The sequence below is a fragment of the Stenotrophomonas sp. YJH_SMC_110 genome, from assembly GCF_059369255.1.
The window spans coordinates 115344-171547 of sequence record NZ_JCAFSM010000001.1; the positions used below are offsets into that span (position 1 = coordinate 115344).

At 67.0% G+C, this 56204-nt stretch carries 53 protein-coding genes and 1 tRNA gene (2 of these 54 cut by a window edge); 19 read left to right on the plus strand and 35 right to left on the minus strand.

Annotated features, from left to right (window positions below):
• The 3 genes in view from AC5P6H_RS00490 to coaE are tightly spaced (at most 11 nt apart) and all read left to right on the plus strand, a layout consistent with a single transcriptional unit that may run on beyond the window.
• On the plus strand, positions 1–478 hold the end of the coding sequence (locus tag AC5P6H_RS00490) for a type II secretion system F family protein (RefSeq protein WP_495202220.1). It extends 782 nt beyond the left edge of the window; 478 of the gene's 1260 nt are visible here — the last part of the coding sequence; its start codon lies beyond the left edge, outside the window; the stop codon is at positions 476–478.
• Positions 479–485: 7 nt separating this feature from the next.
• Entirely contained in the window at positions 486–1349 is an 864-nt protein-coding gene (locus tag AC5P6H_RS00495) for a prepilin peptidase (RefSeq protein ID WP_005418626.1), read from the plus strand.
• 11 nt (positions 1350–1360) lie between these two features.
• Complete coding sequence (gene coaE, locus AC5P6H_RS00500) at positions 1361–1972, plus strand: dephospho-CoA kinase (protein ID WP_075076076.1); 612 nt, start codon at positions 1361–1363, stop codon at positions 1970–1972.
• 173 nt (positions 1973–2145) lie between these two features.
• Here coaE and AC5P6H_RS00505 read toward each other — a convergent pair whose 3' ends face one another.
• The 5 genes from AC5P6H_RS00505 to AC5P6H_RS00525 form a co-directional block, all read right to left on the minus strand.
• Positions 2146–2532, minus strand: a complete 387-nt coding sequence (locus tag AC5P6H_RS00505) for a hypothetical protein (RefSeq protein WP_032957214.1) — start codon at positions 2530–2532, stop codon at positions 2146–2148.
• A 531-nt stretch (positions 2533–3063) separates the two neighbouring features.
• The gene (locus AC5P6H_RS00510) at positions 3064–4434 is read right to left on the minus strand and encodes a sensor histidine kinase (RefSeq protein WP_495202221.1); all 1371 of its coding nucleotides are present in this window, start codon (positions 4432–4434) and stop codon (positions 3064–3066) included.
• Positions 4397–5074 (minus strand): response regulator transcription factor, encoded by a 678-nt coding sequence (locus AC5P6H_RS00515; RefSeq protein WP_005410804.1) that lies wholly within the window; start codon positions 5072–5074, stop codon positions 4397–4399. The genes AC5P6H_RS00510 and AC5P6H_RS00515 overlap by 38 nt, the downstream gene beginning before the upstream one ends.
• 162 nt (positions 5075–5236) lie before the next feature.
• Positions 5237–5698: a hypothetical protein gene (locus AC5P6H_RS00520; protein ID WP_014648206.1), complete on the minus strand. Its 462-nt coding sequence runs from the start codon at positions 5696–5698 to the stop codon at positions 5237–5239.
• 115 nt (positions 5699–5813) lie between these two features.
• Entirely contained in the window at positions 5814–6284 is a 471-nt protein-coding gene (locus AC5P6H_RS00525; RefSeq protein WP_014648207.1) for a hypothetical protein, read from the minus strand.
• Here AC5P6H_RS00525 and AC5P6H_RS00530 point away from each other — a divergent pair.
• On the plus strand, positions 6274–6405 hold the full coding sequence (locus AC5P6H_RS00530) for a hypothetical protein (RefSeq protein ID WP_495202222.1): 132 nt from the start codon (positions 6274–6276) through the stop codon (positions 6403–6405). The genes AC5P6H_RS00525 and AC5P6H_RS00530 overlap by 11 nt on opposite strands.
• Here AC5P6H_RS00530 and AC5P6H_RS00535 read toward each other — a convergent pair.
• The 5 genes from AC5P6H_RS00535 to AC5P6H_RS00555 form a co-directional block, all read right to left on the minus strand.
• Entirely contained in the window at positions 6380–6859 is a 480-nt protein-coding gene (locus AC5P6H_RS00535; protein ID WP_032957208.1) for a hypothetical protein, read from the minus strand. The two genes, AC5P6H_RS00530 and AC5P6H_RS00535, sit on opposite strands and share 26 nt — an antisense overlap.
• Positions 6860–7117: 258 nt before the next feature.
• The gene (rimK, locus tag AC5P6H_RS00540) at positions 7118–7996 is read right to left on the minus strand and encodes a 30S ribosomal protein S6--L-glutamate ligase (protein WP_005418651.1); all 879 of its coding nucleotides are present in this window, start codon (positions 7994–7996) and stop codon (positions 7118–7120) included.
• 177 nt (positions 7997–8173) lie between these two features.
• The gene (locus AC5P6H_RS00545) at positions 8174–8392 is read right to left on the minus strand and encodes a hypothetical protein (protein ID WP_032957205.1); all 219 of its coding nucleotides are present in this window, start codon (positions 8390–8392) and stop codon (positions 8174–8176) included.
• A 123-nt stretch (positions 8393–8515) separates the two neighbouring features.
• Positions 8516–8589 (minus strand) — tRNA-Gly (locus AC5P6H_RS00550).
• A gap of 160 nt (positions 8590–8749) precedes the next feature.
• Positions 8750–10603, minus strand: a complete 1854-nt coding sequence (locus tag AC5P6H_RS00555) for an autotransporter domain-containing esterase (protein WP_069116424.1) — start codon at positions 10601–10603, stop codon at positions 8750–8752.
• Positions 10604–10810: 207 nt separating this feature from the next.
• Between AC5P6H_RS00555 and thiS the strand changes: the two genes are divergently transcribed.
• The 4 genes from thiS (at position 10811) to AC5P6H_RS00575 (ending at position 14533) form a co-directional block, all read left to right on the plus strand.
• A complete protein-coding gene (thiS, locus tag AC5P6H_RS00560) occupies positions 10811–11011 on the plus strand; it encodes a sulfur carrier protein ThiS (RefSeq protein WP_005418796.1) in 201 nt (66 codons plus the stop codon).
• Positions 11012–11129: 118 nt separating this feature from the next.
• Positions 11130–11924, plus strand: a complete 795-nt coding sequence (locus tag AC5P6H_RS00565; RefSeq protein WP_005418798.1) for a thiazole synthase — start codon at positions 11130–11132, stop codon at positions 11922–11924.
• Positions 11924–12658, plus strand: coding sequence for a tRNA (guanosine(46)-N7)-methyltransferase TrmB (trmB, locus tag AC5P6H_RS00570; RefSeq protein WP_014648215.1), 735 nt, complete (start codon positions 11924–11926; stop codon positions 12656–12658). The genes AC5P6H_RS00565 and trmB overlap by 1 nt, the downstream gene beginning before the upstream one ends.
• A 27-nt stretch (positions 12659–12685) precedes the next feature.
• Entirely contained in the window at positions 12686–14533 is a 1848-nt protein-coding gene (locus AC5P6H_RS00575) for an SLC13 family permease (protein ID WP_032957191.1), read from the plus strand.
• A gap of 303 nt (positions 14534–14836) precedes the next feature.
• Here the strand turns inward: AC5P6H_RS00575 and AC5P6H_RS00580 are convergent, their stop codons facing one another.
• Positions 14837–15172: a Rieske (2Fe-2S) protein gene (locus AC5P6H_RS00580; RefSeq protein WP_049440406.1), complete on the minus strand. Its 336-nt coding sequence runs from the start codon at positions 15170–15172 to the stop codon at positions 14837–14839.
• A gap of 178 nt (positions 15173–15350) precedes the next feature.
• Here AC5P6H_RS00580 and AC5P6H_RS00585 point away from each other — a divergent pair, with 178 nt between their 5' ends.
• The 4 genes from AC5P6H_RS00585 (at position 15351) to AC5P6H_RS00600 (ending at position 18550) form a co-directional block, all read left to right on the plus strand.
• Positions 15351–15632, plus strand: a complete 282-nt coding sequence (locus tag AC5P6H_RS00585) for a hypothetical protein (RefSeq protein WP_005410817.1) — start codon at positions 15351–15353, stop codon at positions 15630–15632.
• A 75-nt stretch (positions 15633–15707) separates the two neighbouring features.
• Positions 15708–16424: a fumarylacetoacetate hydrolase family protein gene (locus AC5P6H_RS00590; protein WP_019660190.1), complete on the plus strand. Its 717-nt coding sequence runs from the start codon at positions 15708–15710 to the stop codon at positions 16422–16424.
• Between the two features lie 54 nt (positions 16425–16478).
• Positions 16479–16883, plus strand: a complete 405-nt coding sequence (gene mscL, locus AC5P6H_RS00595; protein ID WP_005418809.1) for a large-conductance mechanosensitive channel protein MscL — start codon at positions 16479–16481, stop codon at positions 16881–16883.
• Positions 16884–17128: 245 nt separating this feature from the next.
• Positions 17129–18550 (plus strand): M28 family peptidase, encoded by a 1422-nt coding sequence (locus AC5P6H_RS00600; protein WP_111206608.1) that lies wholly within the window; start codon positions 17129–17131, stop codon positions 18548–18550.
• Positions 18551–18610: 60 nt separating this feature from the next.
• Here AC5P6H_RS00600 and AC5P6H_RS00605 read toward each other — a convergent pair whose 3' ends face one another.
• From AC5P6H_RS00605 to AC5P6H_RS00650, 10 genes are all read right to left on the minus strand, one after another.
• Positions 18611–20062: an alanine/glycine:cation symporter family protein gene (locus tag AC5P6H_RS00605; protein WP_069116431.1), complete on the minus strand. Its 1452-nt coding sequence runs from the start codon at positions 20060–20062 to the stop codon at positions 18611–18613.
• 10 nt (positions 20063–20072) lie between these two features.
• Positions 20073–21059 carry a hypothetical protein gene (locus AC5P6H_RS00610; protein ID WP_241887063.1) on the minus strand — a complete coding sequence of 329 codons (987 nt, stop codon included), beginning with the start codon at positions 21057–21059 and terminating at the stop codon, positions 20073–20075.
• Positions 21060–21225: 166 nt separating this feature from the next.
• Positions 21226–22059 carry a TrmH family RNA methyltransferase gene (locus tag AC5P6H_RS00615; RefSeq protein WP_046432259.1) on the minus strand — a complete coding sequence of 278 codons (834 nt, stop codon included), beginning with the start codon at positions 22057–22059 and terminating at the stop codon, positions 21226–21228.
• The gene (locus AC5P6H_RS00620; protein WP_014648223.1) at positions 22060–23568 is read right to left on the minus strand and encodes an alanine/glycine:cation symporter family protein; all 1509 of its coding nucleotides are present in this window, start codon (positions 23566–23568) and stop codon (positions 22060–22062) included. It lies immediately after the preceding gene.
• A gap of 176 nt (positions 23569–23744) precedes the next feature.
• Positions 23745–24347, minus strand: a complete 603-nt coding sequence (locus AC5P6H_RS00625; protein WP_049440418.1) for a GNAT family N-acetyltransferase — start codon at positions 24345–24347, stop codon at positions 23745–23747.
• Positions 24340–27465 carry an efflux RND transporter permease subunit gene (locus AC5P6H_RS00630; RefSeq protein WP_032957173.1) on the minus strand — a complete coding sequence of 1042 codons (3126 nt, stop codon included), beginning with the start codon at positions 27463–27465 and terminating at the stop codon, positions 24340–24342. Before AC5P6H_RS00630 ends, AC5P6H_RS00625 begins: the two co-directional genes overlap by 8 nt.
• A complete protein-coding gene (locus tag AC5P6H_RS00635; RefSeq protein WP_134809224.1) occupies positions 27462–28568 on the minus strand; it encodes an efflux RND transporter periplasmic adaptor subunit in 1107 nt (368 codons plus the stop codon). Before AC5P6H_RS00635 ends, AC5P6H_RS00630 begins: the two co-directional genes overlap by 4 nt.
• 273 nt (positions 28569–28841) lie before the next feature.
• Positions 28842–30905: a TonB-dependent copper receptor gene (locus AC5P6H_RS00640; protein ID WP_495202223.1), complete on the minus strand. Its 2064-nt coding sequence runs from the start codon at positions 30903–30905 to the stop codon at positions 28842–28844.
• A 72-nt stretch (positions 30906–30977) separates the two neighbouring features.
• A complete protein-coding gene (locus AC5P6H_RS00645; RefSeq protein WP_049404920.1) occupies positions 30978–31397 on the minus strand; it encodes a DUF2946 family protein in 420 nt (139 codons plus the stop codon).
• A gap of 605 nt (positions 31398–32002) precedes the next feature.
• Positions 32003–32986, minus strand: coding sequence for a LysR family transcriptional regulator (locus tag AC5P6H_RS00650; protein WP_495202224.1), 984 nt, complete (start codon positions 32984–32986; stop codon positions 32003–32005).
• A 208-nt stretch (positions 32987–33194) separates the two neighbouring features.
• On the opposite strand from AC5P6H_RS00650, the gene cysK reads away from it, so the two are divergent.
• Positions 33195–34154 (plus strand): cysteine synthase A, encoded by a 960-nt coding sequence (gene cysK, locus AC5P6H_RS00655; RefSeq protein WP_014648230.1) that lies wholly within the window; start codon positions 33195–33197, stop codon positions 34152–34154.
• 273 nt (positions 34155–34427) lie between these two features.
• On the plus strand, positions 34428–35027 hold the full coding sequence (locus AC5P6H_RS00660) for an O-acetyl-ADP-ribose deacetylase (RefSeq protein ID WP_014648231.1): 600 nt from the start codon (positions 34428–34430) through the stop codon (positions 35025–35027).
• Between the two features lie 92 nt (positions 35028–35119).
• Here AC5P6H_RS00660 and AC5P6H_RS00665 read toward each other — a convergent pair whose 3' ends face one another.
• From AC5P6H_RS00665 to gap, 8 genes are all read right to left on the minus strand, one after another.
• Positions 35120–36262 (minus strand): ABC transporter substrate-binding protein, encoded by a 1143-nt coding sequence (locus AC5P6H_RS00665; protein WP_075075806.1) that lies wholly within the window; start codon positions 36260–36262, stop codon positions 35120–35122.
• A gap of 129 nt (positions 36263–36391) precedes the next feature.
• Positions 36392–37396: a class I fructose-bisphosphate aldolase gene (locus tag AC5P6H_RS00670; protein ID WP_014648233.1), complete on the minus strand. Its 1005-nt coding sequence runs from the start codon at positions 37394–37396 to the stop codon at positions 36392–36394.
• Positions 37397–37619: 223 nt separating this feature from the next.
• Positions 37620–39086 carry a pyruvate kinase gene (pyk, locus tag AC5P6H_RS00675; protein ID WP_014648234.1) on the minus strand — a complete coding sequence of 489 codons (1467 nt, stop codon included), beginning with the start codon at positions 39084–39086 and terminating at the stop codon, positions 37620–37622.
• 210 nt (positions 39087–39296) lie between these two features.
• Positions 39297–39950, minus strand: a complete 654-nt coding sequence (locus AC5P6H_RS00680; RefSeq protein ID WP_241887066.1) for an HAD hydrolase-like protein — start codon at positions 39948–39950, stop codon at positions 39297–39299.
• Complete coding sequence (locus tag AC5P6H_RS00685) at positions 39947–41122, minus strand: phosphoglycerate kinase (protein ID WP_014648236.1); 1176 nt, start codon at positions 41120–41122, stop codon at positions 39947–39949. The genes AC5P6H_RS00680 and AC5P6H_RS00685 overlap by 4 nt, the downstream gene beginning before the upstream one ends.
• Before the next feature lie 615 nt (positions 41123–41737).
• Positions 41738–43114: a DUF3999 domain-containing protein gene (locus AC5P6H_RS00690; protein WP_032962132.1), complete on the minus strand. Its 1377-nt coding sequence runs from the start codon at positions 43112–43114 to the stop codon at positions 41738–41740.
• Complete coding sequence (locus AC5P6H_RS00695; protein ID WP_495202225.1) at positions 43111–45789, minus strand: DUF2339 domain-containing protein; 2679 nt, start codon at positions 45787–45789, stop codon at positions 43111–43113. Before AC5P6H_RS00695 ends, AC5P6H_RS00690 begins: the two co-directional genes overlap by 4 nt.
• Positions 45790–45914: 125 nt before the next feature.
• The gene (gap, locus tag AC5P6H_RS00700; RefSeq protein ID WP_005414333.1) at positions 45915–46919 is read right to left on the minus strand and encodes a type I glyceraldehyde-3-phosphate dehydrogenase; all 1005 of its coding nucleotides are present in this window, start codon (positions 46917–46919) and stop codon (positions 45915–45917) included.
• A gap of 192 nt (positions 46920–47111) precedes the next feature.
• On the opposite strand from gap, the gene AC5P6H_RS00705 reads away from it, so the two are divergent.
• The 3 genes from AC5P6H_RS00705 (at position 47112) to AC5P6H_RS00715 (ending at position 49931) form a co-directional block, all read left to right on the plus strand.
• Positions 47112–47741 (plus strand): OmpW/AlkL family protein, encoded by a 630-nt coding sequence (locus AC5P6H_RS00705; RefSeq protein ID WP_014648239.1) that lies wholly within the window; start codon positions 47112–47114, stop codon positions 47739–47741.
• A 559-nt stretch (positions 47742–48300) separates the two neighbouring features.
• Entirely contained in the window at positions 48301–49119 is an 819-nt protein-coding gene (locus AC5P6H_RS00710) for a S1/P1 nuclease (protein ID WP_049440438.1), read from the plus strand.
• A gap of 11 nt (positions 49120–49130) precedes the next feature.
• Complete coding sequence (locus tag AC5P6H_RS00715) at positions 49131–49931, plus strand: MBL fold metallo-hydrolase (RefSeq protein WP_014648241.1); 801 nt, start codon at positions 49131–49133, stop codon at positions 49929–49931.
• Between the two features lie 53 nt (positions 49932–49984).
• Here AC5P6H_RS00715 and AC5P6H_RS00720 read toward each other — a convergent pair whose 3' ends face one another.
• Genes AC5P6H_RS00720 through AC5P6H_RS00730 form a run of 3 tightly spaced genes read right to left on the minus strand, consistent with a single transcriptional unit; the run spans position 49985 to position 52144 of the window.
• On the minus strand, positions 49985–50548 hold the full coding sequence (locus AC5P6H_RS00720) for a hypothetical protein (protein WP_346601871.1): 564 nt from the start codon (positions 50546–50548) through the stop codon (positions 49985–49987).
• A complete protein-coding gene (locus tag AC5P6H_RS00725; protein WP_069118238.1) occupies positions 50545–51786 on the minus strand; it encodes a M56 family metallopeptidase in 1242 nt (413 codons plus the stop codon). The genes AC5P6H_RS00720 and AC5P6H_RS00725 overlap by 4 nt, the downstream gene beginning before the upstream one ends.
• Positions 51779–52144, minus strand: a complete 366-nt coding sequence (locus AC5P6H_RS00730) for a BlaI/MecI/CopY family transcriptional regulator (protein ID WP_495202226.1) — start codon at positions 52142–52144, stop codon at positions 51779–51781. The genes AC5P6H_RS00725 and AC5P6H_RS00730 overlap by 8 nt, the downstream gene beginning before the upstream one ends.
• A 118-nt stretch (positions 52145–52262) precedes the next feature.
• On the opposite strand from AC5P6H_RS00730, the gene AC5P6H_RS00735 reads away from it, so the two are divergent.
• Entirely contained in the window at positions 52263–52820 is a 558-nt protein-coding gene (locus AC5P6H_RS00735) for a flavin reductase family protein (RefSeq protein WP_014648245.1), read from the plus strand.
• Positions 52821–52853: 33 nt separating this feature from the next.
• Entirely contained in the window at positions 52854–54806 is a 1953-nt protein-coding gene (locus AC5P6H_RS00740; protein ID WP_495202227.1) for an acetyl-CoA hydrolase/transferase C-terminal domain-containing protein, read from the plus strand.
• An 87-nt stretch (positions 54807–54893) separates the two neighbouring features.
• Here the strand turns inward: AC5P6H_RS00740 and AC5P6H_RS00745 are convergent, their stop codons facing one another.
• The 3 genes from AC5P6H_RS00745 to tkt all read right to left on the minus strand — a co-directional run.
• Positions 54894–55199 carry a HigA family addiction module antitoxin gene (locus AC5P6H_RS00745; RefSeq protein ID WP_014648247.1) on the minus strand — a complete coding sequence of 102 codons (306 nt, stop codon included), beginning with the start codon at positions 55197–55199 and terminating at the stop codon, positions 54894–54896.
• Between the two features lie 11 nt (positions 55200–55210).
• A complete protein-coding gene (locus AC5P6H_RS00750; protein WP_032962148.1) occupies positions 55211–55489 on the minus strand; it encodes a type II toxin-antitoxin system RelE/ParE family toxin in 279 nt (92 codons plus the stop codon).
• A gap of 319 nt (positions 55490–55808) precedes the next feature.
• Positions 55809–56204: the end of a transketolase gene (tkt, locus tag AC5P6H_RS00755; protein WP_014648248.1), read on the minus strand. It continues 1602 nt past the right edge of the window; only the last 396 of its 1998 coding nucleotides appear in the window; its start codon lies off the right edge, out of view; the stop codon is at positions 55809–55811.

Consider the following 56204-nt stretch of genomic DNA (forward strand, 5'->3'; position numbering starts at 1 on the left):
AATGCAGCACACGCTTGATCGATTTGTGCTCAAGATCCCCATCATCGGCCAGATCATGAACAACAGTGCCGTTGCACGGTTCGCGAGAACAACTGCCGTAACGTTCAAGGCCGGTGTACCGCTCGTGGAAGCGCTTGGAATCGTCGCGGGCGCCACGGGCAACAAGGTCTACGAGGAGGCCGTCTTGCGCATGCGTGACGATGTCGCAGTAGGCTACCCCGTCAACATGGCTATGAAGCAGACCGCACTGTTCCCGCACATGGTGATCCAGATGACTGGCATCGGTGAGGAAGCCGGCGCACTGGATGCCATGCTGTTCAAAGTCGCCGAGTATTATGAACAGGAAGTCAACAATGCCGTGGATGCCCTGAGCAGCCTGCTCGAACCGATGATCATGGTCTTCATCGGCGTCGTCGTAGGCAGTATGGTCATCGGCATGTACCTTCCCATCTTCAAACTCGGCGCCGTCGTCGGATAATCACTACATGGCATTTCTCGACCAGCATCCCGGCCTCGGCTACCCCGCCGCGGCCGCCCTGGGACTGCTGCTGGGCAGTTTCCTCAACGTCGTCATCCTGCGCCTGCCCAAGCGGCTGGAGTGGCAGTGGAAGCGCGATGCGCGCGAGGTCCTGGAGGAACCGGACTTCTATGAACCCCCGCCACCGGGGATCGTGGTCGAGCCCTCGCACTGCCCGCACTGCAAGCACAAGCTAAGCTGGTACGAGAACATCCCGCTGTTCAGCTGGATCATCCAGGGCGGCAAGTGCCGCCACTGCAAGGCGCCGATCTCGCTGCAGTACCCGCTGGTCGAGGCCCTGACCTCGGTGCTGGTGCTGGCCTGCGTCTGGCAGTTCGGTTTCGGCTGGCAGGGCTTCGGCGCCATCGTGCTGACCTGCTTCCTGATCGCCTTGTCCGGCATCGACCTGCGCACCCAACTGCTACCGGACCAGTTGACCCTGCCCCTGATGTGGCTGGGCCTGATAGGCAACATCGACAACCTGTACATGCCGGCCAAGCCTGCATTGGTCGGCGCGGCGGTGGGCTATCTGTCGCTGTGGATGGTCTGGTGGCTGTTCAAGCAGCTGACCGGCAAGGAAGGCATGGGCCACGGCGATTTCAAGCTGCTGGCCGCCCTCGGCGCCTGGTGCGGGCTGAAGGGCATCCTGCCGATCATCCTGCTGTCGTCGGTGCTGGGCGCCATCATCGGCTCGATCTGGCTGTACACCCGGGGCCGTGACCGCGCCACGCCGATCCCGTTCGGCCCCTACCTGGCGATCGCGGGCTGGCTGTACTTCATGTGGGGCGCGCCCGTGGTGGAGCAGTACCTGGTGTTGAGCGGACTGCGCTGAGGGGAATCCCCATGAGCCGCTATGTGGTTGGCCTGACCGGCGGCATTGCCGCCGGCAAGAGCGAGGTGACCCGGCGCTTCGACGCGCTGGGCATCGTGGTGGCCGACGCCGATCTGGCCGCCCGCGCGGTGGTTGCCGCCGGCAGCCCGGCCCTGGACCGTATCGCCGAGCGCTTCGGCGCCGGCATGCTGCAGGCGGACGGTAGCCTGGACCGGGCACGCCTGCGGGCCCACGTGTTCGCCGACCCGGCCGAACGGGCGGCGCTGGAAGCGATCACCCACCCGGCCATCCGTCTGCTGATGCAACAGCAGTGCGAGCAGGCCGCCAGCCCCTATGCGATTGCCGCCATTCCGTTGCTGACCGAGGTCGGTGGGCGGCAGGCCTACCCGTGGTTGGACCGGGTATTGCTGGTGGATGCGCCCGAAGCCGTGCAGCACGCCCGGCTGATGCAGCGCGACGGCATCGACGCCGCGCTGGCCGACAAGATGATCGCCGCCCAGGCCAGCCGCACGCAGCGGTTGGCACTTGCCGATGATGTGGTGGTCAACGATGGTCACCCGGAAGAGCTGCAGGCGCAGGTGGAAGCGCTGCATGAGCGCTATCTGGGGTTGGCTGGGGGCTGATGCCTGGTTGCCGGCCAGCGGCCGGCACTACCGAAGCGAATCCATGCATGGCGGTGATCTACCCCGCGCCAGCGTGGAACTGCTGTAGAGCCGAGCCCGTGCTCGGCTGCGATCATCAAGCCGAGCGTTGGCTCGGCTCTACAAAGCGTTCTGCATCCACGCATGGCTTGGATCTACTCCAGCTGCAGGCGGGCATAACGGGCCAGTTCTCGTGCGCCGAGCAGCAGGCCGTCGACGACATCCGGGCTCAGCTGCTGGTGGGCACCGCCCTGTTCGCGGGCGGCTTCGGCGGCGTGCAGCACCTGCATGAGTGCATTCAAGCCGGCCAGGGTGCGGCTGAGACCGGCCATGGTGGCCGCCTGGGCAGGGCTGAGGCCCTGCGCTTCCAGTCGCCGGCCGTCGGCGGCATCGCGGCCGTCCATGCGGGCAAGCAACGCAGGCAGCAGATCTTTCGGATCATCGAGCAGGGTTTCGATGCGCGCGGCGACGTCGGCCGGCAGCAGGTCAGCGGCTTCGCCGATCAGGGCGTGCAGTTGAGGGAACACGGGGCGTGCGGACATGGTGAATCTCCTCGCAGACGACGAGCCACCTGCGGATGCGAGGTGGCGGACGGTGCGGGTTGGCGTACCGGAGATCCGACATTCAGCAAAAATACTCCAGCGGATTCTGATGAATCCCCACGCACCGCCCGCCGAAGCAAGGCACGCGGTGCATTTTCAACGACTGGCCGAGGGGCCGTCGAAGAGAGCTGAATGTTGGTTTTTTTCAGGACGCCAATCCCGGCCAGGGCACCTGCCCCGGCCGCCCCATCTGGCCATCACGCAGCGCTGTGATCTGTAAGGAAATTCTCAAGCCGCTGTTGGGTGTACGAATGCGTGCATGCGGACACGCGCGCTACGTGGCAACGGTCACGGTGATGTCGTGTTGGGCTTCTGGCCCATCCTTCCTGCGAGGGGAATTCGGTGGCACAAGCGACAGAGGGCGCGACACGAACCCGCTGTGGAGCCGAGCCTATGCTCGGCTTCGGGAAGCCACGGCAGCCGAGCGCAGGCTCGGCTCTACAAGTGGAGCACCCACCCAAGCAGGGGCCCTTACAACGGCTTCGGCGAGAACGTCAGCGTGGCGATCACGCCGCGCTCGCCACCGGGGCGCACGCTGACCTGCCAGCCGTACAGATCGCACAGGCGGCTGACGATCGACAGGCCGATGCCACCGCCCTGCGAATGGCCGGCATGGGTGCCGCGATAGCCGCGCTGGAACAGCTTGGCGGCGTCTTCTTCGCTCAGGCCCGGGCCGCTGTCAGTCACCGACACTGAATTGCTGCCGACAAAGACGCGCACTTCGCCATCCTGCGAGTACTTCACCGCGTTGCCGATCAGGTTGCCCAGCGCCACCGACAAGGCCGCCTCCGGCGCATCGATCACCAGGTTGCGCTCGCCTTCCAGCGCCAGCTCCAGCGGCTTGCCACCCAGCTGGGCGCGGTGGGCGTCCAGCAGCTGTTCGGCCACGCGCGCGACGTTGCTGGTGCCCTGCCCGCGCTCGTTGCGCGACAGCAGCAGCAGCGCGCCGATCAGGTCGCTGCACTGCTGTTCGGCGCGTTGGATGCGCTGTAGCCGCTGCAGCACCTTCTCATCCAGGCCGGGCCGGGTCAGCAGCAGTTCGGTGGCGCCACGGATCACCGCCAGCGGCGTGCGCAGTTCGTGGCTGACGTCGGCATTGAACTCGCGGTCGCGCTGCACCACTTCGGTCAGTCGCGACGAATAATCATCCAGCGCCTGCACCAGCTGCCCCACTTCGTCGTCGGGGAAACGCGGCGCCAGCGGCTCGGGATCACTGGTGCCGCCGCGATAGGCACGCAGCCGCGCGGCCAGGTCCGAAACCGGCTTCATCACCTTCGATGCCGACCACCAGCCCAGCACCAGCGACAACAGGCTGAACACCAGCACCGACAGCACCAGCGCGCGGTTGAGCTGCTGCCCACCGCGCACGCTGTCGGTCATGTCGTAGGCCAGGAACGCCCAGGCGTCGGGCGTCTTGCGCACGGCCAGCTTGTAGGAATAGCGCTGGCCGCGCTCGTCCACGCCGCCCATGTTGTACAGGCCATCCTTGAACTCATACCAGTCCGGCTCTTCCTCGCGCAGCGCGTCAAACTTGTCAGGCTTGATCAGGCGCGCACGCATCTGCTGCACGGGCAGGTCGGGGTTGCGATCCGGGCTCTCGTAGAACCGCCGCACGTACTCGTTGATGTTGCGGTTCATCACGTCTTCCACCAGCTGGTTTTCCACGCGCATGCGGGCCCAGTTGGTGGCAAACGCGAACAGTGTCGTCAGGCAGAAGCCCAACAACACGAACGAGACGATGATGCGGCTGCGCAGGCGCCGCCGATACGGCGAACGCCGGCGCTCCCCCTTGGTTGCCACGGAATCAGGCTTCCGGGGTGGCGATGCGGTATCCGATGCCATGGCGGGTCTGGATCAGCGGCACTTCAAACGGCTTGTCGACCACCGCACGCAGGCCGTGGATGTGGACACGCAGCGAATCCGAGTCGGGCAGCTCCTCGCCCCAGACGCGGGTTTCCAGCTCTTGGCGGGTGACCACGGCCGGCGCGGCCTCCATCAGGGCCTGCAGGATCTTCAGCGCGGTCGGGTTGAGTTGCAGCAGCTTGCCCTGGCGGCGCACTTCCAGCGTGTCCAGGTTGTATTCCAGGTCGCCGGTTTCCAGCACGCGGGTCTGCACGCCCTTGCCGCGGCGCGACAGCGCGTTCAAGCGCACTTCCACTTCCTGCAGCGCGAACGGCTTGATCAGGTAGTCATCGGCGCCGGAATCGAAACCAGCCAGCTTGTTGTCCAGCGAGTCGCGGGCGGTCAGCATCAGCACCGGGGTCTGCTTGCGCGCTTCGTTGCGCAGCTTGCGGCACACTTCGATGCCATCCATGCCCGGCAGGTTCAGGTCCAGAACGATGGCGTCGAACTCGTGGACCACGGCCAGGTGCAGGCCGGTCACGCCGTCGGCGGCGAAGTCCACGGTGTGGCCACGATCCTCAAGGTAGTCGCCAAGGTTGGCGGCGATGTCGCTGTTGTCTTCGATTACGAGAATGCGCACTGGGACCTCTGGTTCTTGAAGGGTCGTCGGGGGGCCAGGCCCACCCGCTCAGGATGCCCCTGCGTGGGTGGACGCGACGTCTACCTGCTGAACGATACAGGTTCCATTCTTAACATTTCGTACCGAAGGGCCGACACCGACAAAAGCCCCCTCGGCGAGCGGTCAGCGGCTGATGCGCTGCTGGTCGGTCAGCGCCCGGCGGCTGTCTTCCTGGGCCTTGCGACGCTGGGCCACGGTCAGGCAGACGCTGGTCGGCATGTTGCTGCCGGTAAGGCGCTCGCGGCGGCAGATCATGCGGCTGTCGGCCTGGGCGCGGGTCATGATGGTGTTGACGATCTCCTGCTCGTTGAACAGGTCGTTGCGCTCCTGCGGGGCCAGCTCATCCACCTTCTCCCGGCCATTCATCTTGATCCGGATCCGGTTCAGTGCCTGCTGCACGCGACTCTTGTCCTCCAGCCCGATCTCGCTGTAGTCCTCGCTGCCCATGGCCGTTTCAACGCGGCGGATCTGCTCGGACACCGGGGTGAAGGCATCCATCTGCACGGTGTCCTTCTGCGCCTTGGCCTGCACGGTGGCTACCAGGCCGAGCGACAGCATCAGGGCAAGTGTCGTGTTGCGGTACATGACGAGCTCCATGTTCGTCCATGAATAGGGTCTCGACTTTACGATTCCGCCGATGCGCCCACAAGGGACGCACGGCAGGGTGACCGATGGCGGCATGCGACCGGTCCGGCAGCGATCAGGGCTTGTAGTTGTTGAAGCGCTGGTTGTCGTTGAGCGCCTTGCGGCTGTCTTCCTGCGCCTTGCGGCGCTGGGCCACGGTCAGGCAGACGCTCTGCGGCATGTTGCTGCCGGTGGTGCGTTCACGACGGCAGACCATGCGGCTGTCGGCGTGGGCGCGGGTCATGATCGTGTTGATCACTTCCTGGTCGTTGAAGATCTCGGTGCGGTCCTGCGGACTGACCTGCTCCACGCGTTCGTGGTCGCCCATCTTGATCTTGATGCGGCCCAGCGCCTGCTGCACGCGGCTTTTGTCTTCCAGCCCGATCTCGCTGTAGTCCTCGCTGTTGATCGCCGTCTCAACGTTGCGGATCTGTTCGGCCACCGGTGCGTTGGCGTCGAACTTCACCTGCCCTTTCTCGGGCTTGGCGTGGGCGGTGGTGGCCAGGGCTAGGCCCAGCATCAGGGCGAAGGGGGTCATGCGCTGCATCGTTACCTCCAGGTTCTTCCATGAGTGGAACATCGATCCTGCGGTGCCACCGATGCGCCGTCACGGCACGCTCGATGGGCCGAAGGGCGGTGCGGTCAACGCCCGGCGGGCGGTGGGCTGAGCGTGTTGTAGCTGCGCTGGTCGTTGATCAGCGCCTTGCCTTTCTCTTCGATCCGGCGCCGTTCGGCCACGGTCAGGCAGCGGCTCTTGGGCATGTTGCTGCCGGTGGTGCGTTCGTACCTGCAGATCTGCCGGCTGTCTTCATGGCCACGCGCCAACAGGGTGTTGATGCGTTCCTGCTCGTTGAAGACCTCGGCCTGCAGCTGCGGCGGCAGCTCCTGCACGGTCTGGCGTTCGCCCATGTGCTGGCGGATACGCGACAGCGACTGCTGCACCTGGCCGCGATCCTCGGCGGACAGTTCGGCATAGTCGGGGGCGGCCAGGGCGGTTTCCACCTGACGCATCTGCTCGGCGACCGAGCCCTGCCGGTCCATCTGTACAGCCACTTTCTCCGGCTTGGCGGCAACAGCGCCAGACAGGCCCAGCAGCAACGCGATCATCATGATGCGGTACATCGCCAACCTCCCGATCCATCCCGGAACGAAGGGCCAACTCTACGACCGTCACGCGGCCTCCACAAGAGACCTTGGGCATGGGGCCGACAGGCATAAAAAAGGCCCAGACGGTGCACCCGCCTGGGCCTGAAGTCGTATCCCGATACCGATCCTGCTGAGAGGCAGAGCTGCGGTTCGCTGAAGCCTACGCCCGATCCGATTAAAGCCTCGTTAAAGGCCCGGATCATTTGCCGGTGAGAATCATAACCCCATGGATAATCAGGGTTTTTTGATCTTCTCTACGTGCTCGATGATGCGTGTCGCCACGTCGACCCCGCAGGCCGCTTCGATGCCTTCCAGCCCGGGCGTGGAGTTGACCTCCAGCACCAGCGGGCCGCGCGCGGAACGGATCAGGTCCACGCCGCAGACCGACAGGCCCAGCGCCTTGGCCGAACGCACCGCCACCTGCTGCTCGGCACGGCTGGCCTTGGCCGCCACGGCGGTACCCCCGGCGTGCAGGTTGGAGCGGAAGTCGCCCTCCGGTGCCTGCCGCTGCATCGACGCCACCACCTGGTCGCCCACCACGAAGCAGCGCAGGTCGGCCCCCTTGGCCTCGCCGATGAATTCCTGCATCAGGAAGTTGGCGTACAGGCCGCGCAGCGCTTCGACGATGCCGCGCGAGGCACTGGCCTTCTCGGTCAGGATCACGCCGCGCCCCTGGGTGCCTTCATTGAGCTTCACCACATGCGGCGGCGGGCCCAGCATGGACAGCAGGTCGACGGTGTCGTCGGGGTTGTCGCCGAACACGGTGACCGGCATGTCGATGCCCTTGGCCGCCAGCAGCTGGTGCGCGCGCAGCTTGTCGCGCGAACGCAGGATGGCGTCGGACGGATTGGGCGTGCGCGCGCCCATCAGCTCGAACTGGCGCAGCACCGCGGTGCCGTAGCGGGTGATCGAGGCACCGATGCGCGGGATGACCATGTCCACGCCGGTCATTGGCCGGCCCTTGTAGTGCATGGAAAAGCCATCGGCGGCGATGCGCATGTAGCAGCGCAACGGGTCCAGGATGCGCACGGTGTGGCCGCGCGCGCGCGCCGCCTCGACCAGCCGACGGGTGGAATACAGGGAGCTGTTGCGGGACAGGATGGCGAGCTTCATCGCGGTGGGATCGGTCGGCAGGCGCGAAGCATAGCGCGGGCGTGTGGCGGGTGGATGATGCCTGGCCCGTGCTGCCTGCGCCGGTAGTGGCCGGCTCCTGCGGCGACGATTCCGGCGAAAGAGTAACCGTCGCCGGATACACCACAGGCCCGCATCACCATGCGGGCTGGGTCCGCTTCAGAACCCGCGCGCGGATTCACCCAGCGCTGCGATGCAGGCCATCTGCGTGACCGATCCGGCCGAGGTCCCCTCATAGATCTGCCACAGAAGCTGCGCGGCCTTCGGCCCACCGGCGCGACCCAGTGCGCGCACTGCCGCCAGCTGGCGGGAGGTGCCGGCACCGGAGTTCCTGTAGATCTCATGAAGGCTGCCGACGACGTCGTCCTTCGTTTCCATGCGCTGCTTCCGTGTAGGAAATGCGGCAACGCTAACCGGGCGCGTATGGCCGTGGATATGAAACTAATCAGAAATGAAGAAGGCCGCTGATGAGCGGCCTTCTGTCTACGCGCGTGGCGCGATTGGAGCGGGCGATGGGAATCGAACCCACGTCAGTAGCTTGGGAAGCTACAGCTCTACCATTGAGCTACGCCCGCAGTGCGCGGTGAAAGTCTATGCGGTGGGGCCGGTGTTGCGCAATGGCAGCATGCCGCAATGGGGTCAGAGCCGTTTCCTGGCGGAAACGGATCCGCCCCCCGGCGCAACAGGTCAGAGCCCTTTCCTTGCGGAAAGGGATCCGACCCCAGCGGGTGCTGCTTAGAACGTGCCGCTGAAGTTGGCGAACAGGGTGGCGTCCTGCGCGCGCTTCTGGCCGGTCGACGCGCTCAGGCCGAAGTTGCTCTGCAGGCCGAACAGTTCGGTGCGGGCACCCAGCACGACGGTGGCGTAGTTCTTGTCGAACTTCAGGCCCGGCACGCGGTAGCTGCCCAGTTCCGGCAGGGTCTGCAGCCAGGCGCTGGCCTGCTTGGTGTCCTCGAACTCGTGATCGTAGGTCACCTGCGCGTACGGCTTGACGGCGCCGCCATCGAAACGGGCCTGCCAGCCGATGCGGCCGACGGTCGAATCGACGTTCTGGCGGTCATAGCCCAGTGCGGTGGCCAGGGTGCCGGCCGCGGCGCTTTCGGTGTAGCCGTCGATCTTCACCTTCTGCCAGATCACCGAGGCGATCGGGCCGTGGCGGAAGCCGCCTTCGGTGCCGAACTCGTAACCGGCGTTCAGGGCGGCGGTCAGGTTGCTGCCGTCCGGCGAACCACCGTGCTCACGGGTGGCCGGGCCCAGCTGGACCTTGCGGTTAACGTCATAGGACAGCCAGGTGTAGCTGACCTGGCCGTTCACCCAGATGCGATCGCCGTACCAGCCGGCGAACAGACCTGCGGTGGTGTCCTTCTGGGTGAAGTCGCCACGGCTGTTGCCGAAGTCGGCGCTGAGGCGGCCGAAGCCGGCGAAACCGCCGAACACCATGCCGTCGCGGGCCCAGTCGATACCGAACAGGCCGGCCGGGGCCAGGCCGTCGTACAGGTCGGCGTGGTCGTAGCGCTGCAGGTCACCGCGCACGCCGCCCCACCAGGACAGGCCGTCAGCCGGCCGACCGCCGAGGTGCATGCTGACCTGATCGGCGCGCGAGCGGCCGATGGTCTGTGCCGAGTGGCTCAGCACCTGCTGCAGGCGCGGGCCTTCCAGCACCGAGACCGCGTACTGGCCCAGCAGCTGATGACCGGCGGTGGTCGGGTGCACGCCATCGGCAAACAGGTAGGTGTTGGCCGCATCCGGGCTGACGTAGCTGGTCGGGTTGCAGGTCAGGATGCTCTGCGTCGAGTTGGCCGGATCGATCTTGCAGGCGGTGCTGGTGACGTTGGTGAAGCCGTACATGCCCGGGTTGGCGGTCACTTCACGCAGGATGCTGAAGGTGTCGAGCGGAATGAACTCGATGCCCGCCTGCTTCAGACCACCGTACAGGGCCTTGTTGTAACCGGCCGACAGTGCAGTGGCGGCGGCGGCGTTGGGGCCACGGAACTGCGGAGTGATGCCCACGTCCGGCAGATTCGGCACGAGCACGTACTGGGCACCGGCCTGCTTCAGGGCGCCCACCAGCGCGATCTGGTCGGTGACCGCGGCGCCGATGATGCCCTGCACCTGGGCCTGCGAGGCACCACCGGCCGCTGCGCGCGTGGCCGCGAACAGATCATTGGCACCGCCCCATACGGTGTACAGGGCATTGGCGTCAGCCTTGCCACCATTCGCAGCAAGGTAACGGGTCGCCTGCGACTTCAGCGACGGAATGGCTCCGAGGCCACCCGCTTCGTCGGCCGATACACGGGCGCCGCCGACGGCGTAGTTGTCACCGTTCTGGCCATTGCCGTTGGGCGTGCCGTTGAGGCCGTAGTAGTTGGCGACCTGCTGCGCCCACACCCAACCCGGGTTGGTGGTGAACTGGCCGGTCACCGGACGCACATCGGCCGGCAGCAGCGGGCGGAAATAGCCAGCGTCGGTCAGGCTGTCACCGAAGAACACGGCCTTGGAATAGGGGGATTCGCCTGCCATGGCCGGAAGCGCGGCCAGCGCGATCGCGGCCGCCATCAGGGAGCGGATCGGGCGTTTGCTGAGCAGCATGTAAAAAACTCCTGTGGGGATATCGTTGAGGACCCGGCGGACGTACGCCGGCGCACGGTGAATGGTTCCACTGCGCCGCGTTTTGCTCACGCTGCGCCGCCGCATGGATTGTCGCCTGAGGGCACTGGACCACGCTGTGCCGGGGCTGGCGATCAACGAAATTTGCAAGGGTTCCGATCCGCGCAGGCCATCGGCGACAATGCGGCGATGAACATCCAGCTCAACGGCGAACCCCGTACCCTGCCCGCTTCGGCGACCCTCCACGACCTGCTGCAGGCCGAGCAGCTGCTGCAGCGCCGGGTGGCGGTGGAGGTCAACGGCGAGATCGTCAGCCGCAGCCGCCATGGCGAGCACGTCCTGGCCGAAGGCGACGTGGTGGAGATCGTGCACGCGCTGGGCGGGGGCTGAGGCCTGCGCGGCTGTTCAGGGGTCAGATCCCTTTGCCGATGACAAAGGGATCTGACCCCACGCTCGACCCCGCCCTCTGCGTGACCCCATCTTCAGGCGGATAAGCGATAATCGCGCCATGAACGTTCATGTCTCCCCCGATTCGCTGGTGATCGCCGGCAAGACCTATGGCTCGCGGCTGCTGACCGGCACCGGCAAGTTCAAGGACCTGGAAGAAACCCGCCTGGCCACCGAGGCCGCTGGCGCCCAGATCGTCACCGTGGCCATCCGCCGCACCAACATCGGGCAGAACCCGGGCGAGCCGAACCTGCTGGACGTGCTGCCGCCGGAGCGCTTCACCATCCTGCCCAACACCGCCGGCTGCTACACCGCCGAGGACGCCGTGCGTACCTGCCGGCTGGCCCGTGAGCTGCTGGACGGCCACAACCTGACCAAGCTGGAAGTGCTGGGCGACCAGAAGACCCTTTACCCGGACGTGATGCAGACCCTGAAGGCCGCCGAGCAGCTGGTCAAGGACGGTTTCGAGGTGATGGTCTATACCTCCGACGACCCGATCCTGGCCAAGCGCCTGGAAGAGATCGGCTGCGCTGCGGTGATGCCGCTGGCCGCGCCGATCGGTTCGGGCCTGGGCATCCAGAACAAGTACAACCTGCTGCAGATCATCGAAGACGCCAAGGTGCCGATCATCGTCGACGCCGGCGTCGGTACCGCTTCGGATGCGGCGATCGCGATGGAGCTGGGCTGCGACGGCGTGCTGATGAACACCGCCATTGCCGGTGCGCGCAGCCCGGTGCTGATGGCCAGTGCGATGCGCAAGGCGGTCGAGGCCGGTCGCGAGGCCTTCCTTGCCGGGCGCATCCCGCGCAAGCGCTACGCCAGCGCCTCCTCGCCGGTGGATGGGCTGATCGGCTGATGACCAATCCTTTTGACAGCGCCGGTTCCAAGGCCCCGCCCAAGCCCTTCACCGTGAGCGAGGGCCGCCGCGAGGTGCGCAGCTTCGTGTTGCGCCAGGGCCGCTTCACCCCTGCCCAGCAGCGCGCGTTCGACGAACGCTGGCCGCGCTTCGGCATCGATTACAACGGCCAGCTGCGTGACCTGGACGCCACCTTCGGCCGCCCGGCACACAAGGTGCTGGAAATCGGCTTCGGCAACGGTGCCGCGCTGCGCTTCGCCGCCCAGCACGACCCGTCGCGCGACTACATCGGCATCGAGGTGCACGCCCCGGGCGTGGGCCGTCTGCTGAACGCGCTGGCCGAGGACAATGCCGACCACGTGCGCCTGTACCACCACGATGCGGTGGAAGTGCTGCAGAACGAGATCGCCGACGGCGCGCTCGATGAAGTGCGCATCTACTTCCCGGACCCGTGGCACAAGAAGCGCCACAACAAGCGCCGCCTGCTGCAGCCGGCGTTCGCCGAACTGCTGGTGCGCAAGCTGCGCCCGGGTGGCCGCCTGCACTGCGCGACCGACTGGGAGGACTACGCCGAGCAGATGTGGGATGTGCTCGATGCCACCGCCGGCCTGGTCAACCGTGCCGGCCCGCGTGGCAGCGTGCCGCGCCCGGACTGGCGCCCGCAGACCCACTTCGAGACCCGCGGCCAGAAGCTCGGCCATGGCGTCTGGGACCTGCTGTACGACCGCACCTGACGATCGCCTGAGGACGCCGCGCCCCACATGGATACCGCGCTGACGCTGACCAACGACATGAAGCTCGTGCTCGGGCTGGTCGGCTTCACGATGGCGATGTTCCTGTTCGAGCGCATCCGCGCCGACGTGGTCGCGCTGGTGGTGCTGGTGGTGCTCGGTGTCACCGGACTGATCGCGCCGGAGGAAATCTTCGGCGGTTTCTCCGGTAACGCGGTGATGAGCATCATCGCCACCACCATCCTCGGTGCGGGTCTGGACCGCACCGGGGCGCTGAACCGGCTGGCCGCCTGGCTGCTGCGGCGCGGCCACGGTGTCGAGCAGCGGCTGCTGATGATGACCACGGCCATCGCCGGCCTGAACTCATCCTTCATGCAGAACCCGTCGGTGATGGCGTTGTACCTGCCGGTCGCCTCGCGACTGGCAGCGCGCACCGGGCTGACGATGCAGCGCCTGCTGCTGCCGATCTCGGCGGCGATCGTGATGGGCGGTGCGCTGACCATGGTCGGCAATTCGCCGCTGATCCTGCTGAACGATCTGCTGGCCTCGGCCAACAACAACCTGCCCTCCGGCCTGGCCACCATCGAGCCGCTGCGCATGTTCGCGCCGCTGCCGATCGGCGTGGCACTGCTGGTCGCCTCGCTGCTGTACTTCCGCTACTACGGCGACCGCAAGCTGATCGAGGAAGAAAACCTGGTCAACGACGGGGTCACCCCGGCGCGAACCGAGAGCTACTTTGCCAAGACCTACGGCATCGAAGGCGATGTGTTCGAGCTGGTGGTCAGCGCCGAAAGCCCGCTGGTCGGCATGACCCTGGGCGAGGCCGAGACCCTGCACGATGCGCCACTGCTGCTGGCCCTGAAGACCGGCAATGACACCCGCCTGGCGCCGCCGGCGGAGATGCGCATCTGGGTCGGCAGCGTGCTCGGTGCGATGGGCCCGCGCCAGCAGATCAGCGACTTCGCGCAGAACCAGTTCCTGCGCATGTCCTCGCGCCTGAAGCACCTGGGCGACCTGTTCAACCCCAGCCGCGCCGGCATTTCCGAGGCGGTGGTGCCGCCGACCTCGAACGTGATCGGCAAGAGTGCGGCCGACCTGCGCCTGCGCAAGGAGCGCGGCATCAGCCTGCTGGCGATCAACCGTGACAAGCAGGTGATCCGCGAGGACGTGCGTGACGTGCAGCTGCGCGCCGGTGACATGCTGGTGTTCCACAGCATCTGGACCGACCTGGCGCAGGCTGCCAAGAGCCGCGACTTCGTGGTGGTGACCGACTACCCGACCGGCGAGCAGCGCCCGCACAAGTTCAAGATCGCGATGGCGATCTTCGCGTTGACCATCCTGATCGCGCTGACCAGCAAGCTGCCGGTGGCGCTGACGCTGATGACCGGCGTGGCCGGCATGCTGCTGACCGGCGTGCTGCGCATGGACGAGGCCTATGCCTCGATCAACTGGAAGACGGTGTTCATGATGGCCGGGCTGATTCCGCTCGGCTGGGCGATGGACTCCAGCGGTGCGGCCGCGTGGGTGGCCGGCCATACCATCGACAAGCTGCCGACCGGCATTCCGGTGTGGGTGCTGGAGGTGGCGCTGGCGCTGCTGACCACGGCGTTCTCGCTGGTGATCAGCCATGTGGGCGCGACCATCGTGATGGTGCCCATTGCGGTGAACTTGGCACTGGCGGCGGGTGGCAACCCGACCGCGTTCGCACTGATCGTGGCGCTGTCGGCGTCCAACAACCTGATGACGGCCTCCAACCCGGTGATCTCGATGATCACCGGCCCGGCCAACTACACCCCGCGCGAGATGTGGCGGGTCGGCGGCCCGTTGTCGCTGATCTACACCTGCGTGGTGGTGCTGATGATCAACCTGATGTTCTGAGGGACTTGATCGGCAGGGCTGCGCCCTGCACCTGCAGAAGCCGAAGCAACAGCAACAGCGGGCATTCCGTGGGATGGCGGGGCACTGTGGGTTTGCGGGGACGCCGTAAACCCATCCATGGGGGCTTGGCCGCGGCATCCATGCCGCTCACACCCCGCAAACCCACAGTGCGCCGCCTTCGACAGTTTCACGCGGCTGGTGGTGGGTGCCGACCGTTGGTCGGCACGGATCTCGCTCTGGTAGCTGTCGACCTTGGTCGACACGGCTTTTGTAGCGTCGAGCCGTGCTCGACTGCTTCTGGCCTCAGGCCAGGTAGACCTGCCCGTCGCGCACGTCCATCGGCACCGCGCGCAGGCGGTCGCCCTTGCACGGGCCGGCGATGCAGTCGCCACTGTCCAGCGCGAACGACGCGCCATGCGCGGCGCACACCAGGTGGCCCTCGCGGCTCTTCAGGAACTGCCCCGGCGCCCAGTCCAGGCGGCGGCCGGCATGCGGGCAGATGTTCAGGAATGCGCGCACCTGCGCGCCGTCGCGGTACAGCACCAGCGATTCGGCATCTCCATCGACCACCGCTTCAACCTCGGCAAACGCGCCATCGGCAATGGCATCCAGGGCGATCAGGGCAGCAGCGGCAGTCATGGCGAAGGCTCGTACGGTAAACCCGCATTGTCGCATGCCCACTCAGGTGACTGGCTGCGACATGAACACAAGTCATTGATCCGTAATAAGCACAGGCTATATTTAACGAGTTTTTCACTCAATGACAGTGGCGCGTCCCGATACTCTGGTTTCGCTGATCCCAGCCTATCGAGCCGCCATGTTCAATCGCGCATCCGCCTTCAACCAGTTCCGCACCCTGTTCGCGCCGCGCAAGCCGCGCCACCCGCTGGTGCGCGTTGCCGTGGGCCTGCTTGGCCTGGCGATCCTGGCCGCGATGGTGTTCATCGGTGTGTTCGTCGGTGCGGCGATGATCCTGGTCGGCCTGGCGTGGAAGCTGCTGGCCTCGCGCAAGCCGGGTGTTGCCCGTCCGGTCGACCCGACCGTGGTCGAAGGCGAATACCGCGTGGTACGCAAGCCGGTGTTGCCGGCCTCGCGCTGATCCACCTCCTCCGCGCCCGCTGACGGCGGGCGCCATGCGTTCTAGACTGCGGGCACGCCCTTCCTGGATGCCCGCATGTCCGATGTCTCCGATGTGATCCCTGCCGTAGCCTTGCCGCGTGTGCCGGTAGCCGGTGGTGGCAGTTTCCCCGTGCACCGCATCTACTGCGTCGGCCGCAACTTTGCCGACCACGCCCGCGAAATGGGTGCGGCCGTGCCGGCGGCCGATGACCGTGGCCGCCCGATGTTCTTCAGCAAGCCGGCCGATGCGATCGTGGTCGGCCACGACGATGCAATCCCCTACCCGCCAGCGACCGCCAACCTGCACCACGAAGTGGAGCTGGTGGTGGCGATCGGCCGCGATGCGCCCGCCGGCGAGCTGGCCGTGGCCGACGCCGACGCACTGGTCTACGGCTATGCCGTCGGCCTGGACCTGACCCGCCGCGACCTGCAGGCCGCGGCCAAGGACAAGGGCCACCCGTGGGACGCGGCCAAGGGCTTCGACGCCTCCGCGCCGATCAGCGAAATCGTCCACGCCGAGGAAGTCGGCGACCTGGCCGCGCTGAACCTGTCGCTGGAGGTCAACGGCGAGGTGCGCCAGCAGGCACTGCTCGACCAGATGATCTGGAACGTGCCGGAGATCCTGCATGAGCTGTCCAAGCTGTGGCAGCTGCGTGCCGGCGACCTGGTGTTCATGGGCACGCCGTCCGGCGTGGCCGCGCTCAAGCCCGGCGACCGCTTCAGCGCGCGCCTGGAAAACGTGGCCGAGCGCCACGGCGTGATCGCCGGCTGACATCACCTGCGCTACCCTGCGCGCTGTCCACTTCCCCACCGGAGAAAAACAACAATGGGAATGCTCACCGAGTTCAAGGAATTCGCGATGCGCGGCAACGTCATCGACCTCGCCGTCGGCGTGGTGATCGGCGCGGCCTTCGGCAAGATCGTGACCGCACTGGTCGAGAAGATCATCATGCCACCGCTGGGCTACCTGATCGGCCGCGTGGACTTCTCCAGCCTGGCCTGGACGTTGTCGCCAGCCCGGCTCGGACCGGATGGCAAGGAGATCCCGGCGGTGGTGGTTGGCTACGGCGACTTCATCAACACCGTCATCCAGTTCGTGATCGTGGCTTTCGCGATCTTCATCGTGGTCAAGGCGATCAACCGCCTGTCGCGCAAGAAGGAAGCGGCACCGGCGGCGCCGGCCGAAGAAGTGGTGCTGCTGCGCGAGATCCGCGACAGCCTGAAGAAGTAAGGGTACCGGGCGCCTATGGGCGCCCCTCCCACCTGTAGAGCCGAGCCCACGCTCGGCTGATCTGCAAAAGGCAGTCGAGCATGGGCTCGGCTCTACAGAAGCAGGCGAAAGCCCCGCTCCGGCGGGGCTTTCGCTTTGCTGCATCTGGCGGAAAACAGCATCCGCGCCAGCCATGACCTCCCGCCCATGCGCCGGGCTGAACGACTGTTAAGCTCCAAGGCTTAGGTCCCTTCCCGGAGTTGTCCATGCGTCGCCGCGTCCTTGCCATCGCATCCTCCCTCGCCCTGTTGGCCGCCCCGGCCTTCGCGGCACCGCGCACCACCACCCTGCCCCCCGCCTCGCTGGCGACCGCCGCGCAGCTGCGCGACCAGGCGCTGGCCGATGACACCGGCTGGAAGGTGGTCGAGTCGCTCACCACCGAGATTGGTCCGCGCATCGCCGGCAGCGAAGCCGATGCCCGCGCCGTTGCCTGGGCCGAAGCCAAGTTCAAGGCCCTGGGCTTCGACAAGGTCTGGAAGGAGCCGGTGACATTCCCGAAATGGGAGCGCCGCAGTGAACACGCCGCCGTGACCGGCAGGAACCCGCAGCCGCTGCAGATCACCGCACTGGGCGGCAGCCCGGGTGGCACCGTGGAAGCCGAGGTGGTGCGATTCGCCGATCTGGCCGCGCTGCAGGCCGCACCGGCAGGTTCGCTGAAGGGCAAGATCGCCTTCGTCGATTACCAGATGCTGCCCTTCCGCGATGGCCGCGATTACGGCCGCGGCGGTGCGATCCGCAGCAAGGGCCCGTCCGAAGCCATCCGCAAGGGCGCGGTCGGCTTCCTGATGCGCTCGGCCGGTACCGACTCGCACCGCGTGCCGCACACCGGCATCACCCGTTTCGATGACGGCCTGACCCCGGTGCCGTCGGCCGCGCTGTCGGTGCCCGATGCCGACCAGCTGGCCCGCCTGCTGGCGCGTGGCAGCACCACAGTGAAGGTGGCACTGGATTGCGGCTGGGACGGCACCGCCACCTCGTACAACGTGATCGGCGAGATCACCGGCCGCAGCCTGCCGAAGGAAGTGGTGGTGATCGGTGGTCACCTGGATTCGTGGGACCTGGGCACCGGCGCCGTGGATGACGGCGCGGGCGTGGGCATCACGATGGCCGCCGGCCACCTGATCGGCCAGCTCAAGCAGGCACCGAAGCGCACCGTCCGCGTGATCGCCTTCGCCAACGAGGAACAGGGCCTCTACGGCGGCAAGGCCTATGCCGAGGCACACGCCAAGGACGTGGCCCTGCACCAGCTGGCCGCCGAGAGCGACTTCGGCGCAGGCCGCATCTATGCCTTCAATACTGGTTCACCGAATCCGGAAGGCTCACGTGAAGCGACGAAGCAGATTGCCGAAGTAATGAAGCCGCTGGGCATCGAGTACCAGGCCGACAAGGGTGGCCCGGGCCCGGACGTCGGCCCGCTGGCCGCCAAGGGCGGTGCGTGGGCGTGGCTGGCGCAGGACGGCTCGGACTACTTCCACCTGCACCACACCGCCGACGACACGCTGGACAAGATCGACCCGAAGGCGCTGGCGCAGAACGTGGCCGCGTATACCGTGTTCGCCTACCTGGCGGCGGAAGCCGACGGCAGCTTTGGCAGCGAGGCCAAGGCGACCACGCCGCCGAACGAGTGATGCGGTGACACAGGGGGTCAGAGCCCTCGCCCTTGGCGAGGGATCTGACCCCTGATCGTATTAGCTCTCCCAGACCCGGGTGTTGCTTACCCCGATCGTCTGCGGCTTGAACAGCGGATCACGCTGCTTGCGCTTCTGCGCCTCGTAATCGCGCAGTGCGGCCAGGGCAGGCCTTTGCAGCAGCAGGATGGCGATGATGTTCAGCCAGCTCATCAGGCCGACGCCGATGTCGCCCAGCGACCAGGCCACCGTTGCACTGTTCACCGCCGAGTAGCCGGTCGCTGCCAGGAACAGCAACTGGAAGACGCCCATCAGCCACGCCGCCGGCCGATCGCGGCACAGATAGCTGACGTTGGTCTCGGCCATGTAGTACAGCGCGAGGATGGTGGTGAACGCAAACGGCAGGATCGCCAGCGCCACGAACGAACGGCCGAAGCCCGGCAGCGTCGATTCCACCGCGTGCTGCACGAAGCGTGGCCCGGCTTCGACACCCGGCAGATTGCCCAGCAGCAGGCGCGCCTCATCCGGAATACCGTTCACCGCCGGGTCGTAGACGTTGTACAGGCCGGTGGACAGGATCAGGAAGGCGGTCGCACTGCACACCACCATTGTGTCGATGTAGACCGAGAACGACTGCACCAGGCCCTGCTTGACCGGATGCGAGACTTCCGCGGCGGCGGCCGGATGCGCACCACTGCCCATGCCGGCCTCGTTGGACAGCACGCCACGGCGCACGCCCCACTGGATGGCGGTGCCGATCATCGCGCCGAACGCCGCATCCACGCCGAATGCACTGCGCAGCACCAGCATGATCACCTCCGGCACCCTGTCCGCGTTGAGCACCATCACCAGCGCCGCGACCAGCAGGTAGGCCACGGCCATCAGCGGCACCACCCATTCGGCCACGCGCGCAATGCGCCGCACACCGCCGATGAGGATGGCACCCAGCACCACCAGCAGAACCGCCGTGGTGGTCATCACCGGCACGTCCCAGGCTTCGTTCACCGCACTGGTGATCGCATTGGACTGCGTGCCGGCCAGCATCGCGCCCGCCAGCACCGTCACCAATGCGAACAGCACTGCATACCAACGTTGGCCGAGGCCTTTTTCGATGTAGTACGCCGGGCCGCCCCGGTACTGCCCCTTGCCGTCGCGCTCCTTGTAGATCTGTGCGAGCGTGGATTCGATGAAGGCACTGGATGCGCCGAGGAAGGCGACGATCCACATCCAGAAGATCGCGCCGGGCCCGCCGAAGGCGATGGCCATGGCGACGCCGGCGATGTTGCCCACGCCGACGCGGCTGGACAGCGAAAGGGACAACGCCTGGAACGGCGACACGCCGGCATCGGAGCGCTCATGGCGGAACATCAGGCGCAGCATGTCCGGCAATGCACGCAGCTGGATGAAGCGCGTGCGGACGCTGAAGTACAGGCCGGTGAGCAGGCACAGCACCACCAGGTAGGGGCTCCAGACGACGCCAAGGATCGCGTTGACGATGGATTCGATGTTCATCGGCGGCCCCTCAGAAGAACATGCCCAGGGCGACCTGGGGGCTGATGATGCGGCCGGTGTTGCGGCCGGCCACGCTGAACTCGACGCCGGCGATCAGGCCCAGTGACGGGCTGAAGTGGTACTCCACGGCCGGCGCCAGGGTGACGCTGCGGCTGGCCGGGCGATGCTCGTCGATGCGTTCGAAACCACCGCTGGGGTTGCGCGCGAAACCCCTCAGGCGCTGGCCGGTCTCGCGGCTGGCGGCCACTTCCATCACGCCCACCCAGCGCGGATTGAAGCTGTACTCGGCGCCGACCGACAGGCCCAGCACCGACCCCCGGGAGATGTGCCCCTGGAAGCTGTCGTCGGTGCCGTAGACGCTGGCCCCGGAGATCGCCGTCCGCGACGGCGCAGGCCCGGCGCTGAGCTGGGCACGCCAGCGCAGCGGGCGGTCGTTACCCAGCCAGACCACCTGCTGCACGCCCAATGCGGCAGTGGTGCGCTGCACACCGTCGCCCTGCGCATCGAGCGGATTGCCGGTGATGCGGTCATGGCTGCCGGTGCTGAAGCGCTGCACCAGCGCAACCGAGACGGCCGGACGCGTGCCATCGGCATTGGGCGCCTGCAACAGGTACTGCAGGCGCGCGGTGGTGTCACCGGCACGGAAACCACTGCTGCGCGCGCCGCCCTGTTCGGCACGCGATGCACTGAGATTGACCTGCCCCATCACCCGGTCGCTGAAGCCGTAGATGATCGGTACCACCGTTGCCCATGCGCCGCTGCGTTGCCCACTGCGGCGGCGATGGCCGCCATCGTCGTAATGATCGCGGCTGTCGAGCCGCACCAGATAGGGTTCGATGTACCAGTTGCCCTGCGGCAGGCCAGCCGGGTTGGGGGTGATCAGCGGCCCGGTGAAGTTGACGCCGTCCAGGCTGCGTTCGCTGGCTGCGGCACGGCCGTTGGCAAGGACGCTGGTCAGGACCAGCAATGCGATGAGGATACAGCGTGGGTGATGCATGGCAGCCTCTTCTGGACAACGTGGGATGGAGTTCCACCCTGCGTTGCCGGAAGCGGCTGACCAATAAGGAAACTTTCAAAACATCATGCGCGCTTGACGCAATTACGGACCCTGGAAGGGGTCAGAGCCCTCGCCTGCGGCGAGGGATCCGACCCGGGATACCGGATCAGCCGCGGCGGCTCGCCCACTGCGCCAGCAGTACCGCCGTGGCCGAGGCCACGTTCAGGCTCTCCACCGCGCCGCTGCCGGGAATCGAGACCTGCTGGTCGCACGCTCCCGCCAGGCTGCGGTCCATGCCCTCGCCTTCGGCGCCCATCACATACACCAGGCGGGCCGGCAGCGAGGTGCGGAACACGTCGTCACCGCCCTCCACCAGGGTCGCCGCCAGGCCGAAGCCGGCCGCACGCAGCTGCGTCATCGCCTGGGCGGTCTCCGGCAGCTGCACCAGCGGCACCGCTTCTGCACCGCCCTCGGCCACGCGCGCGGCGGCACCGGACAGCGCCAGCGTGCTGCCGGCCGGCAGCAGCAGCGCCTTGGCGCCGAAGTGTGCGGCCGAGCGCAGGATCGCACCGAGGTTGTGCGGGTTGCCCACGCCATCAAGCCACAGCGCCAGCGCCGGGCCGTCGCCGACCTGCTCCAGCCACTGCGCCAGCGGCAGCGCCGGTGCGCGCAGCACATCGGCCACCACGCCTTCGTGGTGGGTGGTGCCGGCAAGCTTGTTCAGATCGCCGTCTTCAACCACGCGATACCCCACGCGGTTGGCCACGCACCACTTCAGCAGCGGCTGGAGGCGCGGAATGCGCGCCTCCAGCAGGTACAGCTTGCGCAGCGCCTGTGGCCGCGCTTCGAACGCGGCCAGCACGGCATTCAGGCCGTACAGGCGCAGCTCGTCGCTGCCACCGCGCCCACCACCGCCCGTGGCCGGCACCTCCGGGCGCGGCAACGGCGTTGCGCGCGGCGGACGGGCGGACGGGCGGCGGTTGTTCCAGGGGTTGTTCACTTACACACTCTCCTGCTTGCGCTGGCGCCAGAAATCGGCGTTCTTGATGCCCAGGGCATCAGGGTCGAACACCGGATCCAGGCCCAGCTTCTTCTGTCGTTCGTAGTCACGCAGGGCCAGCATCGCCGGCTTCTGGATGATGAGGATGGCAATGATGTTCAGCCAGGCCATCAGGCCGACGCCGATGTCACCCAGCGCCCAGGCCAGGGTCGCATTATGGAACGCGCCGAACACCACCATGCCGATGATGCCCAGGCGCAGCACCAGCACGGTCAGCGGGCGCTTCCTGTTGTGGTTCACATAGCTGAGGTTGGTCTCGGCCATGTAGTAGTACGCCATGATGGTGGTGAAGGCGAAGAAGAAGATGGCGATCGACACGAACGCCGAACCCCAGCCCGGCAGCACCGCTTCCACGCCGGCCTGGGCGTAGCCCGCACCTTCGGGAATGCCGGCCAGGCCCTGGAAGATCGGCGCGGCGCCCTCCACCGGCGAGTACACGTTGTAGGTACCACTGGCCAGGATCAGGAACGCGGTGGCGGTGCACACCATCATGGTGTCGAAGTAGATCGCGAAGGCCTGCACGTAGCCCTGCTTGGCCGGGTGCGAGACTTCCGAGGCGGCCGCTGCATGCGGGCCCGAGCCCTGGCCGGCTTCGTTGGCATAGATGCCGCGCTTGATGCCCCACTCCACCGCCAGGCCCATCATCGCGCCGAATGCGGCATGCGTGCCGAAGGCACTCTTGAAGATGATGCCGAACATTTCCGGCACGCGGTCGTAGTTGATGATCATGATGATGATGGCCATCAGGATGAAACCGGCGGCCATGAACGGCACCACCACTTCGGCGAAGTTGGCGATGCGCTTGACGCCACCGAAGATCACCACGCCCAGCAGCAGCGCCACCACGATGCCGATGCCCAGCTTCAGCGCCTGCACCGATTCCATGCCGAAGGCCTGGCCATCGAGCGGACCGCACAGCGCGGTGCCACGGCAGGCGTTGATGATGCTGTCGGCAATGGCGTTGGCCTGTACGCCCGGCATCAGGAAGCCGGCGGCGATGATCGTGGCGATGGCGAAGGCCAGCGCGTACCACTTCAGGCCCATGGCCTTTTCGATGTAGTACGCCGGGCCACCGCGGTAGCGGCCTTCGGCGTCCTTGGTCTTGTAGATCTGCGCCAGGGTGCATTCCACATACGACGTGGACGCGCCGAGGAAGCCCATCACCCACATCCAGAAGATCGCACCGGGGCCGCCGAAGGCGATGGCCGTAGCCACGCCGGCGATGTTGCCGATGCCCATGCGGCCGGCCATCGACATGGCCAGGGCCTGGAACGAGGACACGCCGGCGTCGGATTTCTCACCCTTGACGGTGAGGCGGCACATCTCGAAGAAGCCACGGATCTGCATGAAGCGCGTGCGCAGGCTGAAGAACAGGCCGGCGCCCAGGCACACGAAGATCAGTGCCTTGCTCCAGATGATGCTGTTGATGAAGTGTACGGTTGCTTCCACGCGCGCTCTCTCCAGTCGGCGGGTTGTAAGGACGTCCCGTCGGCTGGAAGGGACCGGTCGATTCTCCCTGATCGCAGGCCGCTGCGGTAGCGCTGTTTTGTAGAGCCGAGCCCAGGCTTGGCCCCCCCGAGGGCAGCCGAGCATGGGCTCGGCTCTACAACGGCCAGCCCGCGTGTTCACGGCAGCTGGGTGCGTACCCGGGCGAAACGGCGAAGGTCGTGCAGCACGCCGCGCTTGTAGACCGCGCAGCGCTCCACGCCCTCCTCCTGGAAGCCGTTCTTCTCCAGCACCCGCGCCGAGCCGAGGTTGAAGTCGACGACCGTGGCCTGCAGCCTGAACAGGCGCAGCTCGTCCATCACCCACGGTGCGAACAGCCCGACCACACGGGTCATCACGCCGTGCCCCCAATAGGCCTGGCCCAGCCAGTAGCCCAGTTCGGCGGTGTGCCCACGCTCGGCCATGCCCTGCTGGGCAGCGACGCTGCCGCAGGCCTGGCCGTCGATCTCGATGGCCAGATTCAGGGTTCCGGGGGCCAGCACGCGGCCGGCGAGGAAGGCCTCGCCATCGGTGCGCGTGTACGGGTACGGGAAACGGTCGCGCAGGCCGCGCGACACCTCGGGATCGTTGGCGTGGCGCAGCAGCGATTCCAGATCATCCGGGCGCCAGGGGCGCAGCTGGAAGCCGTCGCCTCGAAGTGGGGGCAGAGCCCTTTCCCTTTGGGAAAGGGGTCCGACCCCGTCAGCGAGGGACCCGATCCCGTCGGTGTGCCGGTCAGGCATGGCCGCCCACCGACGGCGATTCCGCTTCCTGCTTCTCCAGCTCGCGCTTCACCGCTTCCGGCGAACGGGTGTACGGGGCAAGCCGCGCATAGAACGCCGGCACCACGAACAGCGACAGGAAGGTCGAGAGGGTCACGCCGAAGATGATCACGATGCCGATCGTGCCACGGCTGGCCGAACCGGGACCACCGGCCACCACCAGCGGAATGGCGCCGACCACGGTGGCGATCGAGGTCATCAGGATCGGGCGCAGGCGCACCATCGCCGATTCAATGATCGCCTCGCGCACGCTGCGCCCATCGTCGCGCAGCTGGTTGGCGAATTCGACGATGAGGATGCCGTTCTTCGCGGCCAGGCCAACCAGCATCACGATGCCGATCTGGCTGAACAGGTTCACCGTACCGCCACTCACCCACAACCCGACCAGCGCGCCGAGCACGCCCAGCGGCACGGTCAGCATGATGGTGAGCGGGTGGATGAAGCTCTCGAACTGCGCGGCCAGCACCAGGTAGACCACCAGCAGGGCCATGGCGAAAGTGAGCAGCACGGCGCCACCGGCGCTCTGGTACTCGCGCGATTCACCCTTCCAGTTCACCTGCGCGTACTGCGGCAGCTCTTCCTGGGCCACGTTCTGCGCCCAGGCAATGGCCTCGCCCAGCGGATAGCCCGGCGCCAGGCCGGCACTGATGGTGATCGAGCGCAGGCGGTTGAAGCGGTTCAGGGTGCCGGCCTCGGCCACTTCGCTCAACGTGACCAGGTTGGACAGCGGCACCAGTTCGCCAGAGGTGGCGCGCACGCGGATCGCGGCCAGGTCGGCCGGGCTGGCGCGACCGTCACGTCCGGCCTGCACCAGCACGTCGTACTCCTCGCCGTTGTCGACGAAGGTGGTGACGCGGCGCGAGCCCATCATGGTTTCCAGCGCCGAACCGATCGCGGTGACCGGCACGCCGAGATCGGCCGCACGCTGGCGGTCGATGTTGACCCGCATCTGCGGCCGGGTTTCCTTGTAGTCCGAGTCGGGGCCGACCAGGCCGGGGTTGTCGGCCATGCGCAGCAGGATGCGGTCGCGCCACTGCGCGATCTCCGCGTATTCCGGCCCACCCAGCACGATCTGGAACGGCTGCCCGCCGCTGCGCACCAGGCCGCCACCGACCTGGGTACGCACACGCACGCCACGGATGGTGTCCAGTTCCTTCTGCAGTTCGTTGGCCACGTCCGGCGTGGCCTCGCTGCGCTGGCGCCACGGCTGCAGGAAGATGCTGACGCGGCCGGTGTGCATTTCCTCGCTGGCACCGAAGCCACCGGGCACGCGCGGGTTGGCACGCACGATCGGCTTGTCCGGGCCGACATGCGGGGCCAGCAGCGCCTCCACCTGCTGCACCTGCTGCACGGTGTAGTCGTAGCCGGCACCTTCCGGGCCGTCGATCATGATCTGGAACGAACCGCGGTCTTCGGCCGGCGCCAGTTCCGAGGGCAGCAGCTTGAGCAGGCCCCAGCTGGCGACCAGCGCGGCCACCATCACCAGCAGGTAGATCCAGGTGCGGTCGACATGGTGATCGAGCACCCGCCCATAGGCACCCGCGAGGCGTTCCAGGTTGCGGTTGATGAAGCCGTGCAGGCCACGTGGCGCCTGCCCGGTGTGCGGCTTGAGCAGCTTGGAGGCCATCATCGGCGTCAGTGTGAGCGCCACGAACGCGGACAACGCCACGGCGGCGGCCAGCGCCACTGCCAGCTCGCGGAACAGGCGCCCGGTGTTGCCTTCCAGGAAGCCGACCGGCAGGAACACTGCCACCAGCACGGCGGTGGTGGCGATCACCGCGAAGGCGACCTGCGCGGTGCCGCGCTTGGAGGCCACCAGCGGGGGTTCGCCCAGGTCGATGCGGCGCTGCACGTTCTCCACCACCACGATCGCATCGTCCACCACCAGGCCGATGCACAGCACCAGCGCCAGCAGGGTCAGCAGGTTGATCGAGAAATCGAACGCATACAGTGCGATGAACGCCGCGACCAGGCAGACCGGTACCGTCACCGCCGGGATCAACGCGGCGCGGAAACTGCCGAGGAACAGCCAGATCACCACCAGCACCAGGATCATCGCCTCCACCAGCGTGGCGTAGACGCGGTCCACCGCCGCTTCGATGAAGGTGGTGTTGTCGAAGGCGACGAAGATCTGCGTGCCCTTGGGCAGGGTCAGCGCCACCCGCTCGGCTTCAGCGCGCGCGGTACGCGCCACGTCCAGCGAGTTGGCGGTGGAGGTCTTGACGATGCCCAGCCCGATGCCGGGCTCGCCATTGCTGCGGTAGTACGCGCGGCGTTCGGCCGAGGCCAGCTCGATCTTCGCCACGTCGCCCATGCGCACCACGTAACCGTCGCGGCCCTTGCCCAGCGGGATGGTCGCGAAGTCTTCGGGCTTGATGTAGTTGCGCTCCACGCGCAGGGTGAAATCACGGTCGGTCGACTCGATGCGGCCGGCCGGCAGCTCCACGTTCTCGTTGCGCAGCGCGGTTTCCACGTCGCCGGTGGTCAGCCCGCGTGCGGCCAGCTGGTCCCGGTCCAGCCAGATCCGCATCGCATAGCGCTGGCGGCCGCCGATGCGGACCTGGGCCACGCCATCGAGGCTGGAAAAGCGATCGACCACGTAACGGTCGGCGTAGTCGCTCAGCTCCAGCGTGTCCATGGTCGAGGAGACCATGTTGAACCAGATGATGGGGTCGGCATCGCTTTCGACCTTGGCGATCTCCGGTGGCCGCGCCTCTTCCGGCATGCGGTCGGCCACGCGGCTGACCGCATCGCGCACGTCGTTGGCCGCCGCTTCGATATCGCGGTTGGAGGTGAACTCGATGCTGACCTGCGAGCGGCCGTTGGTGCTGCGCGCGTTGATCGTATCGATGCCTTCGATGCCGGCCAGCGCATCTTCCAGCACCTGGGTGATGCGGCTTTCAATGACCGCCGCCGAGGCGCCGGTGTAGTCCACCGAGACCGAGACGATCGGCGGGTCGATGGCCGGCAGTTCGCGCAGGGTCAGGCGGGTGAAGGACATCACGCCCAGCACCAGCAGCAACAGGCTCATCACCACGGCGAACACCGGCCGCTGGATGGAGATGTCGGACAGCTTCATCCGCCGTGGCCCTCGGCCGCGGCCGGCGCAGCGTCTTCAGCGGGCTTTGCACCACTGGCGGGCGCTGCGTCCTTGGCGGCAACCTTCAGGCCCGGACGCAGCTTGCCGGTGCCATCGACCACGATGCGCTGGCCCGCTTCCAGACCCTGCCTGATCTCGACCACGCCGGCACGGCGCGCGCCGGTCACCACGTCCACACGCTCGACGCTGTCGTCAGCCTTGATGCGGTACACGAAGGTATCGCGACCGACCTGCACCACGGCGATTTCCGGAATCACCAGCGCCGGGCGCTCGGGGCGGAACAGGCGCACGTCCAGCAGCATGCCAGGACGCAGCGCATGGTCGCCGTTGGCAAAGTCGGCGCGCACGGTCACGGCACGGGTGGCCGGGTCGATGCGCGCATCGATGGTGCTGACCACGCCCTCGAAGGTGCGGCCCGGCCAGGCCACGCTGGTGGCGCTGACCTTGTCACCGACGCCCAGCGCAGCCAGTTCCACTTCAGGCACCTGGAAATCGATGTGCATGTGCTCGATGTCATCGAGCGTGGCGATGACCGTGGTCGGAGTCACCAGCGAGCCAGGGCTGACCTGGCGGATGCCGAGCACGCCGGCGAACGGCGCGCGCACACGGCGATCACCGATGTCTGCCTGCATCTGCATCACGCGCGCTTCGGCGGCATCGCGGATCGACTTCTGCGTATCCAGCGTGGCGCTGGACACCAGCCGCTGGGCGGCCAGCTCGCGCTGGCGCTTGTACAGCTGATCGGCTTCATGGAAGGTCGCCTGCGCCTGCACCAGTGCGGCCTCCTGGGCCTGCCCACGCAGGGTCACGATCGGCGCACCGGCGGCAATGTGCTGGCCGCTTTCGAAATGCACTTTCTCGACGATCTCGCTGACCTTGGCGGTCACGCTGATCGATTCGCGCGCCTTGGCCGTGCCAAGCGCCTGCAGGGTGTCGCTCCACTGACGGGACTGCACGACCTGCGCAGTGACCGGCACCGCTTCTCCCTGCCGACGCGCGGCGGCCTCCTGTTTGCCTGCGCACCCGGCCAGCATGGCCAGGCTGAGGCCAAGGGCCAGGGTCGAAGCGATACGAGCCAACATGAACGGTCCAAATTGATCCACGGCCGCCGAGTGTAGGCAAGTGCCCCTGAAAGCGGTATGTGCCAAGCGTTTACCGGCGTGGAACCAGGGCTGCGATAGCGCCTTGAACCCATTCCGTGCAAGGCTGCCATGGGCAGTGTCGGCGTGTATCGGGGTGTATCCCGTCGTGCACCACCGGGTCAGTCATCGTAGAGTCGAAGCTGCCCGACGGAGGGCGTCGGGCGGGGACGGATCCTGGCGGGGATCCGGCCCCGTTTTTTTACATCCGGCGGATCAATACCGGTAGTTCAGCTTCATCCACACGCTGCGCCCCGGCTCGTTGATGCGCACCGGGTCGGCCGGGAAGCCGAAGTCGGCGCTGCCGGCCAGGTTCAGGTGCTCGCTGTAGGCGCGGTCGAACAGGTTGTCGACGCCTGCGCTGAGCTGCAGCTGCGAACCGAAACGGTACGCCGCGTTGAGCGCGAAGGTGGCAAAGCCCGCGCTCGGCCCGAGATCCTGTGCGACCACGTTGCCCTGGCCATCTGCGACACGGTGCTGGTGGGTCACCGCGCGCAGCAGCGCACCGGCGCTCCAGCGCTGGCCTTCCCAGTTCGCACTCAGGCGCGCTTCCAGCGGCGGCATCTGCGGCAGCGGACGCTGCTGGTCGCGGTTCTCGCCCCAGGCATAGGCCAGCGTGCCACCCAGCTTCCACTGTTCGGCCACGCTCACTTCCAGCCCCGCCTCGGCACCGGCGATGCGCGCATCGACGTTGCTGGCCTGGCTCATCCCCATCGCGCCGCTGCGGTGGTAGGTGAACAGAATGTAGTCCTGGATCTGCCCGGCGTACGCCGAGATCCAGGCCTGCACGCGCGGTCCCTTGTACTGCAGGCCAGCGTCGAGCTGGGTGGTGCGCTCGGGCTGGATGCCGGCAAACGCGTTCACCGCATCGGCCGGGCCGTGGTCGGGCGAGAACAGCTCCCAGTAGTCGGGCATGCGTTCACTGTGGCCGAGGCCGGCGTACCAGGTCAGGCCGTCGGCCAGGTCCTGCTCGTAGCGCAGGAAGCCACTGCCGAGCCATTCCTTGCGACGCTGGCCCGCAGTCGGATTGGGCATGTTGCCCATCATTCCGCGGAGCGACTGCCGCTCGTCGCGCACGCTGGCGCGATCGATGCGCAGGCCGCTGATCCAACGCTGATCGGTGCCGGCGCCGAGGGTCAACTCGGTGAACACGCCATAGCGGCGGAAGTGGGCATCGGTCTCCCACGCCACCTGGCGATAGGTGCCGCGGCCCATGCCCATGCGCCCACGATGGCGGCTGTCTTCGCCGTCCACGCCCGCCACCAGCTGCACGTCCTGCCAGCGCCACTCGGAACTGACCCGGCCGCCCTGGGTACGGCGATCCACGTTCGAAGCCATCGGCATCGGCATCATGCTGTTCGGGTTCGGCGCACGCAGCGTATAGTTGTCCATCACGTGATCGGCCTCGTTGTAGTACACGTTGGCCTGCACCGTGTCCCACGCACCCGGCAGGTTGCGCTTCTCGAAGCGCGCGGCATAGCTGGTGCGTTCGAACGCGGCCCCGTCCATGCCGCGTCCCGCATAGCGTGCGATCGCATCTCCGGCACCGGCAGAAATTTCCAGCAGCGTGTCGGCATCCGGCGTCCAGCCGATCGCCACGTCACCGTTCCACTTGCGCCACTTCGATGGCACCACATCGCCGTGGCCGTCCTTGTAGTCATCGGCTTCGGAACGGTTGCCACTGGCGCGCACATAGCCGGTCGGGTTGCCCAGGGTCAGGTCGAGCACCTGGTCGTTGCGGTTGCGCGAACCGACCAGCGCACTGGCATCGGCACGCAGGCCCGGCTCTTCGAAGCGCGGTGTATCGCGCTCGAAGCGTACGGTGCCAGCCGAGGCACCTGCGCCCCAGCGCACGCTCTGCGGGCCCTTGATGATGGTCAGCCGGTCGAAGCTCTCCGGCGCGATGTAGGACAGCGGATTGTCCATGCGCGACGGGCAGGCACCGATCAGGTTGCCGTCATTGCTGAGGATGTTCAGGCGCGAACCGAACATGCCGCGCAGCACCGGGTCACCGTTGGTGCCACCGTTGCGGATGGCGGAGAAACCGGGAACGGTCTTCAGGTAATCGGCGCCATCACTGGCGGGTACCGGCTGCCGCGGCAGGCGTGGGTCGGTCACCCAGTGCAGTGGCGAGGACGGTGCGGCAGCAGTGACCACCAGGGTGTCGAGGGTACGCGCCTCTTCGGCGGGCGCGGCATGGGCGAGCGTTGCAGTTACGGCCAGGCCAAGGGCAACCGGCAGGCGCGCACAGGCGCCCGCGGGGCGGGAAGTCATTTTCATCGGAACAGCTCCAAGGTACGCACGCGCGCACGGCGCCCGGTCAGGCGTCGTGCGGCAGATTCGACAGGGACATCAGCGAACGATGGAGAAAGGCGGCGGCCCACGCGCGGCATGCGCCGGCCAGCACAGCGCGGGCAGCACCTGCCGCGACCAGGGGAACACCAGCCGCGGCCGCCACAACAGCGGCAACAGCAGCACCAGCACGGCCAGCCACGGCAGCAGGCGCATCGCCAGCACGCAGTATTCGCAGGCTTCGCCGTGCATGGCGTGGGGATCGGCCGGTGGGGCCGGATCCCTCTGCCCATGCAGAGGGCTCTGACCCAATCCGGCGCCATCGTGATGCATGTGCGCGTGGTCCATGCCGGCCATCGCAGCGTGGCCCACCGATGGCGCCTGCAGCGCGCGGCTGACCAGCGGCGCAAGCACCATCAGCAGCGTCGCCAGAACGGCAAGCTGGAGCAGAAGGCGCTGCGGGCGGGACAGCCGGGTCATCCCGCTAGTGTAGAGCCGGGTCCAGGGTTGCCCGTGCGACGAACCGTCGCAGGAGGGGTTTATCGGCAGGGCTGCGCCCTGCACCTGCAGAGGCCACGTCCACGGCAAGAGCCGAAGCAACAGCAAAAGCGGGTTCCTGTGGGTAGGCGGGGCGGGTCCGGTTGCGGGAGACGCCGTAAACCCATCCATGGGGGCTTGGCCGCGGCATCCATGCCGCGGACACTCCCGCAACCGGACCCACCCCGCCTTCGACAGTTTCCTGCGGTCTGTTGGAACGGCTTTGGGGTCAGATCCGTTTTCCGAAGGAAAACGGATCTGACCCCAGATGTATTTCGATATCTGACAGCTTTCATCCCCGCATGGCGTGGATCTACCGTGTCGACCAAGGTCGACACCTACCAACAGCCGCGAAGATCTGTCAGAGGTGGGGCGGTGTGGGCAGACAGGACCGTTGGCGCCATGGATGGCGCCATCGAGCCCCCAGGGATGGGTTTACGGCGTGTCCTGCCTGCCCACACCGCCCCGCCTCCCACGGAAGCCAGCTGTTGCTTCGGCTGTTGCCATTGATTCGGCAGGTGCAGGGCTGCAAGCCCTGCTCGCCCCCCTCACACCGTGATGGTCTGGGTCAGTGATTCCCAGGTCGGTGGCACCGGCCACGCGGCCGCCTGGTTGCCATCCAGCACCCGCCGCAGGTCGCGGGGATCGATCTGCGGTGCCAGCACATGCACCAGCTCCAGCGCGTAATCACGCAGCACGCGGTCGCGCGGCAGCACCGCCCAGGCGATGCACTCGCTGATCGGGTCCGGCGCCGGCCACGACCTCAGGTCTTCGTCGTTGGAACTGACCGCCATTTCGGCCAGCAGGCCCACGCCCAGGCCGGTACGCACATAGGTCTTGATCAGATCGGCATCCAGCGCGGTCAGCGCCAGATCCGGCACCAGCCCGTTGGCGGCAAACGCACGCTGCAGCGACGAATTCGGGCGGGTCGAGGATTCGTAGCTGATCAATGGTTGCCGGGCCAGCGCGGCCAGGTCCGGTGCACGCCCGGCGCGGTCCAGCGGGTGGCCCTTGGGCACCACCACCAGGCGTCGCCAGCGGAACAGTGGCACCGCGATGCCATCGGTAGGCTCCCCCCCAGCGGTGCTGATGATGGCGATATCCGCGTCACCCTGGTTCAAGCGATCCAGCGCGTCGGCTTCAGCGGCCTGCTGCAGGTGCACGCTCACCTGCGGGTAAGCCTGCTTGATCGCCGCCACCGCCGGCGGCAGCACGAAGCGCGCCTGGGTGTGGGTGGTGGTCAGGATCAGCTGGCCCTGGCTCTCGCGCCGCTGGTTGGCCGCGTAGGTGCGGATGTTGTTGGCCTCGGCCAGCACGGCGCGGGCGCGGGCGATCACCTCGGTACCGGCGGGGGTGACCGACTCCAAGCTGCGGCCCTTGCGCACGAACAACAGGAAACCCAGCTCGTCCTCCAGCTGCTTGAGCTGCTTGGACAAGCCGGGCTGGGTGGCGTGCACGCGCGAGGCGGCCAGCGTGATGTTCAGCTCGGCGTCGGCGATGGCAACCAGGTAGCGCAGCTGGGTCAGCGTCATGGGCAGGCAGGCGGCGTGGGGCGGAGGTCCACTCTAGGGTCAATTGCCGTCACCAGCTTATAACCAAAGGTTGTTTAAGAAAGGTATCTGGTCATTTCCGGGCGTCATATGCCGGCGCTACGGTCAGCCGGCAGCCGCTGGCCTGAACAGCCAGCCCTCCCCCTTCGCCCGCCGAAGCCCGGCGCGGCCCCGTTTCCGGAGCGCTTCCATGGCCCTGTACGACTCCATCCTCGACACCGTCGGCAACACCCCCATCGTCAAGCTGCAGCGTCTGGCACCGCCGCAGGTCAGCGTTTACGCCAAGGTCGAGTCGTTCAATCCGGGCGGCTCGGTCAAGGACCGCCTGGCTTTGGCGATCATCCTCGACGCTGAAGCGCGTGGCCTGCTCAAGCCGGGCGACACCATCGTGGAGGCCACCTCGGGCAATACCGGCGTGGCACTGGCGATGGTCGCCGCAGCGCGCGGCTACAAGTTCGTGGCGACCATGGTCGAGACCTTCTCGGTCGAGCGCCGCAAGCTGATGCGTGCCTATGGTGCCAAGGTGATCCTGACCCCGGCCGCCGAACGCGGCAGCGGCATGGTGCGCAAGGCAGCCGAACTGGCCGAACAGCACGGTTGGTTCCTGGCCAGCCAGTTCGCCAACCCGGCCAACCCGGCCTATCACCGCAACACCACCGCCGCGGAAATCCTGCGCGACTTCGCCGGCAAGCGGCTGGACTATTTCGTCAGCGGCTGGGGCACCGGCGGCACGCTCACCGGTGTGGGCGAGGTGCTGAAGGTCGCGCGCCCGCAGACCCGCATCATCGCCACCGAGCCGGCCGGCGCCGCCCTGCTCAAGGGCGATGACTGGAAGCCGCACAAGATCCAGGGTTGGACCCCGGACTTCGTGCCGGACGTGCTCAACCGCGATGTGGTGGACGAACTGGTCTCGGTCGAAGATGACCGCGCGATCGCCACCGCGCGCCGCCTGGCCGCCGAGGAAGGCATCTTCGTCGGCATCTCTGCCGGTGCCACCGTGGCCAGCGCGCTGGACGTGGCTGCCCGCGCCGAACCCGGCGCGGTGATCCTGGCGATGCTGCCGGACACCGGTGAACGCTATTTCTCCACGCCGCTGTTCGCCGATGTCAACGAAGGCTCCGACGACGACTGGCTGGCCGGCCTGCCGTAAACCGCCCGGGGTCGGATCCCTTTGCCGCAGGGAAAGGGCTCTGACCCCACCCGCGTGGATCAGCGACAGGGGTCAGAGCCTTTCCCATGCGGGAAAGGATCTGACCCCGTTCTGCTTCAGCCTGCGTGAAGGCGTCGCCCGCCATCGTGCGTGAAGGCCGTCGGATCGCAGCGCGTGAGACGGTCATGACGCAGTATCGATGCCCTGTCCCCTACCGTGGGAACAGCCGGCGCAGATGCTGCGCGGATCACCTCACAGGCAGGAGACGGACGCATGAAGATCGAGGTTTGGCAGGGTGACATCACGACCCTGGCGGTGGATGCGATCGTCAACGCGGCCAACGAAACACTGCTCGGTGGCGGCGGTGTCGACGGCGCGATCCATCGCGCGGCCGGCCCCGCATTGCTGGCCGAGTGCGCGCAGTTGCCGGAGCTGCGCCCGGGCGTGCGTTGCCCGACGGGCGAAGTGCGCGCCACCAGCGCCCATGCGCTGCCGGCGCGCCATGTACTGCACACGGTGGGCCCGGTCTGGCATGACGGCCAGCGCGACGAACCGGCGCTGCTTGCCAACTGCTACTGGAAGTCGCTGCAGCTGGCCGAGTCGCTGGGCGTGCAGTCGATCGCGTTCCCGGCGATCAGCTGCGGCGTCTATGGCTATCCGCTGTACCAGGCGGCGCAGATCGCAGTGACCGAAACACTGGCGTGGCAGCGCAGCCATGCGCAACCGATGCGCATCGTGCTGGTGGCGTTCAATACCGCTACGGCCAAGGCCTACCAGCAGGCGTTGAGCGCCGCCGGGCAAAGCGCGGACAGCGAACCGCGCGGGTCGATGCTGCCGCCCCTGGGCGATGCGGGTTTTGCCGCCGCGCACTGAATCCCGGTGCGCGACGTAAAGAAAAAGGCCGGGCAGTGCCCGGCCTTTTCCGTTGCACCGTTGTGCTCAGCCACGCATGGCGTGGGTCACGCTCAACGGCTGGCAGCTTCCACCGCGGCGGCGTCATCGGCCACGGCGGCTGCGTCGGCTGCGGCGCGTGCCGCCGAGGCCGCAGCCCCATCGGCGCTGGCGCCATCCACCTGCACGCGCACTTCCACCATGCCCGCGCCATTGTTCAGGCTGGACACGTCGACCGTGTAATGACCGGCCGGCAGGGTCTCTTCCAGGCGCGAATTGGTGCCGTTGCCACCATCGTCGTCGGTCAGCTCGACGTCGCCGCCGACCACGCGCAGCACGGTATCAACCTGGCTGGAAATCGCATCCAGGCGCACATCGGCCGGGCGGTCCAGCGACAGCAGGAAGCGGCGACGGCCATCGTTGTCGAGCATCGTGTACACGCTGCCCGCCTTCGGCAGCGCCGTGCCATCGCGCTCGACCAGATTGCCGGGCAGCTCGATGCGGTTGGCCGACAGGGTGAACATGCCGCTGACGCCGTCGCCGAGGCCGCGCGCGGTCAGGGTGTACTTGCCCGGCTTCAGTGACAGGGTCAGGCGCGAGTTGGTGCTGTCGCCGCCATCGTCATTCTCTGCATCCACGCCCTGGCCCGACAGCTTCAGCACCGGATCGAAGACATCCGACACCAGGCGGATCTCGTACAGGCCGGCCTTGTCCACCTGCAGGGTGTAGTCCTGGGAACCACCGGCCAGCATGTCGACGATCTCGCCGCTGCCCGCCAGCGGCTTGCCGTCGTACGGCACCAGCTTCTCGGCGCGCAGGCGGTAAGGACCGTAGTCGGTCGAGCCGTTGGCGTTGACCGCCACCTGGTAGGTGCCGCCACCGTTGGCACGGAAGGCCACCGAGACGTCGCCTTCGCGCTCGTAGCCGGTGTTGCTGCTGGCCACCAGGCTGCCGTTGTTGAACACGGCGATCGAGCCGCTCAGCGAACCGGTCAGCTTCAGCCCGACCAGCTGCTTGTCTTCCAGCTTGATCTGGTAGAGCTGGTGGTGGCTGCCGTCGTTGTAGTTGATGCCGCTGCGCGAGGTGATCTCGCCGGATACCGGCTTGTCGAAATCGAGTGACGCGGCCTTGCCCGCGTCCGCGCCGCCGCCGATGCGGTTGCAACCGCTGGCGACCAGGACCGTGGCAACGGCCAGTGTGATTGCTGCCAAACGCATGTTGTTTCTCCTTGGCCTTCCATGTGGTTCCCGCATACCGGCCAGGCACGCGGGGGCGGAAAAGATACCCGCAAAAGCAAACGCCGGCGTGATGCCGGCGCTGCCTTGTTCATCCGGCGATGGGACGGATCAACCGTTCCACTTGCCCAGCGCGGCCAGGCCGTTGTCCTTGGCGCGCTCGTACACCGTCTTCTGGGCAGCAGCGTAGTTGCCCTTCATGTCCTTGGCCCACAGCTTTAGCGCGGCCTGCTGCATGGCGCGGCCGTAGGAGAAGCTCAGCGGCCACGGCAGGTTGCCCAGCTGGTTCATCGCGTTCAGGTGCTCGGTGGACTGCTCGTCGCTCTGGCCACCGGACAGGAACACCACGCCCGGCAGGATCGCCGGCACGGTGCTCTTCAAGCACATCACGGTCGACTCGGCCACTTCCTCGACATCGGCCTGCTCTTCACAGTCCTTGCCGGAGATGACCATCGAGGCCTTCAGGATGGTGCCTTCCAGCAGCACGTTCTGCTGGTACAGCGCGTCGAACAGCGAGCGCAGGGTGGCTTCGGTGACTTCGTAGCAGGTTTCGATGTCGTGGTCGCCGTCCATGATCACTTCCGGCTCGACCATCGGCACCAGGCCGCATTCCTGGCACAGCGCTGCATAGCGGGCCAGCGCATGGGCGTTGGACTCGATGCAGGTGCCCGACGGGATGCTCTCGCCGATGTTGATGACCGCACGCCACTTGGCGAAGCGCGCGCCCAGCTTGTAATACTCCTGCAGGCGCTCGCGCAGGCCGTCGAGGCCTTCGGTCACCAGCTCGCCCGGGCAGCCGGCCAGCGGGTGCGCACCCTTGTCCACCTTGATGCCCGGAATCATGCCGTGGTCGGCCATGTACTTGGCGAACGGCACGCCGTCCTTGGTCGACTGGCGGATGGTCTCGTCGTACAGGATGGCGCCGGAAATGTGCTCGTTGAGCTTCGGCGTGGTCAGCAGCAGCTCGCGGTAGGCGCGACGGTTCTCCTCGGTGTTCTCGATACCGACGCCGGCGAAACGCTTGGCGATGGTAGCGGTGGATTCGTCGATCGCGATGATGCCCTTGCCCGGGGCGACCATGGCCTGGGCGGTTTCAGCCAGCTGTTCGATGCTCATGTATTTCCTGTGGCGGGTGCGGGAAAAACGTAAGTATAGCCCTGCTGCCCGTTGCCTCGCCGTGGAGGACAGGATGGAAACGCTTCCACGTCTACGCAGGACAAAGGATGTCCTGCGGCATGGGGTCAGAGCCCCTTCAGGGATCTGACCCCTGGTCAGTACGGGGTCAGATCCCTTCAGGGCTCTGACCCCGGATCGGCAGCGCCGACCCGACCGTCAGGGCTTACAGATCGCCCAGGCCGATGGCGCGGCCATCCTCGCCCACTTCCAGCAGGCGCAGGGTGTTGGTGGCACCATGGGTTTCCATGTGCTCGCCGCTGGTGAACACAACGCGGTCACCGGCCTGCAGCAGTTCCGATTCGACCAGCAGGCGGATGCTGCCGCGCGCCGCTTCGCGCGGGGTCAGGCCGCGGCTGTCGAAGTTGATCGGGAACACATCGCGCATCAGCGCCATCTGGCGACGCGCGCCGTCGTGGCGGGTGACCGCGAACACCGGCGCCTTGGCGCGGAAACGCGACAGGTAACGCGCGGTGCCGCCGGATTCGGTCATGGCCACGATCGCGCGCACGCCCACATGCTGCGACAGGAACATGGTGGCCATGGCAATTGCCTGGTCGGCACGTTCCAGGTTGCGCGGCGAGGCGTTGAAATCGGTCTCGGTCTGGAACTGGCGCTCGGCACCCAGGCAGATGCGTGCCATCGCTTCCACCGCCTTGACCGGGTAGGCACCGGCGGCGGTTTCCGCCGACAGCATCACCGCGTCGGTACCGTCGATGACCGAGTTGGCGACGTCCAGCACTTCGGCGCGGGTCGGGATCGGGCTTTCCACCATCGACTGCAGCATCTGCGTGGCGGTGATCACCACCTTGTTCTGCGCCAGCGAGGCCTTGATGATCTTCTTCTGCAGGCCCGGCAGCTCGGCATCGCCGATTTCCACGCCAAGGTCGCCACGGGCAACCATCACCACGTCGCTGGCCTCGACGATTTCTTCCAGGTTCTCGATCGCCTCGGTGCGCTCGATCTTCGACACCAGGGCGGCATCACAGCCGTGCGAGCGGGCGATGTCGCGCGCGTCGTTCATGTCCTGCGCGTTGCGGCAGAACGACACGGCGATGAAGTCCACGCCGATCTTGGCAACGATGCCGATCAGTTCCTTGTCGCGCTCGGTCAGGGCACCCAGCGACAGGCCGCCGCCCTGCTTGTTCAGGCCCTTGCGGTCGGACAACACACCATCGTTGAGCACGGTGTTGACGATGCGCTCGCCCTGCACTTCCACCACCTGCAGCTGCATCAGGCCGTCGTCGAGCAGCAGCACATCACCCGGGCCCACGTCCTGCGGCAGGCCGAGGTAGCTCACGCCCACCTGGCTGGCGTTGCCCGGGCCGGCGTTCTCGCTGGCGATCAGGTCGAAGCGGTCACCCGCCTTCAGCTGCACCTTGCCTTCGGCGAAGCGCTCGATGCGGATCTTCGGGCCCGGCAGGTCGGCCAGGATGCCCACTTCCACGCCTACGCGGGCCGCAGCAGCACGCACTTCGGCGGCACGCTTGGCCTGGCCGGACGGATCGCCATGGCTGAAGTTCAGGCGCACCACATTGACGCCGGCGCGGAAAAGATCCTCCAGCACGCCCGGCGGATCAGTGGCCGGACCGAGGGTGGCAAGGATCTTGGTGCGACGCTGACGCTCGAACATGGTGGATGGGCCTCTCCCGTTAAAGAACGGAAATTAGCACATCCTTCACGCCGCATGTATACGGTTACAGCCTTGTGCTGCCTGACTCCGCAGGTCATGCAACGGACATTGTCCGGACATACGCTGGCGCAGGGCATTCCGTAGAGCCGAGCCCATGCCCGGCTGGCCACTCGCCGGAGCAGCCGGGCATCGGCTCGGCGCTACAGGAAGCTAGGCCAGCAGCGTTTCCAGCTGCGCCGGTTCGCGTGCCAGCTGGCCAGCGCCGGCCGCGGTGAGTTCCGCCTCACCGCCAAAGCCCCACAGCACACCCACGCTGCGCAGGCCGTGGTGACGCGCGCCTTCGATGTCCATGCGGCGGTCGCCGATCATCCAGCACTGTGCGGGCTGCACCTGCAGCCGGCGCAGAGCTTCCCCGACCAGCTCCGGCTTGTGGCTGCGCGAGCCATCCAGGGTCGAACCGATGATCTCCTCGAACAGCCCGCCAAACGGCAGGTGCGCAAGGATGCGGCGCGCATGCGGCTCGTTCTTGGCGGTGACCACCGCCAGGCGGTGGCCACGGCCATGCAGCGTGCGCAGCGTGTCTTCCATCTGCGGGTACACCGTGTGTTCGCGCCAGCCTTCGACGTCGAAGCGCTCACGGTAGTAGCCCACCGCCTGTTCCACCCGTGCCGGTTCGACGAACAGCGGCGCGAAGGTGGTGCGCAGCGACGGACCGATCCAGCCCAGCAGCGTCTCCTGCGGCGGCACCGGATGGTTCATCTTCTGCAGCGCATAGGCGATGCAGGCGGTGATGCCCACCTGCGAATCGATCAGCGTGCCGTCGAGGTCGAAGAACAGGACATCCTTGCTACGGTCGGCACTCATGCGCCGCGCGCGTCGAGTGCGGCGACGGCCGGCAGGGTCTTGCCTTCCAGGAACTCCAGGAACGCACCACCGCCAGTGGAGATATAGCTGACCTGCCCGGCGATATCGAACTTGTCGACCGCCGCCAGGGTGTCGCCACCGCCCGCGATGGAGAATGCGGGCGAGCTGGCGATGGCGCGGGCCAGCGCTTCGGTGCCCTTGCTGAAGGCTTCGAACTCGAACACGCCGACCGGGCCGTTCCAGACCACGGTGCCGGCCTTTCCGATCAGCTGCGCGTACTGCGCAGCGGTCTGCGGGCCAATATCCAGGATCAGGTCGTCCTCGGCGACGGCGTCGACCGCCTTCACTTCGGCAACAGCGTCCGGCATGAACTGCTTGGCGGTGACCACGTCGACCGGCAGCGGGATGTCGGCGCCACGCGCCTTGGCATCGGCCACGATCTTCTTCGCGGTGTCCAGCAGGTCCGGCTCATACAGCGACTTGCCGACCTTGTAGCCGGCGGCAGCGATGAAGGTGTTGGCGATGCCACCACCAACGATCAGCTGGTCGACCTTGCCGACCAGGTTGGCCAGCAGTTCCAGCTTGGTGCTGACCTTGCTGCCGGCAACGATGGCCAGCAGCGGCTTGGCCGGTGCGTCCAGCGCCTGCGCCAGCGCGTCCAGCTCGGCCATCAACAGCGGGCCACCGGCCGCGACCGGGGCGAAGCGGATGACGCCATGGGTCGAGGCCTGCGCGCGGTGTGCGGTACCAAAGGCATCCATCACGAACACGTCGCACAGGGCGGCGTACTTCTTCGACAGGGCCTCGTCGTCCTTGCCCTCGCCGACATTCATGCGGCAGTTTTCCAGCAGCACCAGCTGGCCCGGCTGCACGTCGACGCCGTCGACCCAGTCACGCACCAGCGGAACCTCGCGGCCGAGCAGCTCGGACAGGCGCTGGGCGACCGGCGCCAGCGAGTCGGCCTCGCTCCACACGCCTTCCTTCGGGCGCCCCAGGTGCGAGGTGACCATCACTGCCGCGCCCTGCTCCAGCGCGCGCTTGAGCGTCGGCAGCGAAGCGGTGATGCGCTGTTCGGAAGTGATGCGGCCATTCTCGATCGGCACGTTCAGATCCTGGCGGATCAGCACGCGCTTGCCGGAGAGGTCGAGGTCGGTCATGCGGACGATGGACATGGGCAACTCTTTGGCTCAGGGACGGGATGCCGGGCTACGGCAGGCGGCCATTGTATCGGGTGGCGATGCCTGCGGCAGGCAGAGGCGTACGGCAACAGCGAACTGCAACAGCCAAAGCGCTGGCGCTTCTTGGTGCTGAGGGTGAGCCGGGGTGCTGTGGGGTGGCAGGGGACGCCGTAAACCCGTCCATGGGGGCTTGGTCGCCGCATCCATGCGGCTCACACCCCTGCCACCCCACACCATCCCGGCCTTGACAGGTTCATGAGGCGGAGCGGATGGCAAAGGCAGGAGCAAGAGCGGTTTCTGATGTCGGAGAAACTAATGTAGAGCCGAGCCCATGCTCGGCTGGGTCTACCGCGAGCAGCAGCCGAGCGTGGGCTCGGCTCTACAAAGAGCGCCCAGCCAAGCAGCTTTTGCTCTTCTTTTTTTTCTTTCCGTGGGTGGACGCACACGGAAACTGTCAGAGGCCGGGCGGGTGGGCTGGGCAGGGGTATCCGCGCCATGGATGGCGCGGCTAAGCCTCCAGGGACGGATTCACGGCGTCCCCTGCCCAGCCCACCCGCTCGGCCCATCCCCGGGATCGCGCTTTGCAGCCACCCAGCCGTTCGCCGGAACCTACGCCGAAGGCGTCGGCTTCTGCCGAAGCAGGCTGAGCGCCAAGCCACCCACCACCAGCACGCCCAGACCCAGCAGCGCCCACAACAGCCACGACTTCCAGTCATGCTGCGGTTTCAGCGCCGCGTCGCCCGCCAGCGGTTCCGGGCTGCCTTCCAGTCGCGCCAGCGTCGGCTGCCACGACGGATCGTTGCGCTGCCGAAGTTCCTCGATCAACACCCCGATCGGCGCGTCCGTGCGGCGCGCGGTCGCGCTGCCCACCGCCAGTGCGTAGGGCGCCGCACCCTGGCTCAGGAACACCAGCACTTCCGGTTGGTAGCCCAGGCGCAGCGTCGGCGCAGTGGCAGATTCCGCCGGATTCGCCACCAGCTTCCAGTAGCGGTCGCGGTGCACGCCGCCCAGCGGCTGCGCCGCCGACTGCTGGCGCTGGCCCTGCGTGCCCTGTTGCACCTGGTAGGCGATCCACGGCGCGCTGCGGCGCTGCCACTCGGCACTCTCATCATCACGACTGAACAGCGTCCATTGCACCAGGCTGTTGTCGGTGCTGGCCACATCGGCGCGCGCCACCGGGAACCGGCCATCCATCTCGAAGGTGTATTCGCCCTTGCCCTTCGACGTCGGCTCCAGCGACAGCCATTCCCACGGCAGCGTGGCCGGCGCTGGCGGCAGTTCCGCCAACACGCCGCGCAGGGTCGGCAGCCGCGAGTCGCCCTGCGCCAGGATGCGCAGGTAGCGTGCAGTGCCGTCCACCTGCAGGCGGCGCTGCAGCAGGCGCTTGCCGGCGCGCTGCAGATCCACCAGCGGCACGTCGCGACCCATCGATCGCCAGTGCTGCAGGTCATCACTGGCATCCAGCTGAACCTGCGCCTGCAGCGGCTGGCCGCTGTCGGCCCAGTCCAGCACCAGCGCCGCCAGCGGCTGCTGGTCGAGCATGCTGGCGTCGATCAGCCAGCCGCCCTGCCCGTTCGCCGTCGCCCCGCCACTCACCCGTGCTTCGACCCGGCGCACGCGCCCATCGGTATCACGCTCGGTCAGCAGCTGCAGATCGTTGCGCTGGGCATCGGCCAGCGGCGGCAGCACGAACCACGGCAGTTCACGCTGCACCGGCGGTTGCGCCAGCGGCTGGTCCGGCGCCAGCAGTGCCGACGGCAGCAGCTGGCTGGCTGCATTGAACACCTGCAGGTCGCTGAGGTCGGGGCTCACGGCACGGCGGTAGATCGCCGGCTCCAGCACGATGCGGTAGGCACCGGACTGCGCGCTGGACAATGTGAGCGGCCATTGCTCGGCATACTGCGTGCGGTAATCAGCCGCCTGCACCACGACGGCGGCCAGCATGCCGAACATCGCCGGCAGCAGCGCCCTGCTCCACTTCCTCATTGCTTTTCCTCCACGGTCGGCGCCACGCTCGGCGGAGCCGGTGCCAGATAACCCACGACCGTGCACAGCAGGCCGTAGGCGATGAACGATGCGATGCCCAGCAGGTTGCCCAGGTGCTGGCGATCGACAATAACCAGCTTGGCCAGTACCACGCCCATCAGCACGGCACCGACCATCCACAGCACACGCTGGCCACGACGCGAACCCCACACCCAGGCAATCACGCCCAGCACGCTCCACAACACGGTCAGGCTGGTCTGGGCCAGGCTGAAGCGCATCATCGACGCGTTCCACGCCAGCCCACCCCACTGGTGCACGCCATGCAGCACCAGGCTGGTCAGCGCGACGAAGGCCGCCAGTGCCAGCAGCGGCATGCGGATGTTCAGCAATGCCTGCGGGGCCTGCGATCCCTGATTGCTGTACAGCCAGCGCGCCAGCAGCAACAGGCTCAACCATTGGCCGATCTCGGCCGGATTCAGCACCGGCAGCCACAACAGCGGTGCGGCGTCGCCCGGCAGCAGCTGGCCCAACAGCCAGCTGATCGACAGCAGGCCGAACAGCACGCACTGCAGCGGGACGCGCACGCTGTCGAAGGCCTGTCCCAATGGCCAGCGCAGCGCATTCCAGCGCCACAGCGACAGTGCCGCCATCAGCAGCCATGGCAAGGTCACCAGCAGGGTCGTCCAGCCCTGCGCCAGATCGGCTTCGCCACCGCCCCACAGGGCCAGCAGCGAAAGCAGCGACGGCCACAGCAGCCACCACAGGAACTGCGCGATGCGGGCCACGGTATCGCCGCCCTGGCGCAGGCACAGCAGGGTCCGCACGCCCAGCACCGCGAACACCGCCCAGGCCAGCGCGCCATAACCGGCGAACGGCTGGTGGTGTGCATCGCTCTGCACCAGGGCCAGCGGGAAGCCCAGCGCGAGCATGGCCAGTGCGGTCACGCCCAGTGCACGCGCCGGCTGGCGACGCTGCACTTCGGCCACCAGCCAGGCAGTGACCGCGGCCAGCACCAGCAACGCGTCCACTTCGGTGCGGTACGGGAAGAAGCGCGTGATCTCATGGATCAGGCCGCCCAGCCACCACAGCAGGCCCCACAGGTAGTACACCAGTGCGACCTCATGACGTGGCCTGCGCTGGTAGCTCCACGCCGACGCGAAGCCGGCCAGGGCCAGCAACAGCGCGCCGATGGCGGTCGGGTTGATCAGGAAGCGCAGGTCTTCGTGCCAGTGGTCGCCACCGGCAACGAAGGCGAATGCGGCGCCGATCTGCAGCAACGCGCCGGATACCTGCGGCAGCCAGCGCTTCTGGCGCAGCCCCAACCAGGCCAGGCCTGCACCTTCCAGCGCAAACACGGCACCGGTGGCACGCGCCGACAAGGCCAGCGGCACCGCCAGCGTGGCGAAGCCCACCGCAAGCACGGCATGCGACTGCGCCAGCATGGTGTACGACGCACGTGCGATCAGCGCCCGTGCCAGTACCGCGTAGATCGCGGCCAGGCCCAGCGCGCATAGTGCCAGCGTCATCGGTTGTTCGTGCAGCAAGCCTGCCTGCAACGAGAATGCGACCAGCGGCGCGCCGAACACCAGGCTGCCATCGATCAGATCGCGCCGGCCGGCCGGCTGGCGGCGCGCGTACAGCAGCGGGATCAGCAGGTAGAACACGAAGAACAACAGCAGGAACGGCTCAGTGCTGCTGAACTTGTCCGGTACGTACTGCAGCACGCCCCAGAAGGTGCCGATGCCGAAAGTGAAGGCGAAGCCCAGCAGGTTCAGCGCGCGCCAAGGGCGGAACCAGGCGATGGCGAAAATGCCCGCGTTGAGCACCGCGTAATAGCTGAACAGCCCCACGTGATTGCCGCTGCCGGTGGACAGCCACAGCGGTGCCATGAAGCCGGCCAGGATCCCCAGCACGGCCAGCGTGCGCGAGTTCTGCACCACCGCCAGCACGCACAGCCCGGCCACCAGGGCAATAGAGCTGGCGAAGGCGAAGCCCGGCGGAATCAGGTCGAAGCGCTTGAAGGCCGCGAAGATGGTCAGCAGCAGCACGCCGATGGCACCGCCCTGCAAGGCCAGCGCAAACAGGCGCCGGCGCTCGCGCTGGTGCCAGCCGAAGGCCAGCAGGCCCAGCGCGCCCACGGTGATGCCGGCCAAGCGCAGCTCGATCGGCAACACCAGCCAGCCCTGGTCGCTGACGTACTTCAGCAGCGCCGCGACACCGGCAAGCAGCACCAGCATGCCGATCTTGACCGGCACGTTGCCTTCGGTGAACCAGCGCTTGACCGCACCGATGCCGCGCTCGATGACGTTGGGCAGTGCCGGCTCGGAAGGCAGCGGCGGCTGCACCGGCACCGGTGGCACCGGCGGTGGCGCAGCAGGTCGGGGAACAGGCGCCTCGGTCGGCGCTGCTTCGCGCACCGGTGGCTGCGTGGGGTGCGGCGCAGCAGCGGCGACCGGCCGCAGGAACGGTGGATCGGCACTGGCCGTGGGCGTGGCCGCAGCCCGTTCAGGCGTGGGCGCGCTGGCGGCCGGCCTGGCGGTGGCAGGCGCGGCGGCCATCGCGCTTTCCAGCGCCGCGACGCGGCGGCGCAGGCCGGAGATCATCACCAGCGCCACCACCAGCAGCAGGGGGATGGCCAACAGGACCAATACGACCAGTGCGATCAGTGCTTCCATTGCGTGCTTCCATTGCGTTCCCGCGCCCCAGCGGCAGCGGTCGACCGCCCCATGCTACGACAGGGCGGGCCCCTTAAACGACGAACCCCGGCCAGGCCGGGGTTCGTCTGCGATCTACGCCGGCCTTACTTGGCGGCGATGACCTTGGCCATTTCCAGGCACTTGTTCGAGTAGCCCCACTCGTTGTCGTACCAGGTCACCAGCTTGACGAAGGTGCCGTCCAAGGCGATGCCGGCATCGGCGTCGAACACCGAGGTGCAGGTTTCGCCGCGGAAATCGGTGGCCACCACCTTGTCTTCGGTGTAGCCCAGGATGCCCTTCAGCGGGCCTTCGCTCTGTGCCTTCACTTCGGCGCAGATCTCGGCGTAGGTGGCTTCCTTTTCCAGCTCGACGGTCAGGTCGACCACCGACACGTCCGAGGTCGGCACGCGGAAGCTCATGCCGGTCAGCTTCTTGTTCAGTTCCGGAATGACCACGCCGACGGCCTTGGCCGCACCGGTGGACGAGGGAATGATGTTTTCCAGGATGCCACGGCCGCCGCGCCAGTCCTTGTTGGACGGGCCATCGACGGTCTTCTGGGTGGCGGTGGCCGCATGCACGGTGGTCATCAGGCCGCGCTTGATGCCCCACTTGTCGTTGATGACCTTGGCCAGCGGGGCCAGGCAGTTGGTGGTGCACGAAGCGTTGGAGATGATCGCCTGGCCGGCGTAGGTCTTGTCGTTCACGCCGTACACGAACATCGGCGTGTCGTCCTTCGACGGGGCCGACATGATGACCTTCTTGGCGCCGGCATCGATGTGCTTCTGCGCGGTTTCCTTGGTCAGGAACAGGCCGGTGGCTTCCAGCACCACATCAGCGCCGACTTCATCCCACTTCAGGTTGGCCGGGTCGCGTTCCTGGGTCAGGCGGATCTTCTTGCCGTTGACCAGCAGGTCGTTGCCCTGCACCGCCACGTCGGCCTTGAAGCGGCCGTGCACGGAGTCGTACTTGAGCATGTACGCCAGGTAGTCCGGCTCCAGCAGATCGTTGATGGCCACGATTTCGATGTCGTCGCCGAAGTTCAGCACCGCCGAGCGCAGGACGTTACGCCCGATGCGACCGAAACCGTTGATACCAACCTTGATTGCCATTTCTCAAGCTCCTGCGGCCGCGACAGGTGCGGCGGGATGGATAGGGCCCACAAGTCTAGCAAACCGCCGCTGGCCACCGTGGGCCAGCCGGGACCGCCGGCCGGCCCACGGACAGGATTTGATCCGGATCAAAGCGTTAGCGCGGCGTGAGGCCGAGACTGTCGCCATCCACCCAGCAACGAGAACACCCCCATGCGCAAGACCTCCCCCCTGATCGTGGCCAGCCTGGCCGCCGCCCTGTCGCTCGCCGCCGCCCCGGCCATGGCCCAGTCCAAGGGCGACTGGACCGTCTCGGCCGGCGTGCACCAGGTGGCGCCGAAGTCGAACAACGGCTGGCTGGCCGGCGGCACCCTGAAGGTCGACGTCGACAATGACGTCAAGCCGACCATCACCGGCGAGTACTTCATCGCCGACAACCTGGGCATCGAAGTGCTGGCCGCGCTGCCGTTCAAGCACGACATCAACATCAACGGCCTGGGCCGCGTCGGCAGCACCAAGCAGCTGCCGCCGGTGGTCACCCTGCAGTACCACTTCAACAGCAAGGGCAAGGTGTCGCCGTTCGTCGGCGCCGGCCTGAACTACACCACCTTCTTCAGCGAAGACACTACGGGTGCGCTGGCCGGCAGCAAGCTGAAGCTGCAGGATTCGTGGGGCCTGGCCGCACACGCCGGCGTGGACTTCGCGATCGGCGAGAAGGGCGCCCTGCGCGTGGACATGCGCTGGATCGACATCGACAGCAAGGTGAAGTTGAACGGCGAGAAGATCGGCACGGTCAACATCGATCCGCTGGTCTACGGCGCTTCGTACGTCTTCAAGTTCTAAAGCGGTGTATTGGGCGCGGGGGCTTCGCCCCCGCTCCCCCGCTACACGCAAAGCCCTCGCAGCATGTTGCCCCGGTAATTGCCGGGGCTTTTTTGTGCCTGGGACTGAAGCGGTTCCGGAGCTGGGGCAAGGCAGGGAGCGGAGCCGGGACACGCCGTAAACCCATCCCTGGGGGCTCGATGGCGCCATCCATGGCGCCAACGGTCCCGGCTCCGCTCCCCGCCTTGCCCCTTCCCATCACCGCGTGCGTACCAGCTCAAGCAAAGGCAAGAGCAGAACCCGTGCATCCGAGGCGCAGTGATTGCCTGTAATTGCAGGAGGCCGATTTTGATCCTGCATTTGTTTTTTGATGTTGCATTTGACGTTTGCATCCGCCTCCGCGGCCATGTTTGGAGGGGAGCGCAGAGGGAGGGGCGGTGGGACCGTTGGCGCCATGGATGGCGCCATCGAGCCTCCAAGGACGGATTTACGGCGTGTCCCGCCGCCCCTCCCTCTACGCTTCCACTTCGGAACAGGAACGCGCCGCTCTTCAATCCACCTACCCCGCTAGAATGGGCGCATGAAAGCCCTGCACTCCCTGTTCCTCGCCGCCGCCCTGGCGCCAGCCCTGCTGTCCGTCTCCGCCCCTGCCCATGCCTGGGGCGCGCAAGGCCACCGCCTTGTCGCCGAAGTCGCCGACGCCCGCCTCACCCCCGCCGCCCGCGCCGAAGTGGACCGCCTGCTGGCCACCGAACCGGACGCCACCCTGGCCAGCATCGCGCCCTGGGCCGACCAGCTGCGCGCCAAGGACCCGGGCCTGGGCCGTCGCTCGGCCGGCTGGCACTACGTCAACATCGCCGAAGACGACTGCCACTACGAAGCACCGAAGCACTGCAGGAACGGCAACTGCATCGTCGAAGCCCTCAAGGCGCAGAGCGCCATTCTGGGCGACCGCAGCCTGACTGACGGCGAGCGCCTGCAGGCGCTGAAGTTCGTCGTGCACCTGGTCGGCGACATCCACCAGCCGATGCACGCCGGCTACGCCCACGACAAGGGCGGCAATGATTTCCAGCTGCAGTTCGGCAACCGCGGTACCAACCTGCACTCGCTGTGGGACAGCGGCATGCTCAACACCCGCAAGCTGGACGATGCCGGCTACCTGCCGGTGCTGCAGAGCCAGCGCGCACCGAAGCTGGCGCGCCAGTCCAACCCGCAGCGCGACCCGCAGGTCTGGGCCGAGGCCAGCTGCCGCATCTCCATGCAAGCTGGCGTTTATCCGGCCTCGCGTAAAATCGGTGACGAGTACACCGAGCGCTACCGGCCGCTGGCCGAAGCGCAGCTGCGGCTGGCCGGTGAAAACCTGGCGCAGTTGCTGAACCGCGTGCTCGGCACGCGCTGAGGAGAGCTCCAATGCCGGTCCAGGTGCAGTCGTTCTTCCACCGTGACAGCAACACCTTCAGCTACCTGGTCAGCGACCCGGCCAGCGGCGAGGCGGCGCTGATCGATCCGGTCCTGGACTACGACCCGGACACCGACGCCAGCAGCGAATCACCGCTGCGCGCGGCATTACAGGCCATCGAACAACAGGGCCTGCAGCTGCGCTGGCTGCTGGAGACGCATGCCCACGCCGACCATGTGTCGGCCGGGCGCCGGCTCAAGCAGCGCTTTCCGCAGGCCACGCTGGCCATCGGTGAAGGCATCCGCGCGGTGCAGGCGACGTTTGCGCCACGCTATGGCCTGCAGCTTCCGGGCGCCGATGAAATCTTCGACCACCTGTTCAGTGATGGCGAGACCTTCACTTTGGGCGAACTGCGCTGCCAGGTGATCGCCGTGCCCGGCCACACCAGCGACAGCATCGCCTACCTGATCGACGATGCGCTGTTCACTGGCGACTCGCTGTTCATGCCCGACGGCGGCACTGCCCGTTGCGACTTCCCTGGCGGTGATGCCGCACAGCTGTACCGCTCGATCCAGCGCCTGCTGGCCCTGCCGGATGCCACCCGCGTGTTCGTCTGCCACGACTACGGCCCGGGCGGCCGCGACTTCGCCAACGAAACCACCATCGGTGAACAGCGCGCGCACAACATCCACGTGCACGACGGCGTGGCCGAGGCGGAGTTCGTCAGCGTGCGCCAGGCCCGCGATGCGACGTTGGAAGAACCGAAGCTGATGCAGCCTGCGGTAAAGGCCAATATCCAGGGCGGGGCCTGACGTACGCCCGGCAGAGCCCGGCGCCATCGGTTTCCATCACGGACCGCCAGTGTTCATTTTCCCTGCATCCGCACCACGTGCTGGCCCTTCACGATCTCGAACGTGAAGGCGTACTGCAGGGTGACCGCTACCGGCTCGACGCGCTCGGCGCCCCGGCAGTCACCGCGGTCGGCAGGCACCTTGCCCGCCGCGAAGTGGCAGACCGCTGCGGACGAGTACTTCCACATCGCTACGGCTTCCTGGGCAGCCTGCAGCAGGGGCGCATTCTCGCCCGCAGCACCTGCCGCGCACTCCGGACGATCGGTCAATGGCAGGCTTCGCTCCACGGCGCCATTGGCATCAACCACCACCTGCAGGCAGATCGTGGTCGGCGCCAGTTCCGCGCGCGGGTCACGATCGCCAACCTCCGGGTCTGGTGCCGCGTACAGCTGGGGCATCCGGTAGCCTTCGGTCGCACCCAGCGAATACACCTGCAGCTGTCCACCGCCGCTGCCCCCCTGCGGCTGCAGGCGCTGGTGGCCGACATTTTCGCTGCGGGTATCCACCGTGGTCAGGCGGTCCTGGCTCGCACACCCCACCAGAAGCGCTGCCGCCATGATCAGCGCAGCGGACTTCATTGGGTGTCCTCGGTGTTGTCCATGGCGAACGTGATCGGAATCTTCACCGCCGCTGCAACCGGCTTACCGTTCTTCATCGCCGGCCGATAGGTCCAGCTGCGTGCCGCAGCGATCGACACCGCATCGAACACGCCCGGATTGGTGGCACTGAGCACGCGGACATCGCTGGGACGCCCCTGCGCATCCACCTCCACGCGCAGGTTCACCACACCTACCTGGCGCTGCTCGAACGCGGATTTTGGATAGGACGGCGGTGGCATCCTGTCGATCTGGATCGGACGGTCCAGCCCAGCCTTGGCCGCATCTTCTTCAGCGTGCTCGAACGGCTCGACACCGATCCCCGGGCTCCCAACCGCGCCGCCCTGGCTGGCCCATGCCACCGCGCCCATGCCCACACACAACCCGACCACCAGCACCTGCCCGGACACCCACGGCAATGCCTTCCGCTTGGACTGCTTCAACATGGCGATACGCTCCTTCAACACGGGTTGGCTGCGCCAATGGCAGACCGCGGGCGCAACCGGGTGGACCAGCTGCGCCTTCAGCAGCGTGCTGGCGTAGAGGCCGCGCAGCGCCGGCTGCGGGGCCATGGTGCGGGCATCGCAGGCCAGTTCCTGGTCGCGCAGGAAGCGGCCCGCAGCCCACGGCAGAAGCGGGTGGAACCAGAACACCGCGCGCACCAGCAGCAGCGCACCGTTGGCCCAGTGATCGCCATGACGGTGATGGCTGCGCTCGTGCTGCAGGATCAAGCTCTGTTCCTGTGCGGTGAACTGCAGGTCGAAGTCGGGACCAACCACGATGCGTGGGCGCCACAGGCCAACCAGCGCGGGCAAGCCGGGATCGCCGCTGGCCTGCCAGCTGCCATCGGTGCGCGGCGTCAATGGGCCCATGCTCCGTTCGAAACGATGTTGTGCGTGCAGGTCGCGCAACAGGCGGATGCCCGCGCCCAATGCCCACAGCGCGAACAACAGCCCGGCCCATGGCAGCGAGGGCCCGCTCAGGGCATCGAGGGCACCGGGCATCACTTTCAGCGGCAGCGTGGGTACCTGCTGCAACACCGCAACCTGTGGCAATGGCAGCGTCAGGGCCACCAGCAGCAGCGGCAGCAGCCACCAGCTGCGGTAGGCCAGCCCAGCGCCCCCCAACCGCACCAGCAGCGGTCGCAGCACCGCCAGCAGGACCACACCCACGGCCAGCCACAAGCTGGCCCGCCACAGTCCGTCGAGCAGCTCAGTCATGGTCCAGCTCCTGGATCAGCTTCTTCAGTTCGGCGATGTCCTGCGCGCTCAGCTGGCCGCGTTCGCTGAAGTGCGCGACCAGCGGCGCCACGCGCCCTTCGAAGACACGGCCGATGAAGTCCTGGCTCTGCGCCTCCACCCACGCCTGTCGCTGCAGCAGCGGCCGGTACAGGTAACGCCGTCCATCGCGCTCGGCAGTGATCGCGCCCTTGGTCAGCAGGCGGTTGAGCAGGGTCTTGATGGTCGGCTCGGCCCAGTCGCGATGGGCCAGCGCGGCCACTACGTCATCGGCACTACGCGGTGCCTGCTGCCACAGCACCTCCATCACGACGGCTTCGGCTTCGCTGATCGTGGTCATGGTTTACATCCGTAATCGACAGATTGATTACGCGCGTAATCGAACTGCCTGTCAAGCCCCTCGACTCCGGGTTCATCCCGGCTGCGCCAGCATCGGTTCCTCCCGCCCCTGGCCCCGGATGAAAGCACTGCCGAAGAAGGATTTCCCGGTCGAGCAGGCCCGCCGCTTCCTCGAACCCGGCCCGATCGTGCTGGTCAGCACGGCATGGCGCGGCCAGCGCAACCTGATGACGATGGGCTGGCACATGGTCATGGGCTTCTCGCCTTCACTGGTCGCCACCTACCTGTGGGACGCAAACCACAGCCACGCGTTGGCGCGCGGCAGCGGCGAGTGCGTGATCAACGTGCCCGGGGTGGAGCTGCTCGATACCGTGGTGGACATCGGCAACTGCAGCGGCCGCGAGGTCGACAAGTTCGCCCGTTTCGGGCTCGACGCACTGCCCGCGCGTGAGGTCGGCGCGCCACTGGTCGGCCAATGCCATTCGTGCTTCGAATGCCGCCTGTACGACGACAGCCAGGTGGCAGCGAGCAATCTGTTCATCTGGGAAATCGTGCACGCCCATGTTGCGCCCCGGCCGAAACTGCCGCGCACGGTGCATTACCGCGGCGATGGGCAGTTCATGGTGGCCGGCGCGGAAGTCTCGCGTCGACGGCGGTTCAAGCCCGACATGCTGTAATGCCCGCACTTCCCCGACGCAGGACCGCCGCGCATGACCGAACACCTCACCGACCTGGACGCCGCCGTCGACTGGTTGTTTGCGCGCGTGGACGGGCCGCTGCGGATCGGGGCACCGCTGGCACTGGGCAAGCCGCATCGGCTGCTCAACGCCCTCTACTCGCGCGTCGAGCACGATCCGTCGCGGCCGCTGCAGCTGTATACCGCGCTGTCGCTGAATCCGCCGAAGGCGCGGGGCAACGGCCTGGAAGCCCGCTTCCTGGCACCGTTCGCGCAGCGCCATTTCGGCGACGACTTCCCGCGCCTGGCCTATGCCGATGCGATCGCACGCGACGCGTTGCCGGCACATGTGCAGGTGGAAGAGTTCTACATGCAGTCCGGCGCCCTGCTCGGATCGCGCCAGGCGCAGTCCAGCTATACCAGCCTGAACTACACCCACGCCGCCGATGCGGTGGCGCAGCGCGCCCCACAGGTGATCGTGCAGAAAGTGGCGATGCGCCCGAACGACCGCCGGCTTTCCCTGTCGTGCAACAACGACATCACCCAGGACACGCTGGACGCGATGACCGCGCGTGGCCTGCCGCGTCCGCTGCTGATCGCCGAGATCGATCCCCAGTTGCCCTACCTGGGCGGCTCGGCCACGGTCGATGTCTCGTTCTTCGATCTGGTGATCACCCCACCGCCGCCGTACCCGGCGCTGTTCGGGCTGCCGCGGCAGCCGGTCGGCGATGCCGACTACGCCATCGGCCTGTACGCAAGCACGCTGGTGCGCGATGGCGGCACGCTGCAGATCGGCATCGGTACGCTGGCCGACGCGCTCAGCCATGCGCTGGTGCTGCGCCACACCGACAACGCGCGCTACCGCCGCGTGCTGCACGCGCTGGATCCGCAGCTGGCCAGCCACCCGCTGGTGCAGGAGATCGGCGGCGTGGACCCGTTCGAAGTGGGCCTGTACGGCTGCAGCGAGATGCTCAACGAGGGCTTCCGCAGGCTGGTGCAGACCGGGGTGATCAAGCGCAAGGTACACGATGACCTGGCGCTGATGCAGCGCATCGAGAACGGCAGCACGCTGTCGATCGACCACGCCACCCTGGCGGCCGAAGGTGAGTACCTGCACGGCGCGTTCTACCTGGGCTCGCCGGAATTCTACGAGTGGCTGCGCACGCTGCCGGAGGACGAGTGCCGTGCGATCGGCATGCGCCGCATCAGCGAGATCAACCAGCTGTACGGCGGCAACGAAACGCTGGAACGCCTGCAGCGCCGCCATGCGCGCTTCTTCAACTCCTGCATGATGGCCACCGCGCTGGGCGCGGCGGTGTCCGACGCGCTGGACGATGGACGCGTGGTATCCGGTGTGGGCGGCCAGTACAACTTCGTGGCGATGGCACATGCCCTGCCGGAAGCCCGCAGCGTGCTGATGTTCCGCGCCGCGCGCGATGACAAGGGCCGACGCGAATCCAACGTGCGCTGGAACTACGGGCACACCACCATTCCGCGCCACCTGCGCGACATCTACCTCAACGAATACGGCATTGCCGACCTGCGCGGACTGACCGACGAGGACTGCGTGCATGCGATGACCGCAATCACCGAGGCCCCGTTCCAGGGCGGCCTGCTGCAGCAGGCGCACGCCTCGCGCAAACTGCTGGCGGTCGCGCAACCGGATCCGCAGCGGCAGCAGCGCAATACGCCGCAGGCGCTGACAGCGGCGCTGGCCCCGTTCCGCGCCGATGGCAGCCTGCCGGACTATCCGCTGGGCAGTGACTTCAACGAGATCGAGCAGGTGCTGGTGAAAGCGCTGGCGTGGCTGAAGGCCAATACGCAGACCCGCGGCGACAAGCTGCGTACCGTCTGGGCAGCACTACGGCAACCGGCCGGCGACGGCGATGCGGTGTACCTGCAGCGCATGGGCCTGCAGGCACCGAAGGATTTCGTCGAACGCCTGGACGCGCGCCTGCTGCGGCTGGCACTGGCGCGCACCGCCTGAGAAAAGGGGACGGAGGGGATTAAGTCGTTTGTGCACAAACGACTTAATCCCCTCCGTCCCCTTTTCTCATCCATGCATGGCGCGGATCTACTGACCAATCCTTACTGCTTCCTCAAGATACAGGCGGGCAATCGGTGGATGCGCTCGATGCTCGACCTGCCACAGATCATATGCCGCCTGCATCGCCAGCCACATGCGGGCATTGCCCAGACCTGCAAGTTCAAGACGGTACGCGAGTTCCGCGGAGATACCGGCGTGCCCGTTGATGATGGTCGACAGCTGTCCGCGCGAATAGCCAAGATGCTGCGCCAACGCACTGATCGACATGCTGATCGCCGGCAGGATGTCTTCGCGCAGCGATTCTCCGGGATGCGGCGGATCATGCAACGGCATCGAGCAGCCTCTTAGTGGTAGTCAAGGTAATCGACCAGTTCAACGTCAAGCCCACGAAAGCGGAACACCAATCGCCAACTCGCCGAGACACTTACAGCCCAGTAGCCGCTATAGCTTCCGCGCAGGGGGTGCAGGCGATTTCCGGGAAGCCCCATGTCCCCAGGCAGCCGGGCCTGATCCAGCTGCAGAAGCAAACGCCGCAACCGAGCCACATGATCGGCACGGACTCCGGAAATGTCGCCCCGCTCATAGAGCGCCTTCAGGCCCTTGTGCCTGAAGCTGACGATCATGCAGCGCAAGTGTAAGGCATGACCTTACACCCCGCAAATCCACCGTGGTTTTCTGCGCCGCGCTTCTTATCCATGCCTACTTCTGAGGGTTCCTCGGCAGGTCCTTTTTTCGCAGAGAACGCAGGTCAGATGAAGAGGCCAACGCGACGCCGGGACCGCCGGGTGGAACATGCCGGACAAAGAAATAGGGACGGAGGGGATTAAGTCGTTTGTGCACAAACGACTTAATCCCCTCCGTCCCCTTTTTCCGTCCCCTTTTTCCTGCGGCAAAGAAAAGGCCGGCGTGCGCCGGCCTTTCCTCATTACGTCGCGATGCTGCTTACAGCGCCTTGGCGGCTTCCACCACGTGCGCGGTGGTGATGCCGAAGTGCTTGTACAGCTGGTCGGCCGGGGCGGAGGCACCGAAGGTGTCGATACCGATCACGGCACCGTCCAGGCCGACGAACTGGCGCCAGAAGCCGGTGACACCGGCTTCCACAGCCACGCGCTTGCGCACCGCGTTCGGCAGCACCGATTCACGGTAGGCCGCGTCCTGGCGCAGGAACACGTCGGTGGACGGCATCGAGACCACGCGGGTCTTGAGACCAGCCGCATCCAGCTGGGCCTTGGCTTCGGTGGCCAGCGAGACTTCCGAACCGGTGGCGATCAGGATCACATCCGGGGTACCGGCGGCATCGGCCAGCACGTAACCGCCGCGCTCGATCTGCGCGATCTG

Coding starts and splice junctions, on each gene's coding strand:
- AC5P6H_RS00505 (WP_032957214.1), bottom strand. CDS start 2,532: ATGTCCGCACGCCCCGTGTTCCCTCAACTGCACGCCCTGATCGGCGAA.
- AC5P6H_RS00695 (WP_495202225.1), bottom strand. CDS start 45,789: ATGGAAGCACTGATCGCACTGGTCGTATTGGTCCTGTTGGCCATCCCC.
- thiS (WP_005418796.1), top strand. CDS start 10,811: ATGAACATCCAGCTCAACGGCGAACCCCGTACCCTGCCCGCTTCGGCG.
- AC5P6H_RS00575 (WP_032957191.1), top strand. CDS start 12,686: ATGGATACCGCGCTGACGCTGACCAACGACATGAAGCTCGTGCTCGGG.
- AC5P6H_RS00740 (WP_495202227.1), top strand. CDS start 52,854: ATGACCGAACACCTCACCGACCTGGACGCCGCCGTCGACTGGTTGTTT.
- AC5P6H_RS00650 (WP_495202224.1), bottom strand. CDS start 32,986: ATGACGCTGACCCAGCTGCGCTACCTGGTTGCCATCGCCGACGCCGAG.
- AC5P6H_RS00590 (WP_019660190.1), top strand. CDS start 15,708: ATGTCCGATGTCTCCGATGTGATCCCTGCCGTAGCCTTGCCGCGTGTG.
- AC5P6H_RS00585 (WP_005410817.1), top strand. CDS start 15,351: ATGTTCAATCGCGCATCCGCCTTCAACCAGTTCCGCACCCTGTTCGCG.
- AC5P6H_RS00600 (WP_111206608.1), top strand. CDS start 17,129: ATGCGTCGCCGCGTCCTTGCCATCGCATCCTCCCTCGCCCTGTTGGCC.
- mscL (WP_005418809.1), top strand. CDS start 16,479: ATGGGAATGCTCACCGAGTTCAAGGAATTCGCGATGCGCGGCAACGTC.
- cysK (WP_014648230.1), top strand. CDS start 33,195: ATGGCCCTGTACGACTCCATCCTCGACACCGTCGGCAACACCCCCATC.
- AC5P6H_RS00565 (WP_005418798.1), top strand. CDS start 11,130: ATGAACGTTCATGTCTCCCCCGATTCGCTGGTGATCGCCGGCAAGACC.
- AC5P6H_RS00735 (WP_014648245.1), top strand. CDS start 52,263: ATGAAAGCACTGCCGAAGAAGGATTTCCCGGTCGAGCAGGCCCGCCGC.
- AC5P6H_RS00510 (WP_495202221.1), bottom strand. CDS start 4,434: ATGGCATCGGATACCGCATCGCCACCCCGGAAGCCTGATTCCGTGGCA.
- AC5P6H_RS00625 (WP_049440418.1), bottom strand. CDS start 24,347: ATGCCTGACCGGCACACCGACGGGATCGGGTCCCTCGCTGACGGGGTC.
- AC5P6H_RS00605 (WP_069116431.1), bottom strand. CDS start 20,062: ATGAACATCGAATCCATCGTCAACGCGATCCTTGGCGTCGTCTGGAGC.
- AC5P6H_RS00730 (WP_495202226.1), bottom strand. CDS start 52,144: ATGACCACGATCAGCGAAGCCGAAGCCGTCGTGATGGAGGTGCTGTGG.
- AC5P6H_RS00580 (WP_049440406.1), bottom strand. CDS start 15,172: ATGACTGCCGCTGCTGCCCTGATCGCCCTGGATGCCATTGCCGATGGC.
- pyk (WP_014648234.1), bottom strand. CDS start 39,086: ATGTTCGAGCGTCAGCGTCGCACCAAGATCCTTGCCACCCTCGGTCCG.
- AC5P6H_RS00555 (WP_069116424.1), bottom strand. CDS start 10,603: ATGCTGCTCAGCAAACGCCCGATCCGCTCCCTGATGGCGGCCGCGATC.
- AC5P6H_RS00670 (WP_014648233.1), bottom strand. CDS start 37,396: ATGAGCATCGAACAGCTGGCTGAAACCGCCCAGGCCATGGTCGCCCCG.
- AC5P6H_RS00710 (WP_049440438.1), top strand. CDS start 48,301: ATGAAAGCCCTGCACTCCCTGTTCCTCGCCGCCGCCCTGGCGCCAGCC.
- AC5P6H_RS00535 (WP_032957208.1), bottom strand. CDS start 6,859: ATGTACCGCATCATGATGATCGCGTTGCTGCTGGGCCTGTCTGGCGCT.
- AC5P6H_RS00680 (WP_241887066.1), bottom strand. CDS start 39,950: ATGAGTGCCGACCGTAGCAAGGATGTCCTGTTCTTCGACCTCGACGGC.
- AC5P6H_RS00705 (WP_014648239.1), top strand. CDS start 47,112: ATGCGCAAGACCTCCCCCCTGATCGTGGCCAGCCTGGCCGCCGCCCTG.
- AC5P6H_RS00685 (WP_014648236.1), bottom strand. CDS start 41,122: ATGTCCATCGTCCGCATGACCGACCTCGACCTCTCCGGCAAGCGCGTG.
- AC5P6H_RS00530 (WP_495202222.1), top strand. CDS start 6,274: ATGCGCTGCATCGTTACCTCCAGGTTCTTCCATGAGTGGAACATCGAT.
- AC5P6H_RS00545 (WP_032957205.1), bottom strand. CDS start 8,392: ATGGAAACGAAGGACGACGTCGTCGGCAGCCTTCATGAGATCTACAGG.
- AC5P6H_RS00715 (WP_014648241.1), top strand. CDS start 49,131: ATGCCGGTCCAGGTGCAGTCGTTCTTCCACCGTGACAGCAACACCTTC.
- AC5P6H_RS00745 (WP_014648247.1), bottom strand. CDS start 55,199: ATGCCGTTGCATGATCCGCCGCATCCCGGAGAATCGCTGCGCGAAGAC.
- AC5P6H_RS00495 (WP_005418626.1), top strand. CDS start 486: ATGGCATTTCTCGACCAGCATCCCGGCCTCGGCTACCCCGCCGCGGCC.
- AC5P6H_RS00665 (WP_075075806.1), bottom strand. CDS start 36,262: ATGCGTTTGGCAGCAATCACACTGGCCGTTGCCACGGTCCTGGTCGCC.
- AC5P6H_RS00610 (WP_241887063.1), bottom strand. CDS start 21,059: ATGCATCACCCACGCTGTATCCTCATCGCATTGCTGGTCCTGACCAGC.
- AC5P6H_RS00720 (WP_346601871.1), bottom strand. CDS start 50,548: ATGAAGTCCGCTGCGCTGATCATGGCGGCAGCGCTTCTGGTGGGGTGT.
- coaE (WP_075076076.1), top strand. CDS start 1,361: ATGAGCCGCTATGTGGTTGGCCTGACCGGCGGCATTGCCGCCGGCAAG.
- gap (WP_005414333.1), bottom strand. CDS start 46,919: ATGGCAATCAAGGTTGGTATCAACGGTTTCGGTCGCATCGGGCGTAAC.
- AC5P6H_RS00520 (WP_014648206.1), bottom strand. CDS start 5,698: ATGTACCGCAACACGACACTTGCCCTGATGCTGTCGCTCGGCCTGGTA.
- AC5P6H_RS00725 (WP_069118238.1), bottom strand. CDS start 51,786: ATGACTGAGCTGCTCGACGGACTGTGGCGGGCCAGCTTGTGGCTGGCC.
- rimK (WP_005418651.1), bottom strand. CDS start 7,996: ATGAAGCTCGCCATCCTGTCCCGCAACAGCTCCCTGTATTCCACCCGT.
- AC5P6H_RS00660 (WP_014648231.1), top strand. CDS start 34,428: ATGAAGATCGAGGTTTGGCAGGGTGACATCACGACCCTGGCGGTGGAT.
- AC5P6H_RS00525 (WP_014648207.1), bottom strand. CDS start 6,284: ATGCAGCGCATGACCCCCTTCGCCCTGATGCTGGGCCTAGCCCTGGCC.
- AC5P6H_RS00635 (WP_134809224.1), bottom strand. CDS start 28,568: ATGTTGGCTCGTATCGCTTCGACCCTGGCCCTTGGCCTCAGCCTGGCC.
- trmB (WP_014648215.1), top strand. CDS start 11,924: ATGACCAATCCTTTTGACAGCGCCGGTTCCAAGGCCCCGCCCAAGCCC.
- AC5P6H_RS00690 (WP_032962132.1), bottom strand. CDS start 43,114: ATGAGGAAGTGGAGCAGGGCGCTGCTGCCGGCGATGTTCGGCATGCTG.
- AC5P6H_RS00640 (WP_495202223.1), bottom strand. CDS start 30,905: ATGAAAATGACTTCCCGCCCCGCGGGCGCCTGTGCGCGCCTGCCGGTT.
- AC5P6H_RS00750 (WP_032962148.1), bottom strand. CDS start 55,489: ATGATCGTCAGCTTCAGGCACAAGGGCCTGAAGGCGCTCTATGAGCGG.
- AC5P6H_RS00630 (WP_032957173.1), bottom strand. CDS start 27,465: ATGAAGCTGTCCGACATCTCCATCCAGCGGCCGGTGTTCGCCGTGGTG.
- AC5P6H_RS00645 (WP_049404920.1), bottom strand. CDS start 31,397: ATGACCCGGCTGTCCCGCCCGCAGCGCCTTCTGCTCCAGCTTGCCGTT.